The sequence below is a fragment of the Actinoplanes ianthinogenes genome (genome assembly GCF_018324205.1).
Lineage (GTDB): Bacteria > Actinomycetota > Actinomycetes > Mycobacteriales > Micromonosporaceae > Actinoplanes > Actinoplanes ianthinogenes.
The window spans coordinates 7,515,319-7,572,989 of sequence record NZ_AP023356.1 but is presented as its reverse complement, the minus strand read 5'-3'; the positions used below and the strand labels follow the sequence as shown (position 1 = coordinate 7,572,989).

Annotated in this window: 44 protein-coding genes and 1 pseudogene (2 of these 45 only partly in view); 27 read left to right on the top strand and 18 right to left on the bottom strand. The window is 71.1% G+C overall.

Going from position 1 to position 57,671, the window contains the following annotated elements:
• A protein-coding gene (locus Aiant_RS34215; protein ID WP_425322634.1) for a non-reducing end alpha-L-arabinofuranosidase family hydrolase crosses the window boundary here: on the top strand, positions 1 to 1,875 show its 3' portion. Its footprint begins 519 nt before the window's first position; only the last 1,875 of its 2,394 coding nucleotides appear in the window; its start codon lies off the left edge, out of view; its stop codon occupies positions 1,873 to 1,875.
• Positions 1,876 to 1,963: 88 nt separating this feature from the next.
• Here the strand turns inward: Aiant_RS34215 and Aiant_RS34210 are convergent, their stop codons facing one another.
• On the bottom strand, positions 1,964 to 2,935 hold the full coding sequence (locus Aiant_RS34210) for a sensor histidine kinase (protein WP_189333075.1): 972 nt from the start codon (positions 2,933 to 2,935) through the stop codon (positions 1,964 to 1,966).
• Positions 2,935 to 3,819: an MEDS domain-containing protein gene (locus Aiant_RS34205; RefSeq protein ID WP_189333074.1), complete on the bottom strand. Its 885-nt coding sequence runs from the start codon at positions 3,817 to 3,819 to the stop codon at positions 2,935 to 2,937. Before Aiant_RS34205 ends, Aiant_RS34210 begins: the two co-directional genes overlap by 1 nt.
• Positions 3,820 to 4,084: 265 nt before the next feature.
• Here Aiant_RS34205 and Aiant_RS34200 point away from each other — a divergent pair, with 265 nt between their 5' ends.
• Both Aiant_RS34200 and Aiant_RS34195 read left to right on the top strand, forming a co-directional pair.
• Entirely contained in the window at positions 4,085 to 5,746 is a 1,662-nt protein-coding gene (locus Aiant_RS34200) for a serine/threonine-protein kinase (RefSeq protein WP_189333073.1), read from the top strand.
• 53 nt (positions 5,747 to 5,799) lie between these two features.
• Positions 5,800 to 6,531, top strand: a complete 732-nt coding sequence (locus Aiant_RS34195; protein ID WP_189333072.1) for a hypothetical protein — start codon at positions 5,800 to 5,802, stop codon at positions 6,529 to 6,531.
• Positions 6,532 to 7,018: 487 nt separating this feature from the next.
• On the opposite strand, the gene Aiant_RS34190 is transcribed toward Aiant_RS34195, so the two are convergent.
• On the bottom strand, positions 7,019 to 7,648 hold the full coding sequence (locus tag Aiant_RS34190) for a response regulator (RefSeq protein ID WP_229830665.1): 630 nt from the start codon (positions 7,646 to 7,648) through the stop codon (positions 7,019 to 7,021).
• 38 nt (positions 7,649 to 7,686) lie between these two features.
• Positions 7,687 to 8,880: a sensor histidine kinase gene (locus tag Aiant_RS34185; protein WP_189333070.1), complete on the bottom strand. Its 1,194-nt coding sequence runs from the start codon at positions 8,878 to 8,880 to the stop codon at positions 7,687 to 7,689.
• Positions 8,881 to 8,989: 109 nt separating this feature from the next.
• On the opposite strand from Aiant_RS34185, the gene Aiant_RS34180 reads away from it, so the two are divergent.
• Together Aiant_RS34180 and Aiant_RS34175 are read left to right on the top strand one after the other, a co-directional pair.
• Complete coding sequence (locus Aiant_RS34180) at positions 8,990 to 9,907, top strand: ABC transporter ATP-binding protein (protein ID WP_189333069.1); 918 nt, start codon at positions 8,990 to 8,992, stop codon at positions 9,905 to 9,907.
• 8 nt (positions 9,908 to 9,915) lie between these two features.
• The gene (locus Aiant_RS34175; protein WP_229830638.1) at positions 9,916 to 10,683 is read left to right on the top strand and encodes an ABC transporter permease; all 768 of its coding nucleotides are present in this window, start codon (positions 9,916 to 9,918) and stop codon (positions 10,681 to 10,683) included.
• A 7-nt stretch (positions 10,684 to 10,690) separates the two neighbouring features.
• Here the strand turns inward: Aiant_RS34175 and Aiant_RS34170 are convergent, their stop codons facing one another.
• From Aiant_RS34170 to Aiant_RS34160, 3 genes are all read right to left on the bottom strand, one after another.
• Positions 10,691 to 11,419, bottom strand: a complete 729-nt coding sequence (locus Aiant_RS34170) for a hypothetical protein (protein ID WP_189333067.1) — start codon at positions 11,417 to 11,419, stop codon at positions 10,691 to 10,693.
• Between the two features lie 121 nt (positions 11,420 to 11,540).
• Positions 11,541 to 12,971 (bottom strand): DUF4153 domain-containing protein, encoded by a 1,431-nt coding sequence (locus tag Aiant_RS46075; protein ID WP_229830636.1) that lies wholly within the window; start codon positions 12,969 to 12,971, stop codon positions 11,541 to 11,543.
• 710 nt (positions 12,972 to 13,681) lie between these two features.
• Positions 13,682 to 16,888, bottom strand: a complete 3,207-nt coding sequence (locus tag Aiant_RS34160) for a transglycosylase domain-containing protein (protein WP_245006631.1) — start codon at positions 16,886 to 16,888, stop codon at positions 13,682 to 13,684.
• A gap of 254 nt (positions 16,889 to 17,142) precedes the next feature.
• Between Aiant_RS34160 and Aiant_RS34155 the strand changes: the two genes are divergently transcribed.
• Positions 17,143 to 17,514: a VOC family protein gene (locus Aiant_RS34155; protein WP_189333066.1), complete on the top strand. Its 372-nt coding sequence runs from the start codon at positions 17,143 to 17,145 to the stop codon at positions 17,512 to 17,514.
• 54 nt (positions 17,515 to 17,568) lie between these two features.
• On the opposite strand, the gene Aiant_RS34150 is transcribed toward Aiant_RS34155, so the two are convergent.
• The 3 genes from Aiant_RS34150 to Aiant_RS34145 all read right to left on the bottom strand — a co-directional run bounded on the left by Aiant_RS34150 (position 17,569) and on the right by Aiant_RS34145 (position 19,929).
• Entirely contained in the window at positions 17,569 to 18,786 is a 1,218-nt protein-coding gene (locus Aiant_RS34150; protein WP_189333065.1) for a glycosyltransferase family 4 protein, read from the bottom strand.
• 168 nt (positions 18,787 to 18,954) lie between these two features.
• On the bottom strand, positions 18,955 to 19,080 hold the full coding sequence (locus Aiant_RS46690) for a hypothetical protein (RefSeq protein ID WP_268248811.1): 126 nt from the start codon (positions 19,078 to 19,080) through the stop codon (positions 18,955 to 18,957).
• A gap of 63 nt (positions 19,081 to 19,143) precedes the next feature.
• Positions 19,144 to 19,929 carry an IclR family transcriptional regulator domain-containing protein gene (locus Aiant_RS34145; protein ID WP_189333064.1) on the bottom strand — a complete coding sequence of 262 codons (786 nt, stop codon included), beginning with the start codon at positions 19,927 to 19,929 and terminating at the stop codon, positions 19,144 to 19,146.
• 103 nt (positions 19,930 to 20,032) lie between these two features.
• Here Aiant_RS34145 and Aiant_RS34140 point away from each other — a divergent pair, with 103 nt between their 5' ends.
• Genes Aiant_RS34140 through Aiant_RS34125 form a run of 4 tightly spaced genes read left to right on the top strand, consistent with a single transcriptional unit; the run spans position 20,033 to position 23,346 of the window.
• Positions 20,033 to 21,001: an ABC transporter substrate-binding protein gene (locus Aiant_RS34140; RefSeq protein WP_189333063.1), complete on the top strand. Its 969-nt coding sequence runs from the start codon at positions 20,033 to 20,035 to the stop codon at positions 20,999 to 21,001.
• Entirely contained in the window at positions 20,998 to 21,783 is a 786-nt protein-coding gene (locus Aiant_RS34135) for an ABC transporter permease (protein ID WP_189333062.1), read from the top strand. Before Aiant_RS34140 ends, Aiant_RS34135 begins: the two co-directional genes overlap by 4 nt.
• Complete coding sequence (locus Aiant_RS34130; protein ID WP_189333061.1) at positions 21,783 to 22,559, top strand: ABC transporter permease; 777 nt, start codon at positions 21,783 to 21,785, stop codon at positions 22,557 to 22,559. Before Aiant_RS34135 ends, Aiant_RS34130 begins: the two co-directional genes overlap by 1 nt.
• 10 nt (positions 22,560 to 22,569) lie before the next feature.
• Positions 22,570 to 23,346 carry an ABC transporter ATP-binding protein gene (locus Aiant_RS34125; protein ID WP_189333060.1) on the top strand — a complete coding sequence of 259 codons (777 nt, stop codon included), beginning with the start codon at positions 22,570 to 22,572 and terminating at the stop codon, positions 23,344 to 23,346.
• 1,211 nt (positions 23,347 to 24,557) lie between these two features.
• On the opposite strand, the gene Aiant_RS34120 is transcribed toward Aiant_RS34125, so the two are convergent.
• Positions 24,558 to 26,162: an alpha/beta hydrolase gene (locus Aiant_RS34120; RefSeq protein ID WP_189333059.1), complete on the bottom strand. Its 1,605-nt coding sequence runs from the start codon at positions 26,160 to 26,162 to the stop codon at positions 24,558 to 24,560.
• Between the two features lie 220 nt (positions 26,163 to 26,382).
• Here Aiant_RS34120 and Aiant_RS34115 point away from each other — a divergent pair, with 220 nt between their 5' ends.
• Complete coding sequence (locus Aiant_RS34115; protein ID WP_189333058.1) at positions 26,383 to 27,885, top strand: M28 family metallopeptidase; 1,503 nt, start codon at positions 26,383 to 26,385, stop codon at positions 27,883 to 27,885.
• Positions 27,886 to 27,933: 48 nt separating this feature from the next.
• Here the strand turns inward: Aiant_RS34115 and Aiant_RS34110 are convergent, their stop codons facing one another.
• Positions 27,934 to 29,052, bottom strand: a complete 1,119-nt coding sequence (locus Aiant_RS34110; protein WP_189333057.1) for a hypothetical protein — start codon at positions 29,050 to 29,052, stop codon at positions 27,934 to 27,936.
• A gap of 149 nt (positions 29,053 to 29,201) precedes the next feature.
• Between Aiant_RS34110 and Aiant_RS34105 the strand changes: the two genes are divergently transcribed.
• From Aiant_RS34105 to Aiant_RS34060, 10 genes are all read left to right on the top strand, one after another.
• A complete protein-coding gene (locus Aiant_RS34105) occupies positions 29,202 to 30,389 on the top strand; it encodes a serine hydrolase domain-containing protein (RefSeq protein WP_229830633.1) in 1,188 nt (395 codons plus the stop codon).
• A 24-nt stretch (positions 30,390 to 30,413) separates the two neighbouring features.
• Complete coding sequence (locus Aiant_RS34100; protein WP_189333056.1) at positions 30,414 to 31,124, top strand: TetR/AcrR family transcriptional regulator; 711 nt, start codon at positions 30,414 to 30,416, stop codon at positions 31,122 to 31,124.
• Positions 31,125 to 31,288: 164 nt separating this feature from the next.
• Positions 31,289 to 31,927 (top strand): PadR family transcriptional regulator, encoded by a 639-nt coding sequence (locus Aiant_RS34095; RefSeq protein WP_189333055.1) that lies wholly within the window; start codon positions 31,289 to 31,291, stop codon positions 31,925 to 31,927.
• 145 nt (positions 31,928 to 32,072) lie between these two features.
• Positions 32,073 to 33,020 (top strand): ABC transporter ATP-binding protein, encoded by a 948-nt coding sequence (locus tag Aiant_RS34090; RefSeq protein ID WP_189333054.1) that lies wholly within the window; start codon positions 32,073 to 32,075, stop codon positions 33,018 to 33,020.
• Positions 33,017 to 33,793, top strand: coding sequence for an ABC transporter permease (locus Aiant_RS34085; protein WP_189333053.1), 777 nt, complete (start codon positions 33,017 to 33,019; stop codon positions 33,791 to 33,793). Before Aiant_RS34090 ends, Aiant_RS34085 begins: the two co-directional genes overlap by 4 nt.
• Positions 33,794 to 33,888: 95 nt before the next feature.
• On the top strand, positions 33,889 to 34,410 hold the full coding sequence (locus Aiant_RS34080) for a DUF2510 domain-containing protein (protein ID WP_189333052.1): 522 nt from the start codon (positions 33,889 to 33,891) through the stop codon (positions 34,408 to 34,410).
• Positions 34,411 to 34,566: 156 nt separating this feature from the next.
• A complete protein-coding gene (locus tag Aiant_RS34075) occupies positions 34,567 to 35,013 on the top strand; it encodes a hypothetical protein (protein WP_189333051.1) in 447 nt (148 codons plus the stop codon).
• Positions 35,014 to 35,063: 50 nt separating this feature from the next.
• On the top strand, positions 35,064 to 35,693 hold the full coding sequence (locus tag Aiant_RS34070) for a class F sortase (protein ID WP_229830632.1): 630 nt from the start codon (positions 35,064 to 35,066) through the stop codon (positions 35,691 to 35,693).
• A gap of 183 nt (positions 35,694 to 35,876) precedes the next feature.
• Positions 35,877 to 37,718, top strand: a complete 1,842-nt coding sequence (locus Aiant_RS34065; protein WP_189333049.1) for an adenylyl cyclase — start codon at positions 35,877 to 35,879, stop codon at positions 37,716 to 37,718.
• An 87-nt stretch (positions 37,719 to 37,805) separates the two neighbouring features.
• On the top strand, positions 37,806 to 39,158 hold the full coding sequence (locus Aiant_RS34060) for an APC family permease (protein WP_189333048.1): 1,353 nt from the start codon (positions 37,806 to 37,808) through the stop codon (positions 39,156 to 39,158).
• A gap of 169 nt (positions 39,159 to 39,327) precedes the next feature.
• Here the strand turns inward: Aiant_RS34060 and Aiant_RS34055 are convergent, their stop codons facing one another.
• Complete coding sequence (locus tag Aiant_RS34055; RefSeq protein WP_189333047.1) at positions 39,328 to 39,618, bottom strand: hypothetical protein; 291 nt, start codon at positions 39,616 to 39,618, stop codon at positions 39,328 to 39,330.
• Here Aiant_RS34055 and Aiant_RS34050 point away from each other — a divergent pair.
• On the top strand, positions 39,611 to 40,273 hold the full coding sequence (locus Aiant_RS34050) for a helix-hairpin-helix domain-containing protein (protein WP_189333046.1): 663 nt from the start codon (positions 39,611 to 39,613) through the stop codon (positions 40,271 to 40,273). The two genes, Aiant_RS34055 and Aiant_RS34050, sit on opposite strands and share 8 nt — an antisense overlap.
• 143 nt (positions 40,274 to 40,416) lie before the next feature.
• Positions 40,417 to 40,674, top strand: coding sequence for a hypothetical protein (locus Aiant_RS34045; RefSeq protein ID WP_189333045.1), 258 nt, complete (start codon positions 40,417 to 40,419; stop codon positions 40,672 to 40,674).
• A gap of 169 nt (positions 40,675 to 40,843) precedes the next feature.
• On the opposite strand, the gene Aiant_RS34040 is transcribed toward Aiant_RS34045, so the two are convergent.
• Positions 40,844 to 41,788, bottom strand: a complete 945-nt coding sequence (locus tag Aiant_RS34040) for a DUF389 domain-containing protein (protein WP_189333044.1) — start codon at positions 41,786 to 41,788, stop codon at positions 40,844 to 40,846.
• A 289-nt stretch (positions 41,789 to 42,077) separates the two neighbouring features.
• Here Aiant_RS34040 and Aiant_RS34035 point away from each other — a divergent pair, with 289 nt between their 5' ends.
• The 3 genes from Aiant_RS34035 (at position 42,078) to Aiant_RS34025 (ending at position 50,601) form a co-directional block, all read left to right on the top strand.
• Positions 42,078 to 48,308: a beta-propeller fold lactonase family protein gene (locus Aiant_RS34035; RefSeq protein ID WP_189333043.1), complete on the top strand. Its 6,231-nt coding sequence runs from the start codon at positions 42,078 to 42,080 to the stop codon at positions 48,306 to 48,308.
• Positions 48,309 to 48,438: 130 nt separating this feature from the next.
• Positions 48,439 to 49,161 carry an endonuclease/exonuclease/phosphatase family protein gene (locus Aiant_RS34030; RefSeq protein ID WP_189333042.1) on the top strand — a complete coding sequence of 241 codons (723 nt, stop codon included), beginning with the start codon at positions 48,439 to 48,441 and terminating at the stop codon, positions 49,159 to 49,161.
• Positions 49,162 to 49,272: 111 nt separating this feature from the next.
• A complete protein-coding gene (locus Aiant_RS34025; protein WP_229830629.1) occupies positions 49,273 to 50,601 on the top strand; it encodes a transaminase in 1,329 nt (442 codons plus the stop codon).
• A gap of 8 nt (positions 50,602 to 50,609) precedes the next feature.
• On the opposite strand, the gene Aiant_RS34020 is transcribed toward Aiant_RS34025, so the two are convergent.
• Positions 50,610 to 51,203, bottom strand: coding sequence for a CGNR zinc finger domain-containing protein (locus Aiant_RS34020; RefSeq protein ID WP_189333040.1), 594 nt, complete (start codon positions 51,201 to 51,203; stop codon positions 50,610 to 50,612).
• On the opposite strand from Aiant_RS34020, the gene Aiant_RS34015 reads away from it, so the two are divergent.
• Positions 51,174 to 52,958: an MFS transporter gene (locus Aiant_RS34015; RefSeq protein WP_189333039.1), complete on the top strand. Its 1,785-nt coding sequence runs from the start codon at positions 51,174 to 51,176 to the stop codon at positions 52,956 to 52,958. The genes Aiant_RS34020 and Aiant_RS34015 overlap by 30 nt on opposite strands.
• 48 nt (positions 52,959 to 53,006) lie before the next feature.
• Here Aiant_RS34015 and Aiant_RS34010 read toward each other — a convergent pair whose 3' ends face one another.
• The 3 genes and pseudogenes from Aiant_RS34010 to Aiant_RS34005 all read right to left on the bottom strand — a co-directional run.
• The gene (locus tag Aiant_RS34010) at positions 53,007 to 56,651 is read right to left on the bottom strand and encodes a WD40 repeat domain-containing protein (protein ID WP_229830626.1); all 3,645 of its coding nucleotides are present in this window, start codon (positions 56,649 to 56,651) and stop codon (positions 53,007 to 53,009) included.
• Positions 56,652 to 56,714: 63 nt separating this feature from the next.
• Positions 56,715 to 57,092 (bottom strand): annotated as a pseudogene (locus Aiant_RS47130) (NB-ARC domain-containing protein); the annotation flags it as partial.
• 139 nt (positions 57,093 to 57,231) lie between these two features.
• Positions 57,232 to 57,671, bottom strand: the 3' portion of a protein-coding gene (locus Aiant_RS34005; protein WP_189333037.1) for a hypothetical protein. The gene runs 247 nt beyond the window's last position; only the last 440 of its 687 coding nucleotides appear in the window; its start codon lies off the right edge, out of view; its stop codon occupies positions 57,232 to 57,234.

Genomic DNA, 57,671 nt, shown 5'->3' with positions numbered 1-57,671 from the left:
GAGGCGTTCAACGAGGACGGCAGCCGCCGCAACTCCAACCTGCAGGCCACCGGCAACGACTGGATCGAGGTGGCGTTCCGCACCGCCCGCGCCGCCGACCCGTCGGTCAAGCTCTGCTACAACGACTACAACATCGAAAACTGGTCCTACGGCAAGACGCAGGGCGTCTACCGCATGATCCAGGACTTCAAGTCCCGCGGCGTACCGATCGACTGCGTCGGCCTGCAAACCCACTTCACCGGCGGCAGCTCCCTGCCCAGCAACTTCCAGACCACCCTGTCCAGCTTCGCCGCCCTCGGCGTCGACGTAGCCCTCACCGAGGCCGACGTCACCAACGCGTCCACCTCCCAGTACACCGGCCTGACCCAGGCCTGCCTCAACGTGCCCCGCTGCATCGGCATCACCGTCTGGGGCGTACGCGACAGCGACTCCTGGCGCTCCAGCGAAAACCCCCTGCTCTTCGACGGCAGCGGCAACAAGAAAGCCGCCTACACCTCGGTGCTCAACGCGCTCAACGGCCCCGGCCCGACCCCATCGGACTCGGGCACGCCGGGTGGCTCGGGCACGATCGTCGGGGCACAGTCCGGCCGGTGCATCGACGTGCCGAACGCGTCGCAGACCAACGGCACCCGAGTACAGCTCTACGACTGCCACGGCCAGACCAACCAGCAGTGGACCTACACCGCCGGCAAGCAACTGCAGGTGTACGGGAGCAAGTGCCTCGACGCGAACGGGGCGGCCACGGCCAACGGCACCGCGGTGATCATCTGGGACTGCAACGGCCAGCCGAACCAGCAGTGGAACGTCAACTCCAACGGCACCATCAGCGGCGTGCAGTCCGGACGCTGCCTGGACGTGTGGGGCACGGCCAACGGGCAGCAGATCCAGCTGTACGACTGCCACGGCCAGGCCAACCAGCAGTGGCGGACGAACTTCGGCAGTGGCCCGACCTCGCCGCCGCCGAGTGGCTGCGCGCTCCCGTCGACCTACCGCTGGTCGTCGACCGGCGCCCTGGCGAACCCGCAGAACGGCTGGGTCTCGCTCAAGGACTTCACCAACGTGGTCTACAACGGCAAGCACCTGGTCTACGCGTCCAACGTCAACAGCAGCGGCTCGTACGGCTCGATGAACTTCAGCCTGTTCACGAACTGGTCCGACATGGCCTCGGCCGGCCAGACCGGGATGAGCCAGGGCACCGTGGCGCCCACGCTGCTGTACTTCGCCCCGAAGAACATCTGGGTGCTGGCGTACCAGTGGGGACCTACCTCGTTCAGCTACAAGACGTCGAGCGACCCGACCAACGCCAACGGCTGGTCCTCGGCGCAGACGCTCTCCACCGCCAGCCTCCCCGACGCCCCGTACGGCGTGATCGACCAGACCCTCATCGGCGACGACCAGAACATGTACCTCTTCTTCGCCGGGGACAACGGCAAGATCTACCGGTCGAGCATGCCGCTCGGGAACTTCCCGGGCAGCTTCGGCTCGACCTACACGACGATCATGAGCGACTCGACCAACAACCTGTTCGAGGCGGTCGAGGTCTACAAGGTCCAGGGCCAGAACCAGTACCTGATGATCGTCGAGGCGATCGGCAGCCAGGGACGCTACTTCCGCTCGTTCATCGCGAGCAGCCTGGGCGGGACCTGGACCCCGCAGGCCGCCAGCGAGAGCAACCCGTTCGCCGGCAAGGCCAACAGCGGCGCCACCTGGACCAACGACATCAGCCACGGTGACCTGGTCCGCACCAACCCCGACCAGACCAAGACCGTCGACGCGTGCAACCTGCAGTTCCTTTACCAGGGCAAGAACCCCAGCGCGGGAGGCGACTACAACCTGCTGCCGTGGCGGCCGGGTGTGCTGACACTGCAGCGGTAGCGACCGGAACAATGACCGCTCGGGCGTGTCCGGCGCCGCCAAGGCGCCGGACACGCCCCCCGTTTGCCCAGCCGGCCCGGGGTTGGGGTCAGGCTGCCGTCGGCGGGTGGGGTACCGGCGTCCCGACCCGCAGCCGGACGGTGAAACCGTCGGCGGAGCGGATCAGCGTCGTGTCGATGTCGAGCTGGTGGATGAGCCAGAGCCCCCAGCCGGGACGCAGGGCGTCCGACGTCGCCGGGACGAGGCCGGCCAGCGGGTCGGCGGGACCGGGGCCGTAGTCGTGGACGCTGACCACGACCCGGTTCGAGCAGGCCCAGATCCGGACGGTGATCGGCGGCTCGCCGTGGTTCGCGGCGTTGCAGGTCGCCTCCGAGATGCCGTGGACCAGCGCCTTGAGCTGCTTGTCGTCGATCCGGAGGGACCCGATCGCGATCAGGGCGCGACGCGCCTCGGCGGGGGTACGGTCGACCAGCTCGACCAGCGGCGGCCCGGCCTCCAGCGGATCGGGCGGCGGTGGCAACTCCTCGAACTCCGGCGGTTCCTGGAAGCGTTCGCTGGCGCAGCGACACGCGGGCGCGGTGATCAGATGCGGATGGGTGCGCTCGACGACGTCGACCACCGCCTCGGAAACCGTGGTGGCGTCGTACAGGCAGCGGCCCCACACCGGGAAGTCCTGCCACACGGTGTTGACCGCGCTCTCGTAGCGGTCCCAGCCCTCGAACTGCCGACCGTTGCCGGGGTGTGGCACGTCCCCGGCGATCCGGATCTGCTCGACACCCATCGCCAGGTGGAACTCGAACAGCCGGCGATAGGTGGCGATCGCCAGCGCCGGCGTCGCGTACAGCCCCCGGTCGGTGATGAACTCGACGGCGGACGGGTCGCTCAGCCGTGCTCGCAGCAGCTCGGACTTCCGGTCGTCGTAGCCGAGGACGACCGCTTCGCCGGCCGACAGCCCGTCCTCGACGAACGGCACGATCAGTCGCAGGAACGCGGCGTCGGAGTCGTAGAAGCCGCCTTCGTGGAAATGGCCCATGTAGCCGCGGGCGGCTCCCGTTCTCATCACGCCACCTCCGTGAATGCGAGTTTCGGATGTCGCCATCCGAGGAGTTCGACCATGCGCATCAGTTCCGGTGGCGGATGGGCCAGCGTGATCTGTCCGTCCTCGGGCAACCCCGCGGCGATGGTGTACAGGTACTGGAGCGCTCCGGTGTCGACGAACGTCAGGCCGCTGACGTCGACGATCAGCCGGGGGTGGGTCGCCAGCCGGGCCTGGACCACCCGCCGGCACTCGTCCCGGTTGAACCCGTCCAGCTCACCGGTGATCCGTACGCCCTCCTGCGTCGCGAGGAAACTCGCCCGCGGCGGCTCGATCCACCCCGGCACGGCTCCGGCGTGTTCGGCGGCGAGGAGCCGCTGGTGGTCCCGATGCAGGCGCCGCCGGTCGTACTGGCACACCGAGGTGACGCCTTCCTCCCGCTGCACCCGGGCGGTGAGCCGTTCCCAGGAGAGCACCCGCTCGATCGGACCGAGGGTCCGCGCCAGGTCATCCATGTCCGCGACGATCCGCAGGCCGGGGAAGCCCTCCGCCTGGGCGCGCGCGACGGCGGTCCGGACCCCGCCGGCCGGCACGGCCGCGATCATCCCGTCGGAAGCGCCATAAACATCGGCGAACCGGCACACCGCGAGTTGCCCGGTCCGGAACGCACCGCTCGTCACGGCGCCGGCCGTCAGCACGGCGGACACCGCGGGCAGCGGCCGGTCGTCGGTCACGTACAGCACCCGGTCACCGGCCTCCAGCCCGGCCGTGACGAACGCCGCGGCGGCCAGCGCCAGGTCCGCCTCGCTCCGGTAGAGCACGAGCAGGTGGGTGCCGGGATCGAGGGTGCGCAGGTCCACCGGAGCGGCGTCGTCGCCGCCCGTTTCCCGCCGAGGTTGTGCGGTCACGTCTCAGCCCCTGCCTCTGATCCGCCCTTGCCCCCGCGCGGTACATTGCTTTCCCAGCGGACCGGCAGGACAACCGGTCCCGATTTCCCGATCCGGGGGATTCGCACATGGCGGACCTTTCGCCACGGTCCGGCCCGCAGCTTTCGGGGTCGGTCGTCCGGCCGGGGAAAGCAGCCGATGTGTGGATCCCGATCGACTGTTCCGCGACCAGAATGATCGACATGGCGGAGACCGCATCCGCCCCTTCGATGGTGGAGTGCCTCGAATGAGCGGCTGGCAACTGTCCGGCTACACGCCTGTTCGTCCGCTCGGCGCCGGAGCGTCGGGGACGGTCGTGCTCGCCACCCACGAGGAGACCGGCACGCCGGTCGCCATCAAGTATCTGGTGCACGTCCTCGGGGATAACGCCTCGTTCCGGGCCGCCTTCCGGCGAGAGGCGGAGCTGCTCGGCGAGATCGACGACCCGCACGTCTCCCGGCTTTACGAGTACGTGGAGTCCGCCGACGGCGCGGCCATCGTGATGGAGCTGGTCAACGGGGTGTCGCTGCGGCAGATGCTGCGCGAGCACGGCCCGACCACCCCCGAGGCGGCGCTCTGCGTACTGAAGGGCTCCCTGGCCGGGCTGGGCGCGGCACACCGCCACGGTGTCGTGCACCGTGACTACAAGCCGGAGAACGTGCTGGTCACCGGGGAGGGGCAGAGCAAGCTCGCGGACTTCGGCATCGCCACCACGGTCGGGCACGGCACCGGCACCGTGGTCACCGGCACGCCGCGGTACATGGCCCCGGAGCAGTGGACGGGCGCGCCGGCGACACCCGCCTGCGACATCTACGCCGCCACCGCCACCTTCTTCGAATGCCTCACCGGCCGGCCGCCGTACGACGGGGCGAACCTGTTCGTGCTGCACGACCAGCACGCGAACGCGGCCATCCCGACGGATCCGGCCCCGCCGCCGGTGCACGACCTGCTCCGGCGGGGCATGGCCAAGCAGGCCACGGACCGGCCCCCGCACGCGCTCGCCTTCCTCGACCTGCTGGAGCAGGTGGCCGGTGCGGCGTACGGCCCCGACTGGGAGGATCGCGGGCTGCGCGAGCTGGCCCGGCGGGCCGCCCTGCTCGCCGCGCTGTGGCCGTTCCCGGACGGCACCGCGGGCGGCACGAGCTTCGCCACCACGACGCTCGGCGACACCACGGCCGATCGCCCCGGCGGCGTGCTGCGCAAACGCAAGTGGAGCGCGCTGGCCGCGGCCGCCATCGTCGCGGCTCTGCTGGCCGGCGGCGTGGGATACCACTATGCCTCCGCGGCCGAGGAGTCCCCGGCGGCCGGCGGTCCCGCGACCGGCGGCCCGTCCGGCACCACGATCGCCCCGGCGGTCGCGGCGACACCGGTCGTCGCGACGACCCCGGCGGCGGCGACGACCTCCCCCGGCCACCCGACGACGACCGCTACGACGGCTCCGACGGACCCGGGCAGCACGCCCACCAAGTCCAAGTCCGCCTCGCCCAGCACGTCGCCCACCACCACGACCACCTCGCCGAGCCCCTCGGCCAGCACCTCCCCGTCGCCGGAGCCGGACACCACGGCTCCCGACGTCGGCACGGTCAGCGCGAAACCGGCCGCGCTGGAGCCGGAGGGTTGCCGGTACGGCAACCGCATCAGCACCGTCGTGGTCACTGTCACCGACGACCGGAGCGGCCCAGCCGATCTCAAAGTCAATTTCCGGTACACCCTGGGCGGCGCCACCTCGACCGTCACGATGAGCTCGTCCGGGGGCGACGTCTTCCAGGGGACGCTCGGTCCGCTGCCGTCGCAGAGAACGGCTACCCGCATCCCGGTCTCGGTGGTCGCCACCGACGCCGCCGGCAACTCGGCCAAGTCGGCGTCGCCGGCGTACGTGAGCCTCGACAACATCTGCACCCCCGGTTAGGAGCAGGCCGTGCTTGCCGCACAGAGTCACCTGTCGACGCGGGGACGGCCGGCGTGAACCGGCCGGAGGAGTCCGGCGACGACCGGACCATGCCGATTCCCGCCGATCCGTGGCGGACCCTGCACGGTCCCGCCCCGACCGTGAACCTCGGCGACGCGACGGCGTACCTCGGCGATCCGGACCGGACCGTCGGCGTCGGGCAGTCCGACCCGACGGCGTACCTGCCGGGGCCGGGCACGACGGCGCCGCCCACGTACCCGGCCGAGTCGGAGCCGACAATCCGCACGCACAGCGAGATGCGTTTCGGTCCCGGTGTGCCGGCGGCCCCGGTGGCCGCCCCGATCTGGCCGGAGACCACGCCGGACCGGCGTCGCCCGCTGTGGCGCCGGCTGGTGTCGCTGGTCTCCAGCCTGCTGACGCTCGCGCTGGTCGTGGTGGTCGGGCTCTACGTGTGGCAGCGGCTCAGCCCGATCAAGGTGGAGAGCGTCACGGTGGCCGTGCCCCAGCCCGCCGGAGCCCGGTGCAACGTCACCGTCGACGTGGTCGCCACCGTGCACACCAACGGCAAGGCCGGGACGATCCGCTACCAGTGGCTCCGCTCCGACGCGCCGCCCGGCGGCATGCTCACCGAGCAGGTCAGCCGGGGGCAGGACACCGCCTCGCTGACCCTCAAGTGGACGTTCAACGGCGTCGGCACGACCACCGAGACGGCCACCGTCAACATCATCGAGCCGTCGCCGATCCAGGCCGGCACCAAGGTCGCCTACCGCTGCAAGCGAGGCTGATCCGCGACGGCACAGGGCCGCCTGGCGTGCCCCGCACCAACCGCGGTCGAGTCGAGGTGTCGACGGCAACCAGCTCCGCAACTCACACACCCCGCACCGCCCAAGTCGAGATGCCGACGGCAACCAGCTCCGCAACTCACACACCCCGCACCGCCCAAGTCGAGACGCCGACGGCAACCAGCTCCGCAACTCACACACCCGCACCGCCCAAGTCGAGACGCCGACGGCAACCAGCTCCGCAACTCACACACCCGCACCGCCCAAGTCGAGACGCCGACGGCAACCAGCTCCGCAACTCACACACCCGCACCGCCCGAGTGGAGATGCCGACGGCAACCGGCTCCGCAACTCACACACCCCGCAGCGGGCAGGTCGAGACGCCGACGGCAACCAGCTCTGCGACTCGCGCACCCCGCACCGACGCGGAGCTGGTCGAGGTGCTGGCCGGTGGCTCGCCCGCGCCACGCCGCGTTCCGGCCGTGGGGCGTCAGCGGCCCTGGGCAGTCACCAGACCCGACTCGTAGGCAGCGATCACCAGTTGGGCGCGGTCGCGGGCGGCCAGTTTGTGCAGTAGTCGTCCGATGTGGGTCTTCACGGTGCCGACGCCCAGATGCAGATGCTCGGCGATCTCGGTGTTGGAGAGCCCACCAGCGATCAGCGCCAGCACCTCACGTTCGCGTTCGGTGATCGTTTCCAGGCCGCGTGGCGTACCGGAAAGGGGTTTGCTCTTGCTGGTGAAGGCGTCGATCAGGCGGCGGGTGACCCGGGGCGCGAGCAGCGCCTCGCCGGCCGCGACCAGCCGGATGCCGGTGAGCAGCTCGGTCGCCGTGGTGTCCTTGACCAGGAAGCCGCTGGCGCCCGCCTGAAGCGCGGAATACACGTATTCGTCGAGGTCGAAGGTGGTCAGGATCAGCACCCGGATCGCGGCGGTCTCCGGGGCCGCGCAGATCTTCCGGGTCGCTTCGATGCCGTCCATCACCGGCATCCGGACGTCCATCAGCACGACGTCCGGCTGGTGCTGCCGGGCCAGCTGGACCGCCTCGGCGCCGTTGCCGGCCTCGCCGATCGGGGTGAACCCTGGCGAGGCGTCGAGCAGGGTCCGGAAGCTCTCCCGCATCAGCGGGTGGTCGTCGGCGAGCAGGACCCTGATGTCCGTCACTCGGTCTCCTCGGCTGTCGCATACGGGATGGCGGCGACCACGTGGAATCCCCCGCCCGGGCGCGAGTCGGCGGCGAGAGTGCCGCCGTACATGGTCACACGCTCGTGCATGCCGATCAGGCCCTGTCCGCCAGTGCTCCGGCGAGCCGGTGGACGGCCTCGGCCGTCGTCGGCCACCTCGATCTCCACGTTGCCGGCGTCGGCCCGCACGGTGACCCAGCAAAAGTCAGCGTCCGCGTGTTTGACCACGTTGGTGAGCGACTCCTGGACGATGCGATAGACGGTGAGGTCGACCGCCGCCGGCAGCTCGTCGGCGCCCCTGACGTCGAGCTCGATGCTCAGCCCGGTGGAGCGCAGCCGCTCGGCGAGGTCCGACAGGTCGGCGGCTCCGGGCGCCGGGGCCAGGTCGGCGGCGGGCTCGTCGTCCTCGCGCAGCACGTCGAGCAGCCGCCGGACCTCGGTGAGCGCCGACCGGCTGGTCCTCTCGATGATCTGCAACGCCGCCCGGGTCTCGGCCGGCTTGTCGGCCAGGTGGTTGGCGACGGTCGCCTTCACCGCGATCAGGCTGAGGCTGTGCCCGACGATGTCGTGCAGCTCGCGGGCGATCCGCAGCCGCTCACCGGTGACCGCGTCGCGGGCGAGCCGGTGGGCGGCCTCGGCCTGCAGGGTGCGCCGCCACCGGATCAGGCGGCCGGTGGCCCAGGCCGCGGTGAGCAGGACGGCGGCCACACCCAGCTCGACCTGCCACCACAGCGGCACCTCGCTCTGCGGAGCGTCGGCCGAGGTGACGCCGGTGCGCAGGTAGAGCCACGGGATGGTGACGGCCGGCGCCGCCAGACCGCCGGCCAGGGCCAGCGTGGCCGGGATCCGGCCGGTCCGGGAGGCCGCGGTGTAGAGGGCGAGCACGGCCGGGAACCAGGACACCACGATCACGCCGAGACCGACCACGCCGGTGGCGGTGGCGATCGCGGCGGCCGCCACCACGACGACGAACACCGGCAGCGGCCAGCGGCGGCGCACCGCGAGCGGCAACCCGGTCGCAGCGGCGGCCAGCCACGCCACCGCGACGGGGCCGGAATATGGCGGGCCGGGTGGGTCGAGGACGGTGCCGGCTATCAGATAGGTCAGCAGGGCGGCGATCGGCACGTCGACGAGCCCGCCGGGCATCGGGAATCGAGCGGCTCGGGTCATTCGGCCACGCTAACCGGCGTGCCGGGGCCGCGCGTCTGACCCAGGTCATACCTCGAGATCGGACCTGGGGCAGATTCGCCGGACCGCTCCCGCCGACACCATGGAATCCATGATCGAGCTGCGAGAGCTGACCAAGCGGTACGGCGACACCACCGCCGTCGACCGGTTGTCGTTCGAGGTCCGCCCGGGTGTGGTGACCGGCTTCCTCGGGCCGAACGGGGCCGGCAAGTCCACCACCATGCGGATGATGCTCGGCCTGCACCGCCCGACCTCGGGTGCGGCCCTGATCGACGGACGTCGCTATGCCGAGATCCGGCACCCCCTGCACGAGGTCGGCGCGGTCCTGGACGCCGACGCCGCCCACCCGGGCCGCAGCGCGTTCACCCACCTGGCCGCCCTGGCCCGCAGCAATGGGATCGGCAAGACGCGGGTCACCGAGGTGCTTGATCAGGTGGGTCTGGCCGGGGTGGCGCACAAGCGGGTCGGTGGGTTCTCGCTCGGCATGCGACAGCGTCTGGGCATCGCCGGAGCCCTGCTCGGCGATCCGGCGGTGGTGCTTTTGGACGAGCCGGTGAACGGGTTGGACGCGGCCGGCATCCGGTGGATCCGGTCGACGCTGCGCTCACTGGCCGCGCAGGGCCGGACGGTGCTGCTCTCCAGCCACCTGATGAGCGAGATGGCGCTCACCGTCGACCGGGTGCTGATCATCGGCCGGGGCCGGTTGATCGAGGACACCTCGGTGGCCGAGATGCGCGACCGGTTCGAGCGCGACGTCCTGGTCCGCACGCCCCGCGTCGCCGAGCTGACCGGCGTCCTGACCCGGCTCGGGGCCACGGTGACCCGCACCGGCGACGGCGACCTGATCGCGGTCGGCGTGGACGCGCCGGCCATCGGTGACGCCGCCGCGGCCGCGTCGATCCCCGTGCACGGGCTGACCCCGCGCAGCGCCACGCTCGAGGACGTCTACCTGGAGATGACCAGCGAGGCCGCGGAGTACCGCGCCTCTCTCACGGCGGAAGGCCGATGATGACCGAGATGCGCGACATGGTGGCCGCGGAGTGGCTGAAGGTGCGCACGCTCCGCTCGACCTGGGCGTTCCTGGGCGGCGGCGTGGTCGCCACCGCACTGGGCGCGATGATCCTGTTCTTCCTGGTCCAGGCATATGACGCGGCCACCCCCGCGGACCGGGCGCACTACGAGACGGCCGACCCGACCGTGGTGACCATGCCGTTCGTGATGTTCTTCGTCGGCGCGATCGGCGCCATGCTGATCACCAGTGAGTTCACCACCCGCTCGATCGGCCCCACCCTGCTCGCCGTGCCACAGCGCGGCCTGCTGCTGGGCGCCAAGGCGACGGTGGCCAGACTGGTCGGCCTCGGCAGTGGCGCCCTGTTCGCGCTGCTCGCGTTCGCCGACGCGCGCCTGCTGCTCGGCGACCGGCCGCAACCGATCAACCCGTGGCCGATGTGGACCGACGCCGTCCCCACGGTTCTCTGCGCCACGGTGATCGTGCTGGTCACGTGCCTGGTGGCGATGGGGCTGGGCGCGCTCGTCCGATCCACCGCTGCGGCGCTGACCACGCTGGGCGGGCTGGTGCTGGTGGCGCCGATCTTCGCGCACTTCCTGCCGACGGAGTGGCACCTGCGCTTCGCCTCGGTGCTGCTGCCCAACCTCACCCCCCAACTGGCCGGGAGCAACCATCCCTACCTGCTCTCCCAGGCCGGTGCGGCGGCGGTGACCGCTGGATATGTGCTCCTCGCCCTGCTCGCCGGCGCGATCAGTTTCCGCCGCCGGGACGCATGACCGGCGATCAGCAGGCGGCTTGCGCGACCAGTGCGCGCATCACCTGGGTGGTCTTGGCCTCGGCGGTGCTCGGGACCAGCCCCTTGCCCTCGACGAAGGCGATCAGCGCCGCCTGCGCCGCCGGAGCGTCCGCGACCTGCTCGACGATCGACAGTTCGAGGAAGTCGAGGTCGCCGACAGTCCAGCGTTCGGCGCGGACGTCGAGCGGCGAGCCGCCCGGTCGCGGCGCCGCGAACTTGGGCCAGCGCATGGCAGACACGGGAGGGAGCATCGTGAGGGTGGTGAGGTTGACCGCGACACCGGCGCACTGCTCGATCAGTCGCAGGTGGTCGGCGGTGAACAGCGCGCTGACCTGCTGCTCGCCGGCCGCCACCGCGGCGACCAGCCCTTTCGGCCGGTCGCTGGTGAGCGAGATCGCCAGCGTACGGCGATCGGCGGCCCAGTCCTCCTCGATCTTGAAGTCCGCGGACTTCTCGTCCAGCCACTCGTCGGTCAGCTGCGAGCGGCGCCCGGGGCGGAACTTGACCGTGACGTCGTCCTTGCCGCTGGTCTTCTGCCGGGCCCGCAGGATCAGGCGCTGGTCGAGCAGGGGTGTTGCCGAGCAGAGGCCGGTCGTGACGTCCTCGACGAAGAAGATGCTCCACGGCGCGACGGCCGGCAGGCCGAGGGCCTGCACCGCCTTGGCGGTCTGGTCACTGTCCAGACCGACCTTCACCTCAACGTCGTCGAGTCTCATCGGTGCCCTCCCCTGGTCACCTCGATTGAGCTCCCTCACGAGGCCGGTGCTCCAGGGAAGCGTCGTTGATCCGATAACGTCGCGGGCCCGGCTCCACCGAGGTGGAACCGGGCCCGGACGGTCAGCGACGTTTCTTGGGCAGATCGAACTGATCAGCGCGGCGGCAGTCGGCGTGGTTGCCGACGGCGCCCGGTGGGAGTTTCTTGAGGGCCTCGCGGGCTCGCTGCCGGCCGAGGTTCCAGGCGTACCAGGGGTCGGGCTCCTTGAGATCGTCGGCGATCCAGCTCAGCGTGCACCGGCGGACCGGGTCGGGCAGCTGGGTCAGCGCCGGGGTCGCGTCCGCGGAGAGCGCCCGCAGATACCAAGCGTCGATCTTGCCGGATCCGGTGTACCGGGCGGCGTTGCGGCTGGCCGCGTATCCCTCCGGGTCGAGGCCGGCGAGGCCGAGCAGCATCAGCACGGCGAGGACGACGGTGGCCCGCGGGATCCAGCGGCCGCGCCAGCGGATGCCGGCCAGCGCGATCAGCACGAAGACCGTGCCGAGCAGGATCTCGAAGGACATCACGAAGATGCGCTCGCCGGTGAAGCTGTACACCCGCTGGTACTCCCACATGCGGGAGAGCGCGGACGCCACGATGACGACGCTCAGCCCGCAGATCAGGCCGAGCAGGACGCGCAGCAGGACCACCTCGAGCGTCTGATCACGGCGTGCCCAGCGGCCCAGGGCCGCGAGCACGGCCAGGGACAGCAGGGTCACGGCGACCAGTTGCCAGAAACCGCTCCGGGCGTACTGCGAGTAGCTGAGCCCGGCCGTCTCCACCACGTGCCGGCGGCCGCCGAACAGCACGGTGAACTGCACCGCCACGAACCCGGCGAAGAGCAGCACCAGCGCGGAGGCGGCCGGCGCCCACTCGACCAGGCCGAACCGGCCGCGGCCCGGGGTGTCCAGGCTGGACGTGGCCGGCGGCGCCGACAGGGTGTAGATGCCGGCCACCGCGATCAGGCCGCCGAGCACGGCCAGGATGACCCAGCGGAACACCGAGCCGACGTTGACCTCGGGCACGAAATGGCTGAGGGACTTCGAGAAGACCACGTCGGCCGAGGACAGCAGCGCGCCGAAAACGATCAGGACCAGGGCGGTGAGGCCGATCGAGAAACCGATCCGCCGGGCCATGCCCGGGTTGCGGCTCGCTTGCACGTGACGGCGCACCCAGGGCAGACCCTTGAAAGCCGCATACGGTACGGCGATCAGGCTGAACGAGATCGACCGGATCTGCCGGCCGCCCACGATGGCGAGTGCCGAGCAGCCGAGGGCGCCGAGCACGCTGAACGTGACCAGCCACCACGCGTTGCGGAAGGCGGGGACGGCCATCAGGGCGAGCGCGGCGACCGCCCAGCCGGAGCGGATCCAGCGCTCGGTGTCCGGCAGGTCGGCGGAGCGGCGGACGGCGGCGATCACGCCCACCGTGAGGACCAGCCAGCCGAGGAACCAACCGATGCCGGTCCGGTCGAGCGGGACGAAACAGGCGATGCCGAGGGCGCCGGCCAGCACGCCGGCGGGGACCGCTCGGCCCCGGGCGGCGGAGGGGCCGGGCCAGTGCTTGTCCCGGAACTTCTGCCACGGAGTTTGTTCGGGCTGGTAGGCGCCGAAGTGCGATATCGGCTGGGGGCGGCGCTGCGGGGCCGGTTGGGGGCCCTGGTCCGGGGCGTGCGGGAAAGCTGGGGCGGGCCATTCCTCCGGTGGGGCAGGGCGGGCGGTGGCCGGAGCGACGCGCGGCCCCGAGCCGGCGGGGGTGGAAGTGCCGGCGGTCCGGGCCCCGGAGCCTGCTTGGCTTCCGGCGGATGCGGAACCGGCGGGGGTCCGGGCTCCGGAGTCGGCCTGGGTTCCCGCGGATACGGACCCGGCCGGGGTCCGGGCCCCGGAGTCGGCCTGGCTTCCCGCGGATGCAGAACCGGCCGGGGTCCGAGCCCCGGAGTCGGCCTGGGTCCCCGCGGATGCGGACCCGGCCGGGGTTCGGGTCGCGGAGTCGGCCGAGGCTGCGGCGGCGGCTGTGGGCGGCTCGGGTTTGTCGGCCGCTCCCGCGCCGGCCGAAGCAGGAGCCGTCTCGTCGCCGGACCGCGCCTTACCCGATTTTTCGGATTTGTCAGACTTCACCGTTGGGGCCGCGGTAGACCCAGCGGTAACGGATGCCTCGTCCGGGGTCAGCGAGCCGGCCGCAGCGGGTCCACCATCTGCCGGCGGTGTCACGCCTGCCGCCCGTGTCACGGCCGCAGCGGGCGCCACGGTCGCGGCGGGGGGCACGGTCGCGGCCTGCGCCGCGCTCCCGGCCTGCGCCGCGCTCCCGGCAGGCACTCCGGTCCCAGCAGGTGCTGAGGTCGCGGCGGGCGCAGGACTCCCGGCGGGCGCCGCGGTTGCGGCCACGGCCGATGCCGCCTCCACCGAGACCATCGGCACGAACAGTGCGTAACCGCGGGTGCCCGCGGGGATCTGCACCGGGATCGCCCAGGCCGGCTCCCCGTCCGACCCCGGCCAGACCATCGACGGGATCGCGGTGGTCGGCGGCATGACCAGCAGTTGCGGCGCCGTCTCGGGTGCTGCTGGTGGCGGCGGTTCCGACGGATGTCGTTGCTCGGGTGGCAGTTCGGCCACGGCCCCTCCTCGATCGATCGGTTCGCACACTGTAGGGCGTCAGCGCCGGGAAATCTACGTTGGGACGATCCCGTACCGCCGCGACGACTGAGAGTGAGACGAGAATCGACGTCACGGAGCCCGCGAAGGCGCCCCACTCCCCGGGAGCCGACGGACGCCGAAACCGACCCCGACGGCGCCGGGGAGGATGACGCCGAAGCCGACGGAGCTACGGATGGTGAGGCGGACGCGGACACCGACGGTGACCCGGACGGCGAGGCTGACGCGGACGGCGAGGCAGACGCCGCCGGAGTGGAGGCCCCCGGCAACGGCTTCGCGGCCACCGTCGTCTCCGGCTGGTCAAACTTCCAGCCCTCCCCCAGCAACTGGGGGATCAACGTGCGCAGCGCCTCCACCGTCTGCTTCCGATCACCACCCCCGTCGTGCACCAGCACCACCGCCCGCGGCGTGAGCTGCTGCTTGATCCGCGACGCGATCACCCCCGCACCCGGCAGCAGCCAGTCGTCCGGGTCGACGACCCAGCCGAGCGGGGTGTGCCCCGCCTTCCCGCCCGCCTTCGCCGACGGCCCGAAGTCCCCGTACGGCGCGCGGTAGTACGTCACCGTCGCCCCCGGCGCCGCCTCCGCGATCGCCGCGTCCGCCTCAGCGATGTCCGCGCGGCTCGTCGCCTCGGAGACGATGCCCAGGTCGTCGTGGTGCATCGAGTGGTTGCACAGCCGATGCCCCTCGGCGACGATCCGGCGCACCAGCTGCGGGTACCACGTCACGTTCTCGCCGACCACGCAGAACGTGGCCTTGACGTGGTATTGCGCGAGCAGGTCCAGCACCGCCGGGGTGTCCGCGGACGGCCCGTCGTCGAAGGTCAGCGCGAGCCGCTTGCCGCCGTGCTCGGTGTGCACCACCGGCTGGTAACCGGCCGCGGCCGCGTGCAGCTCGGTGACCGAGTCCGGGTTCTTGACGTCGTGCCCGCTCTTGCCGAAGTCGCCGGCGTCGGTACGCCCGACGTGCGCGGGCTCGGGCAGCGGGGTGGCCGGCGTCCCCGCCAGGGCCGAGCGGGTGAAGTCCCGCCAGATGTAGGACGGCATGGTGTCGCCCTCGATCCGCTTGTTCCTCGCGTCGCGCAGCGGCCCGGGCTTGGCCCTGCCGATCCACACCACGCTGGCCAGCTCGGGCGTGTACCCGGCCATCCAGGCGTCCTGGTTGTCCAGCGTGTCGAGGTACTGCTGGGTGCCGGTCTTGCCGGCCGCCGGACGGCCCGGCGTGATGCCGTGCTCCTTCACCACCGATTTCAGTACGGTGGTCACGTCCGCGGCGATCTTCGGGTCGATCGCGGCAGTCGCGACGTCCGGGGTGGTGTACCCGGACCCGTCCGCGCCGCCCACCGACTCCACGAAGTGCCGCTGGTGGCGGACACCGTTGCCGGCCAGCGTCGCGTACACGGTCGCCAGATCGCCGGGCAGGACCGGGTACCGGCCCAGCGCGATGTCGCCGCGGGTCTTCCCCGGCGCCGGATCCCCCTTCACGTCCACCATCGACTTGTGGCCGTCGTACCGCTCCGGGATGCCGAGCCGGACGGCCGTGTCCCGCACCCGGTTCGGCCCGATCTGCGCGGTCACCGCGTAGAACGGGGTGTTCAGCGAGTCGACCATCGCGTGGTGCAGCGTGCACTCGGGGCATTGGAGGTTGCCGTGGTTGCGCAGCGGCACGCCCCGGTCCGGGAACAGCCGCGGTGAGCTGCCGTCCCAGCGCGACTGGTAGGCGATCCCCCGGCCCAGCGCCGCGGCCAGCACGATCGACTTGAACGTCGAGGCCGCCGGGTGCATCGCCGCGGCGTTGTCGAAGTACCCGCTGCCGTGCTCCCCGCCGTAGTAGGCACGCACCCCGCCGGTCGCCGGGTCGAGCGCGACCAGGGCGGCCTGCAGCTCGGCCGGCTGCCCGTGCAGCCGCGCCCGCACCGAGCCGACCGCGGCCTGCTGTGCCGTCCGGTCGAGGGTGGTGATCACCCGCAGGCCCTGGGTGTGCAGCTGCTGCGAGGTGATGCCGTGCCCGGCCAGCTCCCGCTCCACCTGGTCGACGACCAGCCCGATCGGGCCGCCGATCGCCGATCCGGCCGGCCGGATGGTCGGGTACGTCACCGTGGCCGGATCGATCAGGCCGGCGTCCCGCGCGGTCGCGAAGATCCAGTTCCAGCGCCGCCGGGCGGCCGCCGGGTCGTGGTCCGGGTCGTAGCCCCACGGGTCCTTGATGACCGCGGCGAGCACCGCGCTCTGGGCGAAGTCCAATCGGTCCGGGGTCACCCCGAAGTAGGCGTTCGCGGCGGCGGCGATCCCGTACGCGCCGCGACCGTAGTAGATCGTGTTGAGGTAGCGCGCGAGGATCTCGTCCTTGCCGTACTGCCGCTCCAGGTTGATGGCGAGCGCCAGCTCCTGCATCTTCCGGTCGACGGTGACCCGCTGGCTCAGGAACGCGTTCCGGGCGTACTGCTGGGTGATCGTGGAGGCGCCCTCGCGCTTGCCGCTCACGTCGGCCACCACCGCGCGGGCCACGCCGCGGACCGACACCCCCGCGTGGTCGTAGAAGTCGCGGTCCTCGGCGAGCAGCACGGCCTGGCGCAGGGCCGGCGAGATCGCCGACAGCGGCACGTCGCTGTGGTCGGTGGCGCCGACCCGGGCCAGGATCGTCGTGCCGTCCCGGTAGTACAGGACCGACGCCTGCGGCTGGGCCGCGGCGGCGGGCACCGGCACGGATTCCACGTACGCCTCAGCGGCGCCGACACCCGCGGCGCCCCAGAACATCAGCACGGCGGCGGCGGTGGCCACGATCCGGCGCCGTCGCGCGGGCCGTTTCGGCGCCGGCGGCTCGGCGCATTCCTGAGGCTCGATCGATTCCGGCTGCTCATTGTGTTCGTCCTGCACACTCGCCTAGACGGCATCCAACCGGGTAAATGTTGATTGTAATTTTGCGTTACCGAATGATCACCGTAAATGGCGGTATGGTGACCTGCGGTTTCCTGAGGTTGCACGGGAAATCGATGATTTAAGTCGCACTGTCGCCACAGCTCCGGAGGCCGATCGTGAGAGCCGCACAGATCGCTCAATACGCCGCGGACCTGCCGCGGGCCACCGCCTTCTACACCGACCTGTTCGGCGCGCCACCGGTCGCCTCGTTCGACCCGCCCGGACTGGTCTTCTTCGACCTGGGCGGCCAGCGCCTGCTGCTCGAGGAGGGCGCGCCCTCGGCGCTGCACTACTACCTGGTCGACGACATCGACGCCACCGTCGCACGGCTGCGCGCCGCCGGCGCCGCGATCACCGGCGAGCCCCACGTGATCTTCGCGCACGTCGACGACACCCTCGGCCCGGCCGGCACGCAGGAGATTCAGGCTTTCGTACGCGACAGCGAGGGCAACCTGGTCGGCCTGGTCGAACAGCGCCGCCTCCCGTGACCGATCATGATCGGGTGCCGCGCGACGCGGCACCCGATCCGTCGCGATCTCTCGTCAGCCGCCCGCCGGCGTGCTGTCCAGCAGGTGGCTCGCCGCCGGGCGGACCCGTTGCTGGGACAGGTCGGCGAACAGGTCCTCCCACCGGGCCAGGATGACCGGCGACTCGTAGTGGGCGGCGGTGGCGCGGGCCGCGGCGCCCAGGGTCTCCCGCTCGTCCGGGTTCTCGATCAGGCGGATCATGCCGGCGGCCAGGCCGGAGACGTCCTCGGCCGGGATCAGCAGGCCGTTGGCGCCGTCCTCGACCACGTCGGCCGGGCCGGTCGGGCAGTCGAAGGCGACCACCGGCAGGCCGGTGCACATCGCTTCGAGCAGGACCATCGGCAGGCCCTCCTTGCGCGAGCTGAGCACGAAGATGGACGACTTGGCGAGCTCGGCGTCCAGGTTGCGGGTGATGCCACGCAGGTGCAGGACCTCGCCGAGGCCGCGCTCCTGGATCATCTCGGTCAGCTTCCGGCGTTTGCGGCCCTCGCCGAAGATGTGCAGCTGCCACTCCGGGTGCCGCTCGTGCACCTGCTCGAACGCCTCGACCAGCATGTCGAAGCCCTTCTGCCGGGTCAGCCGGCCGGCGGCGACCAGGACCCGGGTGCGTCCCTCGGCGGGCGCGGCCGGCCGGGGCGGGATGCCGTTCGGGATGCGTTCCAGGCGTACCGCGTCGCCGAGCGCGTCGCGGTAGGCCGCGAAGTCGGCGCGGGTCAGCACGGACACCGCGTCCAGCCGGGGGTAGGCACGGCGGATCGCGGATTGCAGCCGGGGCCGGTAGCTCCGGAAGTTCATGTGGTCCTGACCGATCCGGATCAACCGGCGGGGCGCGAACCAGGCGGCGAGCAGGTTCAGCGCCGGGCGCGTGGTGATCAGCACGGCGTCCGGCTGGGCGCCCATGTACCGGACCACCTTCAGGTCGACCAGCGGGTCCCACCGGTTGTACCGGAAGTCACGGCCGTGCGGCAGCGGGTTACGCAGCGCCCGGGTCTTGCGCCAGAACCGGGAGTTCGTCCCCGGCTTGTCGGTCCACCGCGACCCGTCCTCCCGCAGGTCGGTCAGGGAGACCAGCCGTACCCGCGGGTCCAGCGCGAAGGCCGGCTTCTCGGTGTGCCGGTACACGCTGGCGATCTCGACGTCGTGGGTGGCGCACAGCGCGTTCGCCTGATTGAAGACCGTGCGGATGGTGCCGCCGACCCCATACGCGTTGTGCAACAGAAACCTGATGTTCACCCGCGACAACCTATGGTCCGGTGTCAATAAGCGACAGACCCGCGGGACGATATCGCGACGATGTGCCATCCATCGCCGGATCTTTCGTACATATCTACCGCCGTTCTGCCGGAAAATCGCGACCGAACGGTTGCCGGTAGTTGACGGCCGATTACTTTACGCATTCTTTCACGTGAAAAGTTCGGCGGCGGTGATGACGGTCCGGACGATGCCGTATTCGATCCGCAAGGCAGCAATCCCGGCGTCCGACGCCGCGGCCGGGACCACCCAGCGGACGAGGGTGGCGAAAACCACACCTGTGAATATCCGGGACCGCCGGCCGGGCGAGCCCGCCGGCCGGAACGCGCCCGGCGCGGGTCAGCCGCGCGTCCGGCCCGGCGCCGCGACGCGCAGGTCCGCCTCGATCGCCGCAGTGGCCGTGAGCAGCGGCGGAAGCAGCCGCTCCCGGATCGTCTCCACGGTCGCGCGGGCCGCGTGCACCGAGATGTTGAGCGCACCGGCGGCCCGGCCGGAGCGGTCCCGGATCGGCGCGGCGATCGCCCGCAGCCCCTCCTCCAGCTCCTGATCGACGATCGAGTGACCGCTCTCCCGGACCCGGTCCAGTTCGTCACGCAGCGCATCGGGCGAGGTGAGGGTGCGGTCGGTGAGCGGCTCCAGCTCGGCCCGGGACAGGTACGCCTCGAGCTCCTCCCCGGGCAGCGCGGCGAGCAGCACCCGCCCCATCGAGGTGGCGTACGCCGGGAACCGGGTGCCCACGTTGATCGCCACCCGCATGATCCGGGAGGTCGGCACCCGGCTCACGTAGACGATGTCGTCACCGTCCAGCACGGACAGCGAGGAGGACTCGCGCACCTCGCTGACCAGGCGTTCCATGTGCGGCTCGGCCACCTCGGGCAGGGTCAGTCCACCGAGGAACGCGTAGCCCAGCTCCAGCACCCGCGGGGTGAGCGAGAACAGCCGGCCGTCGGTGCGCACATAGCCCAGATCGGTCAGCGTGAGCAGGAATCGGCGGGCCGCGGCACGGGTCAGTCCACTGTGCCGGGCGACGTCGCTGAGCGTCAGTTCACGGTGTTCCGCGTCAAATGCACGGATCACCGCCAGCCCGCGCTCCAAGGATTGGACGTAGTACGGTTCCCGCGTCATCGGATGATCGACACAAATCGTTGACGTGACACGAGCCACATCCTAGCGTTCTCTCTGAGAACTTCCGTTCGTTCTGCGCACAGATTCTACGGAGGAATAAATTATGCGGCGGCGTTTGATCGCAGGCCTGGTCCTGGCGCTGGTGGCCGGCACGGTCGCGGCCTGCGGTTCGGACAAGGACTCGAGCGGCTCCGGCAGCTCGTCCGGCGGCGTGGACAAGGTGAAGGTCGGGGTCATCCCGATCATCGACGTCGCCCCCATCTACCTGGGCCAGTCGAAGGGCTTCTTCAAGTCCCGCAACATCGAGCTGACGATGGAGGCCGGCCAGGGTGGCGCCGCCATCGTCCCCGGCGTGGTCAGCGGTGAGTTCCAGTTCGGCTTCTCCAACGTCACCTCGCTGATGATCGCCCAGACCAAGAACGTGCCGATCAAGGCCGTCGCGGCCGGCGTCGCGTCGACCAACGTGCAGGCCAAGGACTTCGGCGCGGTGGTGGTCAAGGGCGACAGCCCGATCAAGAGCGCCAAGGACCTGGCCGGCAAGAAGGTCTCGGTGAACACCCTGAAGAACATCGGTGACACCGTGACCCGGGAGTCGGTGCGCAAGGACGGCGGCGACCCGAGCAACATCCAGTTCGTCGAGATGCCGTTCCCGAACATGCAGGCGGCGCTGGAGAAGGGCGACATCGACGCGGCCTGGGTGGTCGAGCCGCAGCTCTCCACGATCAAGGCGGCCGGCGGCCGCGAGGTGGCGTCGACCTTCGTGGACACCGCGCCGAACCTGACCGTCGCGGCGTACTTCACCTCGCAGAAGCTGCTCACCGAGAACGCCGACCTGGCGAAGCGCTTCACCGAGGCGATCAACGAGTCGCTGACCTACGCGGACAGCCACCCGGACGAGGTGCGTCAGGTCCTGGCCACCTACACCAAGATCGACGAGAAGACCCGCGGCACCGTGATCCTGCCGAAGTGGCCCATCGTGATCAACAAGGAGTCCGTGCAGACTCTGGCCGACCTCGGCACCAAGGACGGCATCTTCGCCAGCTCTCCGGACCTGAGCAAGCTGCTGCCGTGACCTCTGCACGCCGTGGCAACCCGGTCCTGCTCGGCGTCGCCGGGCTGGCCGGGTTGCTCGTCATTCTGGAGCTGGTGCCGCGGCTCGGCCTGGTGCCGGACCGCTACCTGCCACCGACCAGCCGGATCGCGGCGGCGCTCGCCGACGAGGCGGGCACCGCGGCGTTCTGGCGGGCGCTCGCCGACACCCTGTTCGCCTGGGCGCTCGGCCTGCTCATCGCGGTGGCCGCCGGGGTGCTGGCCGGCCTGGTGATCGGCTCGGTGCCGGTGCTGCGGGCGCTGACCGCGTCGACCGTGGAGTTCCTGCGGCCGATCCCGTCGGTGGCGCTGATCCCGCTGGCCGTGCTGCTGTACGGCACCCGCCTGGGCTCGACCCTGCTGCTGGTCTGTTACGCCGCGTTCTGGCAGGTCCTGGTCCAGGTCCTGTACGGGGTGGCGGACGTCGACCCGGTCGCCGACGAGACCGCCCGCAGCTATCGTTTCTCCACCTGGGGCCGGGTGCGGTACGTGCTCTGGCCCACCGCCCTGCCCTACGTCTTCACCGGCGTCCGCCTGGCCGCCTCGGTGGCCCTGGTCCTGGCGATCACCGCCGAGCTGGTGATCGGCGCGCCCGGGCTGGGCAAGGAGATCGCCACGGCGCAGAACTCCGACGCGGTACCGACCATGTACGCCCTGATCGTGGTGACCGGCGCCCTGGGCGTGCTGATCAACGTGCTGACCCGCACCGGCGAGCGCCATCTGCTCGCCTGGCACCAGTCCGTCCGGGGCGAGGTGGCGACCTGATGGGCGTACTGAAAAAGGTCTTGCTCGCACTTGGTCTGCCGATCCTGCTCTTCGTGGGCTGGTTCGTGCTCAGTGACGGCAGTGAGAACTTCTACTCGCCGCCGCTGCGCACCATCCTGACCGCCTTCACGGACACCTGGCAGCCGGACCGGCTGCGCGCCGACGTGGCGCCCAGCCTGCTCCGCCTGTTCGCCGGATACCTGCTGGCCGCCCTGATCGGGATCGGTCTGGGTGTGGCGATCGGCCTGAACCGGCGGCTGCGCGCCGTGCTGGAGCCGGTCCTGGAGTTCTTCCGGGCCATCCCGCCGCCCGTGCTGGTGCCGGTGATCATGCTGTTCGCCGGGATCGGCGACGGGATGAAGGTGATCGTCATCGTGTTCGGCTGCGTCTGGCCGATCCTGCTCAACACGGTGGAGGGGGTCCGCGCGGTCGACGGCGTGGTGCTGGACACCGCCCGCGCCTACGGCGTGACCGGGCCGGCCCGGCTCACCCTGGTGATCCTGCCGTCGGCCTCCCCGCAGATCGCGGCCGGACTGCGCCAGGCGCTCTCCATCGCGATCATCCTGATGGTGATCAGCGAGATGTTCGCGGCCAGCAACGGCCTCGGTTTCACCATCGTGCAGTTCCAGCGCAGCTTCGCGATCCCGGAGATGTGGAGCGGGATCATCCTGCTCGGCCTGCTCGGCTTCGCGCTGTCGCTGCTGTTCCGGCTCGCCGAGCGGCGGGCGCTGCGGTGGTACGAGGGGCTGCGCGCGGCGCAGCGCCGGGCCGGTTAGGAGGGCCACGATGCTCGAAGTGAAAGGCCTGCGGAAGGTCTACCGCAGCGGCAACCGGGAGGTCGAAGCGCTTCGCGACCTGACCTTCACGGTCGAGGGCGGCGACCTGGTCTGCCTGGTCGGCCCGTCCGGTTGCGGCAAGACCACGCTGCTGCGCTGCATCTCCGGCCTGCTCACGCCGACCTCCGGCGACGTCCGGGTGGGCGGCAAACCGGTCACCGGGCCGCCGCCGGGCATGGCGGTGGTCTTCCAGGAGTACGGGCGCAGCCTGTTCCCCTGGATGAGCGTGCGGGACAACGTGGAGCTGCCGCTCAAGCAGAAGGGCGTGGACCGCGCCCGCCGGCGGGAGCTGGTCGAGGGGGCGCTGGACGCGGTCGGTCTGAGCGGCACCGCGACGGCGTACCCGTGGCAGCTCTCCGGCGGCATGCAGCAGCGGGTGGCGATCGCCCGGGCGGTCGCCTACGAGCCGGAGACGCTGCTGATGGACGAGCCGTTCGCGGCCGTCGACGCGCAGACCCGGGCCGACCTGGAGGACCTGGTCCGGGCGCTGTGGCAGCGCCTCGAGGTGACCGTGCTGTTCGTGACGCACGACATCGACGAGGCGGTCTACCTGGGCCGGCGCGTGGTGATGCTGTCGTCGTCGCCGACCGTGGTGCAGGACGAGCTGGTGGTGGACCTGCCGGCCGAGCGGGACCAGCTGCACACCCGGGCCGATCCGCGGTTCATCGAGCTGCGGACCCGCGTCTACGAGCAGATCCAGCTGGCCAAGAAGGCCGCGCAGCGCTAGCACCAACCCTTCGGAGCCCGGCTCGCCGCTTCCCGGCAGGCCGGGCTTCCGCTTTTCCCTCCCCTTCTTTCCGTACGCCCTGAGCGCCCCCGTCCTCACCGGTCTCGGTGACGTCCCGCGCCACCAACTCACCGCCACACCTCGCCAGGCCCCTTCCCATTCAAACTCTCCGTCATTCTTTACACGGCTCGCGAACATTATCGTCAACGTCGGTGTTGACGATGATGCAGGCAAGAAGATGGCATGATCAATTGCTTACACTTGGCGTTTCGGAAGGGGGACAATTGTCGTATGGGTCAGCTGTCAATGTTCGGCAGGGCAGAAATCGCCCGCATGCGGGATCGCACTAAATCTCGCAACTATTCACCCGAGCGTGACGAGTTTCGACGCCAGCACAAAGAACACCGCGATTGGGGCCTGCAACAGCGCCACGGCAGAAAACTGATGCGCCTGCGGAAGGCCCGCGCGAAGTCACCGACCATCCCGGCATCACACGCGGCCACACCACCGCCGACGCGACCGACATGCCCAGCACCGCAAGCCGTCATTACGCGAACACCCACGCCACCCACACCAGCGCCGCCGGCCCCACCGACACCACCGGCATCACACATCCCGGCATCGCAAACATCCGCACCACCAGCATCGCCAGCGCCTGCATCCCCTATGCGCACACCTCCAGCGCCGCCACCGCCGTCCGCACAAGCAGCATCACACAGCCCGGCACCGCAAACATCCGCGCGAGCCCGGGCGGCCCGCACGTCCAAGCGGGAAGCGCCCACACCGAGAACTGCGCAGGCGCCTGCTCTGTCCGGCACGCTTACGTCTGCGCAGCTGCTGATTCTGCGCGGTCCCGGTGGGTTGTTATTGAATAACGGTGGCTGGTGTGCGATGCCGGTAACGGTGTCACTCGAGATTTCCCGAAAAGTATCGGTTCGCTTGGGTTACCGGGCGGTGGCTCGGTTCTCCATCGCGGACGGACTCTTGGAAGCGACTGGTCTCTCGAAAGCGGCTGGTCTCTCGACAATTTCCGGGATCTCGATGAAGGCTGGACTCCTGACAACAACCGGTCACCCGACTGCGCCGATAATGCCTGGCCGCGGCCGGGCGTGCAATTCCCTGCGGGGAATTACCGTGCGGGTGGGGAATGAGAAGCGGCCCGGACCCTTTCGGGGCCGGGCCGCTTCCGGGACTTACCGTTCTGCTAACCGTCAGCGCAAGGTGAGCGCACCCGACGGGCGGACCAGGGCGCGCGAGGCCCCGTCAGCACCGGCGGCCGCCTTGAGCGTCGCGGCGGTCGGGTCCGGCTGCGGGACCGGGTCGCACTGGACGTCCGAGCGGTTGCCGTGCTTCCGGGCCGGCAGCGCGCCGGTGGCCAGGTAGTCGGCGATCAGGTTGTCGGTGCAGGCCACGCCGTTGAGCGAACCGGCGTGCGTGGTGCCGCCGACGCCCTCCAGCAGGACCGACTTCGGGAACAGCTGACGCACCCGCAGGGCGCCGTCGTACGGCGTCGCGGCATCCTCGGTCTCGCTGATCAGCAGGATCGACGGTGCCTTCTTGCCGTTGATGTGCACCGGCTTGCCCGGCTTGGTGCCCCAGTCGATGCAGGGCGCGTTGTACCAGGCGTTGTTCCAGGTGATGAACGGGTACTTGGCGTAGATCTTCCAGTTGTCCCGCTGCCACTTGGACCAGTTGGTCGGCCACTTCACGTCCGAGCACTGGGTGGCCAGGTACATGGCGTAGCCGTTGTCCGAACCGGCCGCGCCGGGCTCGGCGTACAGCCCGAGCAGGGCGTCGGCGTTCTTGTCGTTCACCCAGGCGGAGAACGCGCCGGCGACCTCCTCCCAGCCGAAGACGTAGTAGCCGGCCGAGACGAAGATGTCGTTCCACTCGTCCGGGCCGATCTTGCCGGCCGCCGGGGACTTCCGCAGCTGCTGGAGCGTGGCGTAGTACTTCGCCTTCACCGACTTCGCGGTCGTGCCCAGGTGGTAGACCGAGTCGTACTTGGCGACCCAGCCGAAGTAGACGTCCATGTTCTTGTCGAACTGGATGTCCTGGTCCAGGTTGGCGTCGTACCAGACCCGGTCCGGGTTGACCACGCCGTCGAAGACCGCCTTGCGCACCTTGTCCGGGTGCAGCGTGGCGTAGACCTGGCCGAGGTAGGTGCCGTAGGAGAAGCCGTAGTAGTTGATCTGCTTCTGCCCGAGCGCCTTGCGCAGGCTGTCCACGTCGGCGACCGTGTCGGTGGTCTTGACGTGGTCGAGCAGGGCGCCGCCGGCCCGGTCGCACGCCTTCGCGTACGCCTTGGCCTTGGCCCGCCAGGTGTTCTCCAGCTGCCGGTTGACCGGAACGTAGTAGGGCCGGTTGTAGCCGAAGTAGTCCGGGTCGCAGCTGAGCGACGGCACGCTGGAGCCGACGCCGCGCGGGTCGAAGCCGATCCAGTCGAAGTAGTCACCCGCGCCGTTCGGCACATACTCACCCAGGACCGACAGGGTCAGGCCGGACCCGCCCGGCCCGCCCGGGTTGGTGACCATGATGCCCTGGTAGTCGGCCTCGCTGGACTTGTGCTTGATCCGGGAGACCGCAACCTTGATCTTGGTACCGCCCGGCTTGGCGTAGTCCAGCGGCACGACCAGGAAGCCGCACTGCGCGCCCCGGGCCTGCAGGCCCGGGGAGGCGCACGTGCCCCAGTCGATGGGTGGTGGGGTGTATCCGCCGTCGTGGTTGCCGTGGGCCGCCGCGGCGGCCGGGATCGTGCCGGCGCCGATCAGGAGACCGACCGAGGCGGCGACGGTGGCCGCCAGGATTTTTCGCATCCCTTGCCTTCCGTTGTCGTGACGCCCGGCGCACGTGGTGGGCGCGGGCGATCATTCGCAGACTAGTCATTGAGGCATCGAGATGTGACACATCCGTTCCGGCGAATTTCCGGGCGGATAAAGGGATGGCCGATCCGGAGATAGGTACTGATTGATATGGGGTGTGCGACGAGCCGGACTGTCATGCTCGTCGATACTTCGGACCGGAAGGGACACCCCCGTGCGCGCACTTCCCCTGATCGGCGTGGTCGTGCTGACCGCCGGCCTCGCCGCCACCCCAGCCCAGGCCGCGGCCGCCACACCGGACATCCCGGTGGCGAACGTCAAGGCCCACCTCGCCCAGCTGCAGAGCATCGCGACCGCCAACGGCGGCAACCGGGCACACGGCCGCCCCGGTTACCTCGCCTCGGTCACCTACGTGAAGAACCTGCTCGACCAGGCCGGATTCACCACCACCCAGCAGAGCTTCACCTACAACGGCGCCACCGGGTACAACCTGATCGCCGACTGGCCCGGCGGCGACACCAGCGACACCCTGATGGTCGGCGCCCACCTGGACAGCGTCACGGCCGGTCCGGGGATCAACGACAACGGGTCCGGCTCGGCGGCCAACCTCGAGGTGGCGCTGCAGGTGGCCCGGTCCGGCTTCGAGCCGCGGCGGCACCTGCGGTTCGGCTGGTGGGGCGCCGAGGAGCTGGGGCTGCGCGGGTCGACGGCGTACGTCAACTCGCTGTCCAGCGCGCAGAAGGCCGCGATCACCGGATACCTGAACTTCGACATGGTCGCCTCGCCGAACCCCGGCTACTTCCTGTACGACGGTGACAACTCGGACAACACCGGCTCCGGTCCGGGCCCGGCCGGCTCCGCGCAGATCGAGCAGACCCTGGCCGACTACTTCACCTCGATCGGCGTGCCGACCCGCGGCACCGACTTCGACGGGCGCAGCGACTACGGCCCGTTCATCGCGGCCGGCATCCCGGCGGGCGGCATCTTCACCGGCGCCGAGGGCCGCAAAACGGCCGCGCAGGTGACCCTCTGGGGCGGCACGGCCAGCACGTTCGACCCCTGCTACCACTCGTCGTGCGACACCTCGGCGAACATCAACGACACCGCGCTGGACCGTAACTCGGACGCGATCGCGTACGCGGTCTGGACGCTGGGCAACGGCGGCGGCACCACCCCGCCGGGCACCACGGTCTGGTCGGACACCTTCGAGACCGCGACCGGCTGGACCGCCGGCGCCTCGGACACCGCGACGCTGGGCAGGTTCGAGCGCGGCGACCCGGAGGCGACCAGCAGCTCCGGCGTCACCACCCAGCTCGGCACCGCGGCGGGCGGCACCTACGCGCTGGTCACCGGCGCGGCGGCGGGCGCCAGCGCGGGCGCCAACGACGTGGACGGTGGCGTCACCAGCCTCACGTCGCCGCAGATCACCCTGCCGACCGGCACGCTGACGCTCAACCTGTCCTGGTATCTCGCCTACCTCAACAACGCGACCAGCGCCGATTACCTGCGCGTCTCGGTGGTCACCGGCACGACGACCACCACCGTGCTCACGCTCAACGCCGCGGCCAGCAACAAGGCCGCGGCCTGGACGACCGCTTCGGCAAACCTTTCGGCGTACGCCGGGCAGGTCATCCGCGTGAAGGTGGAAGCCGCCGACGCCGGGACGGCCTCCCTCGTCGAGGCCGCCGTGGACAACGTGACGATCACCAAGGCCTGATCGCCGGTTCGGTCCGCCACCCCCCGTTGGTGGCGGACCGACCCGGGCTCAGCCCCGTCGCCCGACGACCGCGATGTCACCCTGGACGGCTTCGTGAGCGCCACCGACACCCCAGAACCCGCCCGCGGCACCGGGGATCGCGGTGAGACCGGAGAACGCCGGGTGGCCGGTGCCGTACGCCGAGTTCAGCGTGACGCCGTACTCCACGGTCCACCGACTCCCCTGGTACCGCAGGTAGAGGGTGCGGCCGGAGTCCTCGGTCCCGGCGATCCACACGGTGCCGGTCGCGTCGGCCGCGACCGCCGACAGGGTGCCCGCGCTCACCGGCGCGGCGACCCGCCGCCAGGACTGCCCGTCGAAGTGCAGGATCAGCGGCGTCCGGGTGTAGCTGTCGTCGATCGTCCCGACCGCCCAGACGTCGGTGGCCGAGCGCGCCGACACGTTCAGCAGCGTCGCGCTCGGCAGCGACGGCAGCGCCGCCACCTGCCACGCCGCGCCGCGTCGCTGCACGATCAGCGGGAACGGCCCGCTGCCGTCCGCGCGATAGGTGTAGCCCACCGCGAACGCCGCGCCACCCGGCAGCGCCGCCACCGAATACAGCTCGTTGGCCCACGAGTCCGGGACGGTGACACCGCTGTCGGCGAACCGGCTCCCGTCCCACTGCACGATCTTCGGGTTCGGGTACTCGCCGCCGACGAACAGCGCCTTCCCGTCGTAGGCGGCCACGTCGTTGAGGTTGGCCCCGGAGTCGGCGGGGACCGGCTGCCAGGCGGTCCACCGGCTGCCGTCGAACCGCGCGGCGTACGGCTTGGACACCTGGGTCGTCCCGACCGCCCAGACGTCCGAGGCGCTCGACGCGCTCACCCCGCTGAGCCCGTCCGGGTCGCCCGGCAGCTGCTGCTGGGTCCAGGCCGAACCGTTCCAGCGGGTCAGCGCGTAGAGCTGGACGCCGGGCGCCGGCGGGAAGTAGGTCTGATTCTGATAGCCGACCGCCCAGGCGGCCGAGGGCCCGATCGCGGTGACGTCCTGCAACCGGCTGATCGACGGCAGCGCCGCCGAGACGACCCGCCAGGACGGCGTCGCGGCGGACGCCGGCGCCGCCGCGACGACCGGCAGCATCGCCACCGCCGCCACGGCGGTCGCTCGGCACACGGACACTCTGCTCATGGGACCTCCCCGTTCCGTCACCGGATCAGCCTCACCGCCATCGATGTCGCCCGCCAGCGGCGCAGCCGACCCGTAAGTAATCGGTAAGAAACCTGTGGTGTCACCGGTGGTCTACAATTTCCGCCGCGTGACCACGAGAGGGGTGCGGGATGCGGCGTGGCGTGATGTGGACCGGCGCGCTGGTCGCCGGTGCGGCCGGCGCGGCCTATGTGTGGCGGCACCAGGCGGAGATCCTCACCTCCCGGCCGGTCAGCGAGTGGACCTTCACCCACATGTCCGCGCTGCTGCCCACCGAGGTGGTCCCCCGCTCCACCGTCCCGCGGCCGCTCCCCCGCCAGCCCCGCGACCTGTCCGTCACCTACCGGTTCGGCGGCGCCGAGCACACCCTGGCCGACCTGCACCGGCGCACCTTCACCACCGGGTTCGCGGTGCTGCACCGGGGCGCCCTGGTGCACGAGTGCTACCCCGGGCGGTTCGGCTCGCCGCGGGCCCGGTTCCAGCTCTTCTCGCTGACCAAGTCGGTCACCTCGATCCTGGTCGGGATCGCCGTCGAGGAGGGCGCCCTGGCGCTGGACGAGCCCGCGGTGGCGTACCGGCCGGAGCTGGCCGGCAGTGCGTACGACGGCGCGACGGTCGAGCACCTGCTCCAGATGAGCAGCGGCGCCGGGTTCACCGAGGACTACGCCGCGCCGGACTCGGCGATCGCCCGGTTCGAGCGGGCGGTCACCAACAACGGATCGCTGCTCGACGTGGCGCTGTCGGTGCCCCGGGCCGCCGCGCCGGGCGAGCTGTTCAATTACTCCACGATGGACAGCCAGGTGCTCGGCTGGGTGCTGGAGGCGGCCACCGGCATGTCCCTCGCGGCGTACGCGGCGGACCGTCTGTGGGAGCCGATCGGGGCGGAGCAGGACGCCTACCACTTCCTGACCCGGCGACGGCCGCGCGTCGCGCTGGGCGGTGGCTCGTTCAACGCGACGGTCCGGGACATGGCGCGGGTCGGGTTGCTGATGGCGCGGGGCGGCGAGGTGGACGGGCGGCAGGTCGTACCGAAAAAGTGGGTGGACCGCAGCCGGGACAGCGGTCTGGACCATCTGCGGCTCGGCGCCCTCGGCGCGGACTACCCGCCGTACTACGGCTATGCGAACCAGTGGTGGACGCTCGGCGGCGGCGCGTTCACCGGGCTCGGCATCCACGGTCAGCTGCTCTGGGTCGACCCGGACGCCGACGTGGTGGTGGTCAAGACCAGTGCCTGGCCCACCGCCGACGACCCGGACCGCGACGCGGAGACGGTGGCCGCCGTGACCGCCCTGGTCCGGCACCTGCGACGGGACGGCTGACCCGGCACGCCTAGAATTTCCGGCATGACGGATCCCGGGGCCGCCCCCAAGGCCCGCCGTGGCCGGCCGCCGTCCACCTCGCTGAACCAGCAGCTGATCCTGGACACCGCGCTCGCCATCGTCGAGCGGGAGGGACCGGACGCGCTCACCCTGCGCCGGCTGGGCACCGACCTCGGCACCAACCACACCGCGGTGCTGCGGCACTTCGCCGGCAAGGACGAGATCCTGCTCGGGCTCGCCGAGCGGCTGATCGAGCACGCCATGGACGGGTTCGTGCCGGACGCCGCGTGGCGGCCCACCCTGGAGTCGCTGGCCCGGCGGCTGCGAGCGGCCTGCCTGACCCATCCGCACCTGGCGATCCTGACCGCGACCCGGGTGTCCCGGCGGTCCGCGGCGTTCCAGGGCGCCGACGTGGTGATCCGGGCGCTGCGGCAGGCCGGGTTCGACGAGCGCGACGCGGCCCGGTACTACCGATCGCTGGTGGACACGGCGCTCGCCGTGTCGTCGTACGAGGCGGCCACCGCGGCGCTGGACAGCGCGTCCCGCGACGGCGACCGGCTCGCCTGGCGGCGGGAGTACCTGCTGGCGCCGCCCGACCGGTACCCGGACCTGGCCGCCGCGGCGCCCCACCTGGCCCGGGCCGACGAGGACGACCAGTTCGAGACGACACTCGGCCTGCTGCTGGACGCGGTCGAGGCGCGAGCCGCCGGGCGACTCACTCCCCGGTCCCGCTGACGTCGCACGGGCGCGCGGCCGGGAGCCCTCGGCGAACCGGCCGATTCCGGGTCTCGGGCCAACCGTGTTTCTGCAAAGTCCTCATGGTTGCCTCTATTGTTCGGTTGCGTAATACTCGGCTACGGGTATTCGGCAGCGAGCCAGCAACGGGCGGGAGGGGCGGCGTGGCGAAACGGCGCAAGGTGAGCAATCTGCTCGGGCTGCACCTCCTGGCGCTGCTGAGCATCCAGCCGAAGCTGCATCCCTACGAGATGGCCGCCCAGCTCAAGGCCTTCGGCAAGGATCAGGACATCAAAATCCAGTGGGGCTCGCTCTACACGGTCGTGCAGAACCTGGAGAAACACGGCTTCATCGAGGCGGCGGAGACGGTCCGGGAAGGCCGTCGACCCGAGCGCACGGTGTACCGGTTGACCGAGCCCGGCCGGCAGGAGCTGACCGACTGGATGCGCGAGCTGGTCGGCACCCCGCAGCAGGAGTATCCGAAGCTCCAGGCCGCCCTCTCGGTCCTCGGGGTGCTCCACCCGGACGAGGTGGTCGAGCTGCTCCAGCAGCGACTCGACATCCTCGAGCTGGAGAACGGCCGGCTGCGCCAGGACCTGGCGGCCACCCGGCACGAGGTGCCCCGGCTCTTCCTGATCGAGGCGGAATATCGCATCGCGATCCGGGAGGCCGAGGTCGCCTGGGTCACCGGGCTGCTCGCCGAGATGCGCGACGGGACGCTGGCCGGCATCGACGCCTGGCGGCGGATCCACCAGACCGGCGAGATGCCACCCGATCTCTCCGACTTCATGACGGAGACGTGAGAAAACGGCACCGGCCGGTGCGGGAACACCGGCCGGGGCCCTGCCCCATCCACCCGGCCGCGGGAACGGCCCGGCACATCCGAGGCGTGTAGCAGCAACCAGGATAACCGGGACACGGACCGTGGCGATCTAGAGAAGGATCACCATGAGTGACGCCGTGACGGCGACAGAACTCCGCAAGACGTATCCCGGTGGGGTGCGGGCCCTCGACGGGCTCACCCTCACGGTCCACGCCGGCGAGGTGTTCGGCCTGCTCGGGCCGAACGGCGCCGGCAAGTCCAGCACCGTCAAGATCCTGACGACGCTGGCCCGGCCGGACTCCGGCCGGGCCACGGTCGCCGGGCACGACGTGCTGCGCCACCCGGAGCGGGTGCGCCGGGAGATCGGCGTGGTGCCGCAGCGCTCCGCGCTCGACCCGATGGCCACCGGCCGCGACAACCTCACGCTCCAGGGCCGGCTCTTCGGCGTCCGCGGCAAGGCGCTCACCCGGCGGGTCGACGAGCTGCTGGACCGCTTCGACCTGACCAAGGCCGCCGGCCGGTCGGTGCGCGGCTGGTCGGGCGGCATGCAGCGCCGCCTCGACGTGGCGCTCGCCCTGGTGCACAAGCCGGGCGTGCTGTTCCTGGACGAGCCGACCACCGGGCTGGACCCGGAGGGCCGCGCCGAGATGTGGACGGAGATCGGCCGGCTGGCCGCCGACGAGTCGATGGCCATCCTGCTCACCACCCACTACCTGGACGAGGCCGACCGGCTCGCGGCACGGCTCGCCATCGTGGACGGCGGGACGATCGTGGCCGAGGGGACGCCCGAGCAGCTCAAGGGTGAGCTGCGCGGCGACGCCGTGCACCTGGAGCTGCGGCAGCCGCCGGACGAGCCGCAGGCGCGGCAGGCCATCGCCCGGGTCGCCGGGCTGCGGGACGTGGCACTGGACGGGCGGACGCTGAGCGCCCGCGCCGACGACGGCGCGGCCGCGGTGCCCGCCGCGCTCGCGGCCCTGGAGTCGGCCGGGATCGGCGTGGCGACGGTGACCGTCGCGCGCCCGTCACTCGACGACGTCTATCTGCGGCACGCGGGACGGAGGTACGCGGCATGACCACCCTTGTCACGCACACCTACTGGATGACCAACCGGCGCCTGAAGGTGCTGATCAAGCAGCCCGCGTTCGTGGTCATCCTGCTGATCCAGCCGGTCATCTGGCTGTTCCTGTTCGGCAACCTGTTCCGCCGGGTGGTCGAGCTGCCGGGCTTCGGCGGCGCGTCGTACCTCGACTACATCATCCCCGGCGTGGTCGCGATGACCGCGGTCTCGTCGAACATGTGGTCCGGCATGGGCGTCCTCGAGGAGATCGAGCGCGGCACGATGAACCGGCTGCTCACCACCCCGGTGGCACGCGGTGCGATCATGAACGCGCTGACCGTGGAGCAGGCGCTGTCGACCGCCGTGCAGGTGGTGGCGATCATCCTGCTCGGGCTGCTCGCCGGGGCGGCCTACCCGGGCGGGGCGGCCGGGCTGATCGTGCTGCTGGTGTCGGCGCTGCTGCTCGGCACGATCTTCAGCGCGCTCTCCAACACGGTCGGGATGCTGGCCCGGCAGCGGGAGACGATCATCGGGATCAACACGTTGCTGCTGCTTCCGCTCACGTTCCTGTCGTCGGCGTTCATGGCGGCCACGCTGATGCCGTCGTGGATGCGGACGGTCGCCGAGTTCAACCCGGTGAACTGGGCGCTCGACGCCGCCCGGGCGGCGATGCGGGACGCCCCGCAGTGGGACGTCGTGCTGAGCCGGGGCGCCTGGCTCCTCGGGCTCGCGGTGATCATGCTGGTGCTGTCGACGCGCACGTTCCGGGCGTACCAGAAATCGGTGTGAGGTAAAGCGCGCAGCGCCGGGTCGCCGAATCCTCAAGGCGGCCCGGCGCGGCCCGATGGTGCGGTTCCCCGGAACGGAAACGAGGACCCGCACCGATGACGATCCCCGCGCAGCCCGCCGGATGGTATGCCGATCCGAGCGGCCTGCCCGCCACCCGCTGGTGGGACGGGCAGCAGTGGACCGACCACCTCCAGCCCGGCCCGGCCGTGCTGCCGCCGACCGCCGGGCTCGGCGGATACTTCCCGGCCGCGGCGCCCAGCGGGCCGCTGGTGCCGGGCGAGCACACGGTCGCCCCGGCCGACCCGGAGCGGGCCGAGATCTTCGCGACCCAGTCGAGCGGTGCGGCCGGGGCGGCCTTCCCGGCGGCCCGGGCGACCGGCACGCTGACCGGCGGTGCGCTGCCGGCGCCGCCGGCGGAGCTGCTCGATTACGGCATGCCGCCGGTCGACGGGCCCGCTGCCGACCTCTTCGCACCGGTCGGGCCGGTGCTGTCGCCCGCGCCGGACCGGCGACCGGCCGCTCAGCACGCGACCGGGCTGCTCACCCACCCGCTGCTGCTGGGCGCCCTGATCGTCGTGGTGCTGGCCGGGCTGGTCGCCTTCGCGCTGCTGCGCTGAGCGGGTGTCGGGGACCGGACAGGATCGGATGACACCCGTTCAGGCATGGAAAACCATGCGGACGGGGTAGTTGACTGTCATCGAAGCGAGCGGCCGGGACGACCGCTGATCCACCCTACGCACGGCCCGGCCGCCGGACCCCCGGAGGTCACGATCATGGCCGACTCCCCGGAACGCCGGAAATGGCTGGTCGCGCTCGGCATCGCGGCCCTGCTGCTGATCCTGCTGTCACTGACGCTGGCCTTCTGCGACAGCAACGACAAGTCGAACCTGGCGGGGCCGGCCGCCTCGGCCACCACCCCGACCCTGCCGCCGGTGACCGGATCGGCGCCGCCCGGCACGCTGTCGCCCAAGCACACCGGCGCCTCGCCGACCGGAAATGATCCGACGGCGGACCCGGTCGCGACGTCGTCGGCCACCGGACATCCCAAGAAGCCGAAGTCGTCGCCGACGACCAAGCGGACGCCGAGCGGCGGGGTGGACGCGGGCGGCGGGAGCGGGCTGGACGGGCGCCGCCTCTCGCTGCTGGTCACCGGGGTGTTCCTGATGATGGCGGCGCTGGTGACGGGGCGGTTCGCGGTCGGCCGCTCGGCGCGCGACTGATGCGGGCGGCACGGCGTACCGAAAACTGGCGGCCCGAGGGAAAGCGGCGCTTGCGGATCCGGGATCCGCGCGCCGCGGCCTTCTCCGCCCTGCTCGCGGTGCTCGGCGCCACGATCACCGCGATCGGTCTGCGGACCGATGACGCCCTCCCGCCCCCGGCCCTGGCCTGGGAGAGCGTCCCCGCCCCGAGCCTCCCGCCTCGGACAAAACCGGCGAAGCGGCTGCATCCCTCGACACCGGACCGCTTGGACATCCCGGCGATCGGCGTGCACACCGCGATCACCGCGATCGGCCTGCGCGACGACGGCACCCTCGACACGCCGCCGCTGCGCTCGGACGCGCCGGCCGGCTGGTATCGCGGTTCGCCGACGCCGGGCGAGCCCGGCCCGGCGATCATCGTGGGCCACGTGGACACCGCGCGCGACGGGCCCGCCGTCTTCTTCCGGTTGCGGGAGCTCAAGGCAGGCGACACGTTTTCGGTACGCCGAACCGACCGCTCCGTGGCTCGATTCCGCGTCGTGAAGGTCGCCAGCTACCCGAAGAAGGCGTTCCCGAGCGCCGAGGTCTACGGGGACACGCCGGGTCCGAGTCTGCGACTGATCACCTGTGGCGGCTCCTTCGACCGGGACCGCGGGAGCTATCGCAGCAACATTGTGGTTTTCGCCGCATTGATCCCATAAAAACGCATAAGAGAGCGCTCCCGGGACCGGTTCCGACCTCTGAGAAGTATTCAGGTTCCGGAACCTAGGCGGCTTGCCCGCATTGCAGCCCGTATGCCGTTTCACCGCACTTGACATGGAGCTACACCGATTGCTTCCGTGACCTGGTTCATTGCGATCTTGTTTCGGAAGGGACTCCTCCGCATGACGAGAATCCGCCGGCTCGGCGCGGGTGCGTTCGCGCTCGGCCTGGCCGTCACGGCGATCACCGCGCAGTCCACGCCGGCCGCCGCGCACCCCTCCTCCGGCTCGCCGGACCTCGGCGCCCACGTCACCGTCTTCGACCCGAGCATGCCGGTCAGCGAGATCCAGGCCACCCTGGACGCCGCGAACGCCAAGCAGGTCGACAACGAGATGGGCACCGACCGGTACGCGTTCCTGTTCAAGCCGGGCACCTACGGCACCGCCGACCAGCCGCTTCAGGTCAAGGTCGGCTACTACACCGAGATCACCGGCCTGGGCGCCAACCCGGGCGACGTGGTGATCAACGGCAAGGTGGAGGTCTACAACCGCTGCCTGGAGAACGGCGGCACGAGCAACTGTCTCGCGCTGGTGAACTTCTGGCGGACCGTCTCCAACCTGACCGTCAACATCAACGCCAAGGGCCAGGACGGCTGCCGCTCGACGGCGAACTTCTGGGCCGTCTCGCAGGCCGTCTCGCTGCGCCGCGTCCAGTTCACCGGCGGCACCCTGTCGCTGATGGACTACTGCACCGCGGGCCCGCAGTACGCGTCCGGCGGCTTCATCGCCGACGCCAAGGCGGAGACCGTCGTGAACGGGTCGCAGCAGCAGTGGCTGACCCGCAACAGCGAGGTCGGCAGCTGGTCGAACGGCGTCTGGAACCAGGTCTTCGCGGGCGTCACCGGCGCTCCGGACGACTCGGCGTTCCCGAACCCGCCGTACACCAAGCTCGACAAGACCCCGGTCAGCCGGGAGAAGCCGTACCTGTTCGTCGACGCCAAGGGCAAGTACCAGGTCCGGGTGCCGGCCGCGCAGCGCAACACCGCCGGCGTCACCTGGGACTCGCCGGGCCGCACGATCCCGCTGAGCGACTTCTACGTCGCGAAGCCGGGTGACTCGGTCGCGAAGATCAACCTGGCCCTGACCCTCGGCAAGAACCTGCTGTTCACGCCGGGTGTGTACAACATCGACCGCACCATCGACGTGTGGCGGCCGAACACCGTGGTGCTGGGCCTGGGTCACGCGACGCTGACCGCGGTCAAGGGCGCCACCCCGCTCCAGGTCGAGGACGTTCCCGGTGTCTCGGTCGCCGGGATCAGCATCGACGCCGGCACCGTGAAGTCGTCCGCGCTGCTGCGCGTCGGCCGCGCCCACGGCCACGGCTTCAGCGACCCGAAGAACCCGACCACGCTCCAGGACGTCTACTTCCGGGTGGGCGGCCCGCACGTCGGCAAGGCCGGCACGGCGCTCGAGGTGAACAGCGACGACGTGCTGATCGACCACACCTGGGTGTGGCGCGCCGACCACGGTGTCGAGGGCTTCACCGGTGGCGACACCGAGCGGTGGAACACCAACACCGGCACCTACGGCGCGATCATCAACGGTGACGACGTCACCGCGACCGGCCTGTTCGTCGAGCACTTCCAGAAGTACAACACCGTCTGGAACGGCAACGGCGGCACCACGGTGCTGTACCAGAACGAGCTGCCGTACGACCCGCCGACGCAGGCGGACTGGATGAACGGCTCGGTCGAGGGCTACGCGGGTTACAAGGTCGGGGCCAAGGTCAAGACCCACAACCTGTACGGCGCGGGTGTGTACGTGTTCAACCAGAACAACCCGTCGATCCACACCGAGAACGGCTTCGAGGCCCCGCAGACGCCGGGCGTCAAGCTGCACCACATCATGACCGTGAACCTGAGCGCCGGCACGATCGACCACGTGGTCAACGGCGTGGGCGAGGCGGCCGACACCACGAAGATCGGTGTGCCGGTCTACGTGAACGACTACCCGGCCGTACCGTAAGGGATCTTTTGACGCGCGGTGGTCACTCTCTTGGCGGAGAGTAACCACCGCGTTTCTTTTCGCGGCGATCTCGGGTAAGCCGGTGTCATGACTGTGAGCGCCGCCGAACCGTCCCTCAAACGGGTGATCGGGCCGGGACTTCTGCTGCTTTTCGTCGTCGGCGACATCCTCGGCACCGGGGTGTACGCCCTCACCGGCAAGGTCGCCAACGAGGTGGGCGGGGCCGTCTGGCTGCCCTTCCTGCTGGCCTTCGTGGTCGCGCTGCTGACCGCGTTCAGCTATCTGGAGCTGGTCACCAAGTATCCGCGGGCGGCCGGCGCGGCGCTCTACACGCACAAGGCGTTCGGCCTGCACTTCCTCACCTTCATGGTGGCCTACGCGGTGATGTGCTCCGGGCTGACGTCGGCGTCCAGCGCGTCCAAGGCGTTCGCCGGGAACTTCGGCTCCGCCCTGCACGTGGACATCCCGACGACCGTGGTCGCGCTGAGCTTCATCGTGCTGGTCGCGCTGGTCAACTTCCGCGGCGTCGGCGAGAGCGTCAAGGCCAACGTGGTGCTGACCTGCGTCGAGCTGACCGGCCTGCTGATCGTGATCGGGATCGGCGCGTGGGCGATCGGCGGCGGCGAGGGTGACCTGTCCCGGCTCGGCGACTTCAACACGCCACCCGGGGAGAGCGTGGCGCTGTCGGTGACCGCCGGAACCGCGCTGGCGTTCTTCGCCATGGTCGGGTTCGAGGACTCGGTGAACATGGCCGAGGAGACCCGCGACCCGGTGCGGATCTTCCCGAAGGTGATGCTGACCGGCATCTGCCTGACCGGGGTGATCTACGTGCTGGTGGCGATCTCGTCGGTGGCCCTGGTCCCGCCCGCCGAGCTGGGCGAGGGCGAGACGCCGCTGCTCAAGGTGGTGCAGGCCGGGGCGCCCGGGTTCCCGCTGTCGGTGTTCGCCTGGATCACCATGTTCGCGGTGGCCAACAGCGCGCTGATCAACATGATGATGGCGAGCCGGCTGCTCTACGGGATGGCGAACGAGAAGGTGCTGCCGCGGGTGCTCGGACGGGTGCACCGGACCCGGCGTACGCCCTGGGTCGGGATCGTCTTCACCACGCTGATCGCCTTCGGGCTGATCTGGTTCGCCGACCTGACCGCGCTGGGCGGGACCACGGCGTTGCTGCTGCTCTGCGTGTTCACGGTGGTGAACGTGGCGGTGCTGGTGCTGCGCCGGGACCGGGTGTCGCACGCGCATTTCCGGGCGCCCACGGTGATTCCGGTGCTCGGGGCGCTGGCGTGCGCGTTCCTGGCCAGTCCGCTGAGTGGGCGGGCGTCCTCCGATTACCGGGTGGCGGGGGTGCTGCTGCTGATCGGGGTGGTGCTCTGGGCGATCACGTACGCCGTCAACCGGTTCGTCCGGCACGAAGAGCCACACCATCTGGTCGAGTGAGCACCCTGATCGTGGCTACGGAAGGTGATGTGGGAAGCTGCGCGCTACCACATGCACCCTCATCTCCTGCCCGGAGGCTCGATATGGCGTCATTTCTCTCCCTTGTGGCCGGGCTCGTGATCGGTCTGATAGCCGGTTGGTTCATTCGGGGACGTCGCGACGAGGCTGCTCAGGCGGCTTCCCGGACGACCGCGCCGGTTGCCGTCACTGAGTCCGCTCCCGCTGCTTCCACTTCTGCTCCCGCTTCCTCGTCCGCGGACTCGGGTGCTCCCTCGGCCTCCGACGCTCCCTCCGCGTCCTCCGCGTCTTCGTCGTCCTCGTCGTCCTCGTCGTCCGTGGAGGAGACTGCGGTGATCGCGGTCGAGTCCACTGAGACTGCCGCTGTCGCCGTCCTCGTCGAGGACGAGGCGGCCGAGACCGCTGTCATCGAGCCGGTGACCGAGGTGGAGACGGTGGTCATCGTCGCCGAGCCGGCCGCCTCGGAGGCTGCTGTCGCGGAGACGGTCGACCTTGCCGCCGCTGCCGAGCCCGTCGCCGTCCCTGAGCCGGTCGAGGCTGCCGAGCCGGTAACCGCTCCCGAGGCCGTTGCCGCTCCCGAGCCCGTCGCCGCGCCTGAGCCGGTCGAGGCTGCCGAGCCCGTCGCCGCTGCCGAGCCCGTCGCCGCTGCCGAGCCGGTCGAGGCTGCCGAGCCCGTCGCTGCTCCCGAGCCCGTCGCTGCTCCCGAGCCCGTCGCTGCCCCTGAGCCCGTCGCCGCTGCCGAGCCGGTCGCTGCTCCCGAGCCCGTCGCCGCGCCTGAGCCGGTCGTGGCCGCTGAGCCGGTCGAAGCCGAACCCATCGTCATCGCCGAGCCGGCCGTGGCCCCGACCGCGGTCGCCGTCGCCGTCGCCGTCGACGAGCCCGTCCCGGCCGCTGTCACCGAGCCGGACGACCTCACCAAGATCGCCGGCATCGGCCCGAAGGTCGCCATGGCCCTCGCCGCCGCCGGCATCACCACATACGCCAAGCTGGCGGCCAGCGACCCGGCCGACCTCAAGCAGGCGATCACCGCCGCCGGGATGCGCGGCTCGGCGAGCCTGAACACCTGGCCCGAGAAGGCCAAGGCCCTGGTCGGCTGACCAGCCCGCCGTTGCGGCCCGGTATCCCACGGATGCCGGGCCGCTCCCGTTTTGTTACCCATGCCACAGCGAAAAGTAGCAACCGGGGAGCGGCCCGGCCGATGGAGGTAGCCGTCCGGTTGCCGTCCCTCAAGGAGCACGCCATGGCCGTCAGCGCTGTCACCACCTCGACCTGGAGCAGCCATGTCGCTTGGAGCCGCCTGGTGCGCGCCCAGCGGCAACTCGCCGTGGACCTCAACGCGGTCGAGCCGACCGCACAGGCCATCGCCTCCGACCGGGCCACCATCGCGTCCGCCTCGGCCGAGGTGGCCCGCGTCGAGGCGACCAAGGCCGGGCAGGCCGCGACGCTGGACCAGCCCCGGCCCCTGCCGCACGGCCGCGTCCTGGACATCACCGTCTGACCGGGGCCCTGGACAACACCGTCTGACGCGCTCCGGTCGCCCGAATCCGGCGCGCCCGGGCCCTCGCCCCCGGGTCGCCCGCAGCCGGCTCGCCTGGGCCCTCGCCCCCGGTCGCCCGCAGCCGGCTCGCCTGGGCCCTCGCCCCCGGTCGCCCGGAATCGGGAGCGGCTCAGCGGCGGCGTCGCCAGGCGTGCTGCTGCACGAGCAGGGTGAGCACGCCGGCGAGCACGATCGCGGTCAGGTTGATGACCAGTTGCAGGGCAGAGCCACCCGCCTCGGCCAGCAGACGCCCCGGCTCCGCGCTGCCGATCACGTAGGCCAGCGCCACCGCCGTGTTCGCCGCGGCCGGCACCGTGGTCACCGAGATCAGCACGCCGACCAGGGTGCCCGCTTTCGCCGAGGTCAGCGACAGCATCCCGGCGACGCCGCCGAGGAACCCGACCACCCAGGACAGCGCGTCCGGCCGCCAGATGAAGTCGGTCAGCGGCCGGTCCGCCAGCAGCATCGACCGGTCCACCAGTCCGGCCGCGGTGAGCAGCCACACCGCGGCCATGGTGATCAGCATGCCGACCGGGAAGCCCACCCCCAGGGCCAGCAACGAGTGCCGGACCAGCCGGAACTTGCGCCGCACCAGGCCGACGCAGAGCGCCGCGAGCGGCCCGAACTCGGGTCCCACCACCATCGAACCGACGATCAGGATGGGCTGGTCGAGCAGCACGCCGAGGGCGGCGATCACGGTCGCGATGATCATGAAGGCCAGGAACGAGGCGGACAGCTCGGTCTCCTCGCCGGCCTGCTGCTCCAACTCGTGCCAGACCACCGCGTCGACGCCGAGCCCCGGAGTGCGCCGGGCGGCCCGATCGGCGGCCGCGCTCAGGGCCGCGTCGACCCGTTCCACCACGATCGCGCCGTCGCGGTCCAGTCCGAGACCGCGCAACCGGTCGAGCAGCGGGCTGGCGCCTTCCCGGACCACGTCGAACTCCAGCACGTCCCCGGGCGGGGACACGGCGACACCGGGCAGCACCACCAGGTGCGTGACGGCTTCGTCGGCGGCCGCCAGTCGCTGGACCTCCTCGGACAGCGGGGACGGGGCGATCAGGCGTACGTGAAGCATCTCGATCTCTCACCTCGGACCGTGAGTCTAGAGGTGGTCTTGCGCGCCGCGGTCCGCTCCCGGGCGGGTGGTGACGGATCGCTGACACCGGATCCGGTGAAGTCGGCACACCGTGGCCGCTCCCCTCGAAAGCCCGCCGCAAGACCACGTCGGACCTGCTAGATCGCCGCACAACACCCCTAACCCGACAAAGATCAACAACAGAAGGTCATCGCGTACGAACAGTTCGTAATCTTCCAGGGGTTCCGGCTCGGCGCTGAACGTCGCACCATGGACCAAGGGTGATGCGATGAGCGGGCGACGACTGGCAGTTGTGGTGACGGTCGAACACCACGACGATCCGGTCCTGCGCAGATACGCGGTGCCTTCGGCGGACGTGCGATCCCTCGCCTCCGTGCTGGGCGATCCCGGTCTGGGCGGGTTCGACGTGGAGTTCCTCCAGGATCCGGAGACCTGGGACACCTATCAGCGGTTGCAGGCGCTCTGCGACAGCCGGACAGGTGAGGACTGCCTGCTGGTCTACTTCCGCGGCATCCTGCTCTCCGGCCCGGCCGGTGGTCTCTATCTGGCCACCCCCGACACCGTCATGCAGCGCCCCGCCGACACCGCGGTCGACGTCACCAGGATCGACGCGCTGATGCACCGCAGCCAGGCCGGCCAGATCGTGATCGTGCTGGACGGCCGCACCGGCGGCCCGGTCGACGCCGGGGCGTACTTCCCGGCCGCCCGCGCCGCCCAGGCCCGCAGCCGCGTGGTGATCACCGCAGCCGCCCGCCCCGAGCCACCCACCTTCGCCGGCCTGCTCGCCGACGGCATCCGCGGCGGCGCCGCCGACCGTGACCGCGACGGTTATATCGGCATCGACGAGATCTTCGACCACCTTCGCGAACGTGACCCGACCGCCCGCCACTGGGTCTACGGTTCCGGCCGCCAGCCGTACATCGCGAAGGTCCGCAAACCCGGCAGCGACCAGATGGCCCTGATCGCGGAGCTGGCCGCCGCCGCGGCCGGCCCCGACCTGAACCAGGCCGCCCAGTCCCGCGCCACCCTGTCCCGGATGGCCACCGGCAACGACCGCGTCGCCGCCGCCGCTTCTGCGGCGCTGCGCCGCACGTCCCTCCGGGTCGCGGAGACCGCGATCGCTTTCGGCCGCGTCGCCCCAGGCACTCAACAATTGACGGTACGCCTGGCGGTGACCGGCCCACCCCTGATCACCGCCTCGACCGTCACCACCTCCGCCGAAGGCCTGCACGCCAAGCTGGAGGGTGGCGAGCTCCGCGTCTCCTGGTTCCCCACCGTCGGCCACCTGTCCGGCACCGTCACGATCGACGGCCCAGCGGGATCCGCCCAGGTCACGGTCACCGGCGAGGTCTCCGAGAACGACGAGTCCGCCCAGCACCCAGCCGCCATCCCGCACCCCGATCCGAACTCCTCCCCCCAGCCCGGTCCGAACCCCGCCCTGCCGCCGGGCCCGAATTCCTCCCCGCAACCGGCTCCAGCCGGCTTCCCGCAGCCGGGGTCGAGCGGCTTTCCGCAGGCGCTTCCGCCTGGATTCCCCCAGGCAATCCCGGCCGCCGCGCAAACGGCGTCCGCCGGGCAGCAAGCTCCTCACCAGACGTTCCCGGCCGAGCAGCCGTCCTACCCGCCACCCCAGCCCGGAACGCCGCCGCAGGTCCTCCCGCCACCGCCCGCGCAGTGGTACAACGGCGCCCAACCGCCCCCGACCCCGCCCGGCGCACCCATTCCCCAAACACAGCCCACCTCCGGCGCTCCCCACGGCCCGCAGCTCAGCGACCCCACCTCCGGCCCGCCCTCGGGCCAGTGGCCCGGTCAGTCCACATCGGGCCCGCCACACGGACGACAGCCCGGTCAACCCACCCCCGGCGCGCCCCACGGCCCGCAACTCAGCCACCCGACCTCCGGCCCGCCCACGGGCCAGTGGCCCGACCAGCCCACATCGGGCCCACCACAGGGACAACAGGCCGGCCGACCGACCTCCGGCGCACCCAACGGCCAGTGGCCCGGGCAACCCACCTCCGGCGCGCCCACCGGCCAGTGGCCCGGGCAACCCACCTCTGACGCGCCCACCGGTCCGTGGCCCGGGCAACCCACCTCTGGTGCCCCCACCGGTCCATGGCCCGGGCAACCCACCTCTGGTGCCCCCAACGGTCCATGGCCTGGGCATCCGTCGCTGAGCACTCCCGTCGACCCGTGGCCGGACGCGCCAACCTCGAACGCCCCCTCTTCCGGCGGGCCGGCGCCGTTCCACCGGACGCCCGCTGGACCACCTGTCGACCCATGGGCAGGAACTGACGACCAGCAGCCCACGCTTCCGGTGCAACCGCAGTGGAAGCCAACCGGTCAAGCCCCTCCCACCGGTGCCGAAGACGCACCCACCCAGGTCGCTCCCCCGCCATACCAGGCCTCGCCCACGGCCTACCAGGTCTCCCCTGCGCCGGGTCAGGTCTCTGCCCCACCGGGTCAGCTCTATCCGGCGCCCGGCCAGGCCTTCTCCACCCCCGGCCACCCTCCTCGTGCCCCTGGCCAGATGCCTCCGGCTCCCGGCCACCCCACGTCCGGCCAGGTCTCTCCCGCGCCGGGCCGTGGGTCGCCGGGAGGGATTCCCACGCAGCGCGCCTACCCCGGCAGCCCTTCGCCCGAAAACGCACCGGACAACGGAGCCACCAGACCGTGGGAGGCTGACAGCGCTCCGACCGCGGCTCCAAGTGGGCGTGTCGGATGGCAAGGCGCACCGACGCAGACTGACCGACCGCAACGCGGCTCCGAGACAGAACCGGAAAAGGCTCCGCGTGGTCCGTGGTCGGGCCCCCCGCAGCGTCCCGCGACTGCCTCCAGCGATTGGTCCAACGGCGCGACCGAGGAACTCGCCCGCCCGAGCGGCACCTGGTGGGCCCAATCCCCCGACGCCGGCCGCGAATCCGGGCCGACGGTGTCCACCCCCACCGCCGCCTGGCCGTCCAGCGAGGCCCCCGCCCACGATCAGGCCAACCCAGTCACCTCCGCCGCCGATGCACCGACGCAGCACCAGAACGCACCCGACAGCGGCTCCACCGATGTATCGGAGCAACGCCAGAACGCGATCGACAGCGGCACCGACGTATCGACGCGGCGCCAGACCGGCCTCGGCAGCGGCACCGACGTATCGACGCGGCGCCAGACCGGCCTCGGCAGCGGCACCGACGTATCGGCGCAGCGCCAGACCGGCCTCGGCAGCGGCACCGACGTATCGGCGCAGCGCCAGACCGGCCTCGGCAGCGGCACCGACGTATCGGCGCAGCGCCAGACCGGCCTCGGCAGCGCGGCCATGGAGACGACCACCGATACCGAGCGCATCCAGCCGGTCTCCGGCATCCCCGGTGAAGGGGGCGACCAGCGCATCCAGCCGACTGCCCCGATCCCCCGGCAAGCGAGTTCCTCCGCCGGCATCACGGCGCTGCCACCCACGCAACCGAGTGGGCTGTGGTCCGACGAGGCGTCCGACACCGAACTCGCCTCGGCCACGAACGAGTGGCCCAGCACTCCGACTGGCACGTCCGCGACCGAGCCGGGTGACGACACCACACCCCTGGAAGACGTCATCCCGCAGGAACAGGACAGCGGGAGCCCGGCCCAGTCCAGTTCGAGTGCCGACGCCGACCAGCAGCCAACACCGCACGAGGGGGATACGACCGTCTGGGACGGTGGCGCCCTGGCGGACCGTTCGGCTCAGGAGTCGTCCGACGAGGCCGTCGCGGGCGAGCCTGCCGAGGCTGCGCCTGCTGCGCGCGGTCAGGAAGGTTCCGCACTGCTGCCGACAGACATCTGGCCTGGATCGCCGGCCGAGCCGGACACCAGCGCGGAAAGCCTCGGGCCATGGCCTGGTTCGTCCGAGACGCCCACTGGCGAAGACGGCACCGGAGCCCAGTCGGAACAGCGGCACCTGGTCGGCGACGAAGACGCACTGCGCGCAGGCTCCGGGAATTCCACGCAGGCATGGCATGTGAGTGCGACCGACGAAGGTTCGCAACCCACCGAGGAGCGACCCGAAGTCTCCGCTGGCGTGCGTCCGGATGAATCCGCTGCCCACGACCGGTGGGACTCGGTGCCCATGGACTCCGGCAGTGACACCGTGGCATGGCAGCCCAGCCCAGCCGATGACGAGCCCGGCGATCCGCACCTCGTCGGCATCTCCGCGGCTCATGCGCCCGAGGACGACGACTCCCACCGATCCGACAGCGGGTCCGAGGTCATCGCGCCAGGCAGCGCCCCGGGGCCGGACAACGAAACCGACCCCACAGAACCCCATCGAGCGGGAAGCACCGCCGCTGCGGGATTTGCCGGCGGCTTCGTGGGCACCTGGCTCGCCGCTCAATCGACCGACAGGGCAGACAGCGAGGATGAGCGCGTCACGCCTGAGACGGGGGCGGCGACGACACCTCACACCGAGTCGGCGGCACCCCCACTCGTCGCGCCCGAGGAACCGCAAGCCGTGCAGGCGCAGGCGGCCCCGGCCCCCGGCGGCGACCCGACGCGGTCGTGGCCGACCGCAGAGTCCACCGAGGCGGCACCCGGGTTGTCCGACGCAGCACCCCCGACGGGCGGTCTGGCCGGTCCCTGGCCTGGTGACCAGACAGCGGGAGGCAGCCCGTTCATCCCCACCCCGCCAGAAGCCGGATGGCCGACGGGGGCCGGTGCCAGCGACTCCCCAGGCGCGGGTCATGTCAGTCAGCCGCAGGCCGCTGATCCGGACGCGACCTGGCCCGCCGGCCAGAACCCGGGCGAGCAGCCGAGACTCCCGTGGGAAGCAGGCTCGGCGGCCGCCGCGGCGGGTGGCTGGCCGCGCCCGGCGCCGGAGAGCACCCCGGCGGGCAGCGGATGGCCGGGAGCCAACGACCCCACCGACCCCCACGGCACCTCCGGATCCGCTGGCGTCCCGGGACAGAGCAGTACGTTCACCGGAGCGCCCGGCGCGCAAGGCGGAAACGCGGGAGCCGGAGGCAGCATCGCCGGATCGCCATCGGGCCGAGTGAGCTGGGACAGCCCGGAGGATTGGACTCGGGGCGGCGGCCTGGCCGGCGCACCGGGCACTCCCGGATGGCCGGGCGCGCCGGCCGACCAGGCCGGTTGGCAGGGCCAGCAGGGCGCGAACGCCACCGCCCAGTGGCCCGGCGCAGCCGGGCAGCAGGGCGCGTCCGGGCAGCAAGGGGCGACGGCGCAACCGGGGACGGCTGCGGCCGGCTGGGGTGGCGGGCTCGCCGACCAGGGTGGCTGGCAACAGGGGCAGGGGACGAATCCGGCCTGGCCCACCTCGCCCGCCGGATGGCCGAACTCGCCGAGCTGGCAACAGCCCGGCGGCGCAGCCGCACCCGTGAACGGCGCCGGGTCCCACCCGGGAGACACATCGTCCCGACGGCGCCTGCGGGTCGTGGGTGTTCTCGTCCTGGCGTTGCTCCTCGCGGCGGGTGCTTACCTCGGCATCCGTTACGTGTCCGGCCGCAAGAGCGAGCCGACCGCACAGCCGACCCCGACCGCGACCCAGCAGCAGCAACAGCCGGCCGGCGGCGGGCAGTCGGCAGCACCGCCTCCCTCGGTCGAGCCGAAGGCGCCGGTGAGCCTGGCGGTCCCGGTCGTCGTCGACACCATCAAGGGCATCGGGCAGGAGCCGGAAGGCGTGGTGGTCTCGCCGGACAACCGCACCGTTTACGTCGCCGATCAGGGCGCGAAGGTGGTGTTCTTCATCGACGCGAACGACAAGAAGGCCGCCTCGGTCGCGGTGCCGAACACACCCCGGTTCCTGGCCCTGTCGAAGGACGGCTCGAAGCTGTACGTGTCGATGTTCGAGAACGACTTCAGCGCGAACGCGATGGCGGTCATCGACACCGGCAAGCGCACCCTGATCAAGTCGGTGAAGACCGGGCCGCGCCCGTTCGAGCCGGCGGTCGCCGCGGACGGGCGGGTCTGGCTGCCGATCCACAACGGCGCGCGGGTCGAGATCTACGACGGCACGTCGCTGGACAAGGTGCAGCAGATCAGCGTGCCGCCGAACCCGCACTGGGTGGACTTCACGCCGGACGGCACTCGGGCGTTCACCTCCGACCACGAGTCCAGCCGGCTGTCGGTGATCGACGCCAAGACCGGCCGGGTGCTCAGCAACATCCCGGTCGGCCGATCGCCGCACAGCGTGGCCGTCACGCCGGACGGCAGGACCGTGCTGGTCACCAACTACGACGTCAATACGGTGGAGTCCTACGACACCAAGACGTTGAAGCTGATCAAGCGGTACTCGGTCGGCAAGCTGCCGCAAGCGGTCATGGTGTCGCCGGACGGTGTGCACGCATACGTGGTCAACGAGGGCTCGGACACCGTCTCGGTGCTGAACCTGACGGACAAGACAGTCGCCGCCACGATCAAGGTGGGCGACAGCCCTCGCGTCGTCGCTCTCTCCCCGGACGGCCTGCGGCTTTACGTGACCGCCGGCCGCGACCGCGCGGTCACCGTGCTGAAGGCCGCCGAGGGATAGCCACCGCAGACGGGCGGAGATGACGGGCCGGGCGGCCGCCTGACGGCGGCCGACGCGGCGACGGCCGGCGCGATAGTCTGCCAAGCCGAGATCATGGCAGCCGTCGACGGCGGCGATCGGGGGATCAGACGTGCGCCTGCTGACGTTCAACGCGCTGATCAAAGGCGACGTGCGGGTGCGGCTGGGGGTGCTCGGCGGAATCCTGCGGGAGTCCGATTTCGACATCGTGTGCCTCCAGGAGGTGATGTACCGAGCGCACGCGGACCTGGTGCGGCGGGAGTTTCCGCACTCGGCGTGCGCGGGCATGGTCGTACTCAAAGGGGGGTTGCTCCTGCTGTCCCGGCGGCCGATCGAGCGCTGGCGGTTCGTCCGGTATCCGATGAGCGGGCCGATGCGCACGGAGTTCCTGATGCGCAAGGGTGCGCTGATCGCCGAAATCGGTGACCTGGTCGTGGTGAACACGCACCTGTCGGCCAACCGGGACGACGACTGGTCGCCGACTAACCGATACACCCTGGTGGAGCGGGCCGAACTGGACGTGCTGGCCGGAATTCTGGCCGATATCGATCAGTCACGGCCGCTCGTGGTGGCCGGCGACCTGAACCTGCCTCGGACCGCGTCGGTGCTGGCGGATTTTCGGACGGCAGCCGGGCTGACGGACGTGCTGGCCGGCGACGCGCGACCGACTTATCGCCCCACTCCACGGTGGCCCGAACCGCCCGCATTGGATCACCTCCTGGTCCGCGGTGGCATCACAGCACGCGCCGACCTGGTCTTTCAGGACGAGATGGCCCTGCCCGACGGGCGGCGCGTCCATCTATCCGACCACTACGGCATAGCGGCTGACATCTGACCACGGTCTGATATTGAATTCATCCCCTGGTCTGATCAGCCGCCGAGGATTCCCTGGTAGCTTCGCCTCATGGCAACGGATTCCGGGGTTGACCGCCTCATTCTCCAACAGTTGACGGAGCGCGAGCGGGCCGCTTTCGCCGAGCGGCATCCGCGGTCCGCAGCGGCCTACAGCCGCGCCGACCATCTCTTCGGGCGCGTCCCGATGACGTGGATGAACAAGACCGCAGCCGGCTTCCCGGTCTACCTGAAGACCGCCAGAGGCAACCGTCTGACCGATATTGACGGTAACGAGTTCGTCGACTTCTGCCTCGGTGACACCGGCGCCATGGCCGGCCACTCGCCCGCGCCGGTGGTCGCCGCGGTCACCAGACGGCTCGGCGAGCTGGGCGGCGCCACCACGATGATGCCGACCGAGGATGCCGCGGTCGTCGGCGCCGAGCTGGCTGCCCGATTCGGATTGCCGTTCTGGAGTTTCGCGCTGACCGCGACCGACGCGAACCGGTGGGCGATCCGCCTGCTGCGCGCCGTCACCGGCCGGCCAAAGATCCTGGTCAACAGCTACTGCTACCACGGCTCGGTGGACGAGTCGCTGATCGTCGTCGGCCCGGACGGGCGCGGTCGCAGCCGGGAGGGCAACGTCGGCGCGCCGGTCGACGTGACCGAGACCAGCAGGGTCGCCGAGTTCAACGATCTGGCCGGGCTGGAGCGCGAGCTGGCGCACGGCGACGTGGCCGCGGTGCTGATGGAGCCGGCGCTGACGAATATCGGCATCGTCCTGCCCGAGCCTGGTTACCTGGCCGGCGTCCGCGAGCTGACCAGGAAATACGGCACCTATCTGATCAACGATGAGACGCACACGTTCTCGGCCGGTCCGGGCGGGGCGACGCGCTTCTGGGGTCTGGAGCCCGACGTGCTGACGATCGGCAAGGCGATCGGCGGCGGTGTGCCGGTGGGCGCCTACGGTCTGTCCGCGGAGCTCGCCGACGCCCTGACCGCTCGCGGCGATCTCGACCTGGTCGACATGGGCGGGGTGGGCGGCACCCTCGCCGGCAACCCGGTGTCGATGGCGGCGATCCGCGCGACGCTGGAGGAGGTGCTCACCGAGGGCGCGTTCGCCACCATGATCTCGACCGCGACGGCGTTCGCCGACGGCATCCAGAAACTGCTCACGGCTCACGATCTGCCCTGGTCAGTGAGCCGCCTCGGCGCCCGGGTGGAATATCGCTTCGCCGACCCGGCCCCGCGCAACGGCACGGAGTCGGCCGCCGGCGCCGACGCCGAGTTGGAGGACTTCCTGCACGTCTACCTGGCCAATCGCGGGGTGCTCCTGACCCCGTTCCACAACATGGCGCTGATGTGCCCGGAGACGACGCTCGACGACGTCGCGCGTCACCACGAAATCTTCGACGCCGCTCTGACCGAGCTGACCCGCGCCTGACCGATCACTCAGGCGCGGCGGGTGCGGCGGCGCTCGGTCAGGCGGCGGATCTTGGCGTGAGTGCCGCAGTCCTCCATGGCGCACCAGCGGCGGGTGCCGTTGCGGCTGCGATCCAGGAAGAGCCAGCCGCATCCGCCCTGGTCGAGCGGGCAGGTGCGCAACCGGCTGCGGTCGGCGGTCCGGACCAGATCCACCAGCGCGTCCGCGAGCCGGTCCGGGATCGTCCACGCGGGTTCCCGCCCGACGCGGAGTTCGGCCGGCGAGTGATGGTCGGTGGGCGCGACCAGGGTGGAACGGCCGACGGCCTGTGCCCAGCGCGCGGTCAGAATGTCGAGCCGCTCACCGGCCAGCACCGGGTCGATCAGGTCGCGTAGTGCGCGCGCGTCAGCCAGCGCAGCCTCGGCGGCGCGGGGGTCGGCCGCCCAGGCACGCTCGATGCGGGCGGCCTCCGGCTCGTCGACGATCGCGGCGCGGATCGCCCAGCTCAGGAGCGCGCCCGGCTCGCCTAGGTGGTCTTTCTCGACCCGGCCCGGCGGGCGGGGCTCAACCGTGTTCGCCAGGTCGAGGGCTCGGTGCCCGCCGACGATCCGGAGCTCATCCATGGTGTTCCCACTATATCGCCGAACGGTGGTAGCGTCGGAGATAGCTACCACCGAAACTCGTTTAGGGGGAAGCAAATGCGTTCGTGGATCACTGTGGGAGCTCTCGCGCTCTCCACGTTCCTGTACGTCACGCTGGAGAACCTGCCGATCGGCCTGCTCCCGCAGATGGCTGCCGGTCTCGGCGTCAGCGCTTCGGCCGCCGGCCAGCTCGTGACGGCGTACGGGCTGATCGTCGTGGTCAGCACTATCCCGCTGACCCGGGTGACACATCGGTTCCGGCGACGCCGACTGCTCGCGTTCCTACTGGCGATCGCCGTCGCCGGCACGCTGGTGTCGGCGTTCGCCCCGGGTTATCCGCTGGTGCTCGGCGGGCGGGTCGCGGTGGCGATGAGTCAGGCGGTCTTCTGGGCGGTGGTCACACCGGCCGCGGCGTCCCTGGTCCGGCCGGCCCGGCGGGGGCGGGCGATGTCGATTCTGTACGGCGGCAGTTCCGCCGCTCCCCTGCTCGGCGTTCCGGCCGGCATCTGGCTGGGCCAGCAGACGACCTGGCGGATCGCGTTCGTCGCCCTGGCCGCGCTCGGGCTGATCGCCCTGGCGGTTGTCGCGGCGCTGATGCCCGACCTGCCGCCGGGCTCCAGCGACGCCGACCGGGGCAGCGATCCGGATCCGGCTCGCTTCCGCGTGCTGCTGGTCACTGTCGCATTGCTGGTCACCGGTGCGTTCACTGCTTTCACGTACGTCAGCGAGTTCCTCACCGAGGTGACCGGCGTCGATCCCGCCGCGGTCGGCCCGGCGCTGTTCGCCCGGGGTGTGGCCGGGCTCGCCGGGGTGCTGTTCGCCGGCTGGGTGGCGGGGCGGTATGCCTGGCCCGGCGTGCTCACCCTGATCGGCGTGCAGGCCGTGGCGCTCGCCGGGCAGTACCTGTTCGGCGACGACACGGTCATGGCGATCGTCGCGATGTCGCTGGCCGGCGCGGCGCTTTCCGCGAGCACGGTGCTGTTCGCGGCGCTGATCTTGCGATTGGCGCCGGGCCGCACCGATGCCGCCTCCGCCGGCGTGTCCACCGCCTTCAACGTCGGGATCACCGCCGGGGCCGCGGCGAGCAGCGCATTGGTGGGCGGGACCGGCGCCCAGGGCCCGGTCCTGGTGGGCGCGGCGGTGACGGTGATCGCGCTGCTCGCCGCCCTGGCCGGCACCGCTCTGACCCACCGGCCCAGGGTGCCGGCCGATTCCGGTCGCCCGCACGGCCTCCTCTCGCAGGTCAGTGAGTCCCGGGTGAGCCGGCGGATGACGTCGGCCGCGAGGGAACGAAACCGGAACTCAACACCGGCGGCGGGGCGGCGAATGGCCTCGGTCAGGACGGAGCAAGACCAGAACTCCACATCGATCGCGGATGGGCGAGCGGCGTCAGCAACGAGGGAACGAAACCAGACCTCGACACCCGCCGCGGATGGGCGGACAGCGTCGGTCAACACGGAACGAGATCAGAACTCCACATCGATCGCGGATCGGCGAACGGCGTCAGCAACGAGGGAACGAAACCAGACCTCGACACCCGCCGCGGATGGGCGGACAGCGTCGGCCAACCCGGAACGAGATCAGAACTCCACACCGACCGCGGACCGGCTAACGGCGTCGGCCACGACAGAACAAGACCAAAACTCCACACCGACCGCGGATCGGCTAACGGCGTCGGCCGCGACGGAACGGGAGCAAAGCTTGACGCCGGTGGCGGGGCGAAGGAGCGGCGGCTGACGGGATCGGCGAGGTCTGCCGCGTGGCGTGGATCAACGGAGAGCGGGTCTAACGGCTGCCGCGGGACCGTCGGGTGGGCGCCGATGGCTGCGGGGGCACCCGGGGTGGACGGAAGGTGAAGGCATACACGCCGCGCTGCCCGACCGCGTAGAGGTCGAGATTGCCCGGAACCCAAGTGCAGGCGAAAAGGGCGCCGTCCACCCGCATCGCGGCGACCGGCTCCAGATCTTCCGTGGGTTGCGGGAGCGGCCAGATCCGCAGCTCACCGGCTTCGCTCGTGGTGGCGAGCCAACGGCCGTCCGCCGAGATCGCGCCGTCGGTTACCGGCCCGTCGCCGAACCCGGCAGCGGCGATCGGGCGAAGTCCCCGCACGCTGAAGACCGCGACACCCACGGCGTCGACCAGCACGATCCGGTCCGCAACCACCTGGATAGTCAGACCACGCCCACCAGCAACACCGTCCCGGTCAGCACGGCCGCCACTGACACCGTCCCGGTCAGCACGGCCGCCACCGACACCGTCCCGGCAAGCACGGCCGCCACCGACACCGTCCTGGTCAGCACGGCGGCCGTCGACACCGTCCCGGTCAGCGATACCGCCGTCGATGGGATCGCGGTCAGCACGACCGAAGTCAAGGCGGTCGCGGTCAGCACGACCGCTCTCGACGCGGTCATGGTCAGCGCGGCCGCTATTGACGCGGTCGCGGTGAGCACGACCGACGTCAACGCGGTCGCGGTCAGACTGGCCGGCATCGGCGAGCTGGTCGCGGTCAGACTGGCCGGCATCGGCGAGGTGGTCGCGGTCAGAGTGGTCGGTGTCGGTGAGGTGGGGTGAGGTGGTTCGGGGAGTGGGGAACGACGGGGCTGGGATGGAGCGGGTTCGGCCGCTGCGGTAGTGCCAGACGGTCAGGGTTCCGGATTCGTCGGTGAAGATCAGGCGGTGCCGGGGCAGGAAGGCGGCGGCACGGACCGGGTGACTGTGCGCGCGGCGGAAGAATCCGGCGCCGGTGACCGAGCGGATCTCCAGGCCGCCTGCCGTGTCCCACCAGGCAACGAGGTCCGGTGCGACGGCACAGCCGACCGCAGCGGGCCACTCCTCCATCTCCCATTCACCGGTGGGATGCGATACGGCTGCGGGATCGGGCCGCCGGAGGAGGACGGTTCGGCCGGCGCAGAGCGCGGCGATCCAGTTGCCGTCCGGGGCGACCGCGCAGTGGGTCACCGGCTCGCCCGCGGACCAAATCGGGCTCGCGAGGGCATCGGCTGCGCGCCACAGGCGGACCATGCCGTCACGGCCGCCGGTGACCAGCTCGAGACCGGAAGAGCCAAGCCCACCCGAAGAGGCAGGCATGTCAGAAGGGTGCGGAGCGCACGGCGGGAGAAGCGCGCAGGTGTTCACCCAGTCGATCGGGCCGGCCACGGTCTCCTGGATCAGGCGGGGCAGGTGCCACACCCGGATCGTCGTGTCGCTGCCGGTGGTGATCAGGGTGCGCCGGTCCGGGGTGAGCACGCACGACGTGACCCAGCCCGCGTGAGCGCGCACCACGGCGACCTCCGGCCCGTATCGATCCCAGATCCGGACCGTGCCGTCCTCCCCGCCGGAGATGATCCGGTCGCCGAAGGCGACCAGCGTGCTCGCACACCCCTGATGCCCGCGCAGCACAACCGACTCGCCACCATCCCGCAGCCCGTGCACCCGGATCTCCCCGTCCGTCCGGCTCAGCGCCACCCACTCCCCCGCCGGATCCACCGCCACCGCGATGACAGCGGAACCGTCGGGATCCACCGCCACCCGCGGCACAGCGGAACCATCGGGATCGACCGCAACCCGTGGCACAGCGGAACCGTCTTGGTCCACCGCCACCGGCAGCACAGTGGAACCATTGGGATCCACCGCCACCCGGGGCACAGCGGAACCATCGGGATCCACCGCCACCGGCAGCACAGCGGAACCATCCGGATCCACCGCCACCGCGAGCACAGCGGAACCGTCCGGGTCGCTGATGGGTTGGCTGCGGCCGGTTCGCAGGTGGTGCTCGGTCATGGTGCCGGTCGTGCTCACCGTCAGCACGCGGTCCACGTCGAGGAACGCGCACCCCACGAGCCGCTCGCCACCCCACCATCCGAAGACCCGCGAAACCTGATCGAAAACCGCCAGCTCCCCGCGCCCACCAACCGCCGCGATCCGTTCGCCGTACGCCGCTACCGCGAGTACCTCAGCACCCGCCGTCCACAGGGTCCGCTCCAGGGCCCGGCTCCGCACGTCCCACACCCGCAGCGACCCGTCAGTCCCACCGGACACCAGCCGATCCCCTACCGCGACCAGGGCTTTCACCCCACCCGCCCCGGCCAGCCGACCCAGGATCGCACCGGACCCCGGTTCGACGAGACACATCACGCCGCTCTCACCACCGGCAGCGAACCACCCACCGTCCCCCGCCACAGCACCACAATCGAGCCAGCCCACCCCCGCGCCGATCACCCGGCTCAGACTGTCCGGCCCGACATCCGGCAGCGGCCACCGCGCCACCAACCCGGCCCGCCCCCGCTGCTCCCCCGCGAACCCGGCCGCCTCGGCCGCCAGCTCCGGCGCCCCAGCCAGCCGCGACAGCAGCACGTCCGCGAACGCCGACGCCGGACGGATCGGCCGCAGCAGCGGCGCCGCCCGCGACAGCCGCGCCCGCAACGCCACCGCGCGCGGATCCGGCAACCGATCCAGATCGGCCACGACCGCCGCCACGCCGAGCATCGGGATCCCGATCGCCAGGCGCCGCAGGTCGGTCGCCACCGCGAACAGTTCGTCCCACCAGCGCGCCTCCCGCAGGTGGAAGGCGAGGTGTCGCCACAGGTAGCGGTCCGCTTGCGGCACCGTCCACCACGGACCACCGCTGCGCGGCCGAGCCATTTCCACCAGACGGCGGTGCACTTGCGGCAGTTCGGCGTCCGGGAGGCGATTTCTGACGTACGCCCGGAGCACGTCCCGCAACCACGTCCCCCCGCTCCGGCGCTGGAGTAGCCCGAGGCGCGTCAATGCCGTACGCAAATCGGAGGAAGCGGACGGTGACAAACCGCCCGTCCCGGACCACAGCAGATCCAGGGTGTGGTCCGGGATCGTCGTGCCCTCCGGGAAGATCGCCAGCTCCAGGAATCGCCGCTGATCCGCCTCGGGCAGCAGGTCCAGGGCGGCCTGCACGACCCGGTCGAGGGCGCGCTCACGCTCCGAGGGCACCGCCGGATCCAGCACGACGGTCCCGTCCGCGCCGAGCTGATCGACCAGCCGGTGCGCCACCCCTCGCAAGTCGCCCGGCTGCCGTCCACTCGCGCGCGGACGAGCCGGCACACCTGAAGCTCTGAGGGAATCGCCAGGCGAAGACGAGCGCGAGGACGAAGGCGAGAGGGGCGGCGACGGCGGGGACAAAGGCGACGAAGGCGACAGCCGGGGCAGGGGCGAGGACGAGGGCGACGACGGCGATAAGCGCGAGGCCGAAGGGGACGGAGACGGGGAGGGTGGGGAGGTGCGTTCGCGGAGGGTGGCGTTGGTCAGGGACAGGAGCAGGGGCCAGCGGCCGGTGTGGGCCAGGAGCGCGGTCAAGTCCGGCAGGGGCAGGCCGGGCAGGTCGTGCAGGAGGACGGCCGTGGCCTCGTCATGCGTCATCGGGCCGACCGTCAGCCGGGGTACGTCCGCGCCGAGCAACGTGGTCACCCGCGTCGTCACCACGCGGGGACTCCGCGGACCACCCGCCAGGAACGGCTCCAGCTGGTCCGCCGTCCAGACGTCGTCGAGGACGAGCAGCATCGGCGCACGCTGATCCACAGCGGCCACGAGCCGCCGGCCCGCCTGAAGCGGGGAAACCACCGCGGGCCGCTCCCCGCCGAGCCGGACCACCAGGTCCCCGATCAGCGCGGCGAGGTTCGCACCCGTGCGCCGCTGGCCGATCGAAGCCCACAGCACACCGCCCGGGAAGCGGGCGCGGATCTCTGGGAGGCGGCTGACCTGCTCGACCAGCGTGCTCTTGCCGAAGCCGCCGCTCCCGTGGATGCCGACGACCCGGTCCTCCCCGTCCAGCAGGAGGCTGCGGAGCCGGGTCTGGAGACCGGACCGTTCGACGAGCACGCCCTCCGGTGGCTCCGGCATCGGGCCGGGCTCGGGCACCGGAGGCGCGGGCGGCGGGGGCTTGCGCGCGCGGCCGAGCCTGGCCCCGGCCCCCTCGGCCCATCTCCGCCACCGTATGCCGTGCGTCACGGTGGAACCAACGGAGCTGGGCCGTGCCCGGCTACTGCTTCACGAGCTTCCGCAGGGCGGAGATGACCGAGTGGTCGCTGGTGGTGGCGTAGATCTTCTTGTCGTCGCCGACCAGGACCGAGAACGGGCACTTGGTCTCGTTGCCGGTCAGTTTCCTGTCCAGCAGGAGGCGGTGGGTGGCCACCTCGTAGACGCGCAGCTGCCAGTTCGCGTGATAGAGGAAGGCGGTGTCCGGTTTCGGATCGTCGTACTTGCAGTTCCGGATCTTCGCACCGGTGCTGACCCGGTCCAGGCAGGCCACCATCTGTACATTCTTCGGGTCGTCGGCGGCCCAGGTGCGCTCGGCCGCGTCCGAGGTGCCCTCGTCGTCGAAGTAGTAGACCGGGTTCTTGAAGCGCACCGAGGTCGGGCCGTCCTTGGTCAGCAGGACCACCGGGTGCGGTGCCTTGCCGGACCGTTTCGGCGCGGCCG

What these genes read in the sequence shown, in the direction of transcription:
- Aiant_RS34210 (WP_189333075.1), bottom strand. Translation starts at nt 2,935, where the DNA reads ATGAGAACGGGAGCCGCCCGCGGCTACATGGGCCATTTCCACGAAGGC.
- Aiant_RS34200 (WP_189333073.1), top strand. Translation starts at nt 4,085, where the DNA reads ATGAGCGGCTGGCAACTGTCCGGCTACACGCCTGTTCGTCCGCTCGGC.
- Aiant_RS34190 (WP_229830665.1), bottom strand. Translation starts at nt 7,648, where the DNA reads ATGCGGGAGAGCTTCCGGACCCTGCTCGACGCCTCGCCAGGGTTCACC.
- Aiant_RS34185 (WP_189333070.1), bottom strand. Translation starts at nt 8,880, where the DNA reads ATGACCCGAGCCGCTCGATTCCCGATGCCCGGCGGGCTCGTCGACGTG.
- Aiant_RS34180 (WP_189333069.1), top strand. Translation starts at nt 8,990, where the DNA reads ATGATCGAGCTGCGAGAGCTGACCAAGCGGTACGGCGACACCACCGCC.
- Aiant_RS34175 (WP_229830638.1), top strand. Translation starts at nt 9,916, where the DNA reads ATGCGCGACATGGTGGCCGCGGAGTGGCTGAAGGTGCGCACGCTCCGC.
- Aiant_RS34170 (WP_189333067.1), bottom strand. Translation starts at nt 11,419, where the DNA reads ATGAGACTCGACGACGTTGAGGTGAAGGTCGGTCTGGACAGTGACCAG.
- Aiant_RS34145 (WP_189333064.1), bottom strand. Translation starts at nt 19,929, where the DNA reads ATGACGCGGGAACCGTACTACGTCCAATCCTTGGAGCGCGGGCTGGCG.
- Aiant_RS34140 (WP_189333063.1), top strand. Translation starts at nt 20,033, where the DNA reads ATGCGGCGGCGTTTGATCGCAGGCCTGGTCCTGGCGCTGGTGGCCGGC.
- Aiant_RS34130 (WP_189333061.1), top strand. Translation starts at nt 21,783, where the DNA reads ATGGGCGTACTGAAAAAGGTCTTGCTCGCACTTGGTCTGCCGATCCTG.
- Aiant_RS34125 (WP_189333060.1), top strand. Translation starts at nt 22,570, where the DNA reads ATGCTCGAAGTGAAAGGCCTGCGGAAGGTCTACCGCAGCGGCAACCGG.
- Aiant_RS34120 (WP_189333059.1), bottom strand. Translation starts at nt 26,162, where the DNA reads ATGCGAAAAATCCTGGCGGCCACCGTCGCCGCCTCGGTCGGTCTCCTG.
- Aiant_RS34110 (WP_189333057.1), bottom strand. Translation starts at nt 29,052, where the DNA reads ATGAGCAGAGTGTCCGTGTGCCGAGCGACCGCCGTGGCGGCGGTGGCG.
- Aiant_RS34105 (WP_229830633.1), top strand. Translation starts at nt 29,202, where the DNA reads ATGCGGCGTGGCGTGATGTGGACCGGCGCGCTGGTCGCCGGTGCGGCC.
- Aiant_RS34100 (WP_189333056.1), top strand. Translation starts at nt 30,414, where the DNA reads ATGACGGATCCCGGGGCCGCCCCCAAGGCCCGCCGTGGCCGGCCGCCG.
- Aiant_RS34090 (WP_189333054.1), top strand. Translation starts at nt 32,073, where the DNA reads ATGAGTGACGCCGTGACGGCGACAGAACTCCGCAAGACGTATCCCGGT.
- Aiant_RS34085 (WP_189333053.1), top strand. Translation starts at nt 33,017, where the DNA reads ATGACCACCCTTGTCACGCACACCTACTGGATGACCAACCGGCGCCTG.
- Aiant_RS34080 (WP_189333052.1), top strand. Translation starts at nt 33,889, where the DNA reads ATGACGATCCCCGCGCAGCCCGCCGGATGGTATGCCGATCCGAGCGGC.
- Aiant_RS34075 (WP_189333051.1), top strand. Translation starts at nt 34,567, where the DNA reads ATGGCCGACTCCCCGGAACGCCGGAAATGGCTGGTCGCGCTCGGCATC.
- Aiant_RS34065 (WP_189333049.1), top strand. Translation starts at nt 35,877, where the DNA reads ATGACGAGAATCCGCCGGCTCGGCGCGGGTGCGTTCGCGCTCGGCCTG.
- Aiant_RS34060 (WP_189333048.1), top strand. Translation starts at nt 37,806, where the DNA reads ATGACTGTGAGCGCCGCCGAACCGTCCCTCAAACGGGTGATCGGGCCG.
- Aiant_RS34055 (WP_189333047.1), bottom strand. Translation starts at nt 39,618, where the DNA reads ATGACCACCGTCTCCACCTCGGTCACCGGCTCGATGACAGCGGTCTCG.
- Aiant_RS34045 (WP_189333045.1), top strand. Translation starts at nt 40,417, where the DNA reads ATGGCCGTCAGCGCTGTCACCACCTCGACCTGGAGCAGCCATGTCGCT.
- Aiant_RS34040 (WP_189333044.1), bottom strand. Translation starts at nt 41,788, where the DNA reads ATGCTTCACGTACGCCTGATCGCCCCGTCCCCGCTGTCCGAGGAGGTC.
- Aiant_RS34035 (WP_189333043.1), top strand. Translation starts at nt 42,078, where the DNA reads ATGAGCGGGCGACGACTGGCAGTTGTGGTGACGGTCGAACACCACGAC.
- Aiant_RS34020 (WP_189333040.1), bottom strand. Translation starts at nt 51,203, where the DNA reads ATGGATGAGCTCCGGATCGTCGGCGGGCACCGAGCCCTCGACCTGGCG.